The sequence below is a fragment of the Jeongeupia naejangsanensis genome (assembly GCF_016865585.1).
GTDB classification, from domain to species: domain Bacteria; phylum Pseudomonadota; class Gammaproteobacteria; order Burkholderiales; family Chitinibacteraceae; genus Jeongeupia; species Jeongeupia naejangsanensis.
The window spans coordinates 273835-329378 of the sequence record NZ_JAESND010000003.1; the positions used below are offsets into that span (position 1 = coordinate 273835).

A 55544-nucleotide genomic window follows, 5' to 3' on the forward strand; every position below is an offset into this window, starting at 1 on the left:
AAACTGATCATCCATTTGGCCAAGGCCGGCGGGGATACGCTGGCGCCGATCGACCGGCTGCAGATGCAGGCTGCGACGCAGGAGATCCTTGGCGTACCGACGCGCAAGCTGGTGATTCCGGTCGCCGCCGGTCGCAACCTCGCCGTGCTGGTGGAGGCCGCGGTGCGCAACTACATCCTGCAGCTGCGCGGCATCGATTCGACCCGCGAGTTCATCGAACGTCACCAGCGTTTCATGGAAATGGGCGAGTAGGCCCGAAGGAGCGTTGATCATGGTATGGCGTCGTCAGCAGGTCGTGCTGTTGTCCGGCCTGTCCGGAGCCGGCAAGAGCGTCGCGATCAAGGCGCTCGAGGATCTGGGCTACTTCTGCATCGACAACCTGCCGGCACCGCTACTGCCGCAGACGGTGGCGATGCTCGACGAGGATGGCTATCCGCGTGTCGCGATTGCCATCGACGCGCGCAGCGCGCTCAATCTCTCCAGTTTTCCGCAGCACTACGAGGCGCTGGTCGAGCTGGGGCTCGACGTGCACCTGCTGTACCTCGAAGCGAATGACGAAATGCTGGTCAAACGCTTTTCCGAGACCCGCCGCAGTCACCCGCTGGCCAATGGCGAACGGACGGTCAGCGAGGCGATCGAGCTGGAACGCGAGGTGCTGGCCTACTTTGCCGAGTTGTCGCACCGGATCGATACCAGCGGCCTGTCGGCGAACCAGTTGCGTGCGTGGGTACGCGAATTTGTCGCGCTCGACCGCAGCAAGCTGACCCTGGTCGTGCAGTCCTTCGGCTTCAAGCATGGCCTGCCGCTCGATGCCGACTTCGTTTTCGATGTCCGCTGCCTGGCCAATCCGCACTATGACCCGGTGCTGCGGCCGCTGACCGGCAAGGATCAGCCGGTGATCGACTTTCTCGAGCGTCAGCCCCAGGTCGGTCGTTATCTGACGCATGTGCTCGGCTTTCTCGAGCGCTGGCTGCCGGAGTTCGACCGTGACAACCGTAGTTATGTGACGGTAGCCATCGGCTGCACAGGCGGTCAGCATCGTTCGGTCTATCTGGCCGAGCAGTTGTACAAGCATTTTTCCAAGCAACGGCAGGTACTGGTACGGCACCGCGAGCAACACGGCTGATCCGTTTGCTGGGCATCGGTGACTGGCTGATGCTGGTACTCGGCTTGGCCCTGGTGGCGGCAAGTGCTTTGTGGGGCTGGCAGGGGGGCAATGCGACCCGTGTGCGAATCTGGCAGGGCGGCAAGGTCTACGCCGAAGTCGATCTGGCGGCGACCCGCACGCTGAAGGTGCCCGGTCCGCTGGGTGACACGGTGATCGAAATCGCTGCCGGCAAGGCCAGAATCGCCGCCGATCCGAGTCCCCGGCAGTACTGCGTTCGCGAAGGCTGGCTGACGCAGGCTGGTGAAGCAGCGATCTGCCTGCCGAACCGCACCAGTTTCGAATTGCTCGGCGCAGGGGGGCGCGGTTTTGACAGCCTCAGTTACTGAGCTGCAGCCGGGCCGGGACGATGTCTACATTGCCCGGCTCGCGGCGGCGGCGATTGCGCTGGCGGTGATCGAGGCGGGGATTCCATCGCCGATTCCCGGCATCAAGCCCGGCCTTGCCAACATCGTCACGCTGTATGCGCTGGTACGCCACGGTTGGCGTGTCGCCGCGTGGGTATCGCTGCTGCGCATTTTCGGCGGCGCGATACTGCTGGGCGGCTTTTTGTCTCCCGGGTTTGCGCTCAGTCTGGCCGGCGGCGTGGCCAGCCTTGCGGTGCTGGCGCCGGCACAATACCTGCCGAAACGTTATTTCGGCGTCGTCAGTCTGTCATTGCTGGCCGCCTTCGCCCATATCGCCGGTCAGCTTGCTCTGGCGCGCTGGTGGCTGATTCCGCACGATGGCCTGAAACATCTGGTACCGCTGTTTGCGGCAGCGGCGTGGGGCTTCGGCATCGTCAACGGTCTGATCACCGCCCAATTGCTCAAGGATCCACCATGAAAACGATCACGCTTGCCTTTACCGGGGCCTCGGGTTTGCCCTACGGCTTGCGGACGCTCGAATGCCTGCTGGCCGCGGGCTGCACCGTGCACGTGCTCTACACGCAGGCGGCGCAGATCGTCGCAAAGCAGGAGCTCGGCCAGACCTGGCCGGGGCGGGCCGATGATCTGGCCAGGCAGTTCCGCAGCCAGTACGCTGTCGGCGAAGACCGGCTCAAGGTCTGGGGCCAGCAGGAATGGTTTGCGCCGATGGCGTCCGGTTCGAACCCGGGCGACGGCATGGTCGTCGTGCCGTGCACGATGGGGGCGCTGGCGGCAATCGCCAATGGTGCGAGCGACAACCTGCTTGAACGCGCGGCCGACGTGATGATCAAGGAGCGCAAGACGCTGGTCGTCGTGCCACGCGAAGCGCCGTTTTCGGTCATCCATCTTGAGAACATGCTTCGGCTCGCCCGGCTCGGCGTAGTGATTCTGCCGCCGAATCCGGGCTTCTACCACCACCCGAAGGACATCGGTGATCTGGTCGATTTCGTCGTCGCGCGCATCCTCGACCAGCTCGGCGTGCCGCACCAGCTGATGCAGCGCTGGGGAGACTGACGCTCAGCGCATCAGTGCGGCCCGGCTTTTCCGCAGGTAAAGCCAGACCAGCAGAGACGCGGCACACACCAGTGCCAGCACCAGCGCCTGCCAGTAGCCGGCTGCGCCGCTGCCGGGCTGGCCATGCCAGCCGAAGGCGAGTACGTAACCGAGCGGAATGCCGACCAGCCAGAACGCGGTCAGGTGGACCAGCATCGGCTGTCGGGTGACCTTGTAGCCGCGCAGGATCCCGGCGGCGACGACCTGCGTGGCGTCGGCAAGCTGGAACAGCCCTGCATAGAGCAGCAGGATGCCGGCCAGCGCGAGCACCGCCGCATCGGTCGTGTACCAGCCGGCGATATGCTGCCGGCCGATGATGATCATCGTCGCCAGCGCGCAGGCGACGATCAGGCCGAGTACCAGCCCGGCGTTGCCGATCTCGCGGGCCCGGCGTGCATCGCCGCTACCGAGCGCGTGGCCGACACGTACCGTCAGTGCCGTGCCGAGCGCAGACGGAATCATGAAGGTCAGCGAGGCGACGTTCAGCGCGATCTGGTGTGCGGCGACCGAGGTCGTGCCCAACCGCGCCATCAGCAGCGCGATGCCACCGAAGGCGCTGACTTCGACAAAAAACATCACGCCCATCGGTGCGCCAAGGCGGAACAGTTCGCGCTGACGACCCCAGTCGATGCGCTGCCAGTGACGGAACGGATAGGTGGCGCGATAGACCGGCGCATAGCGGATCCAGCCGACCATCATGAGCAGCGTCACCCACATGCAGAACGCGGTGGCCCAGCCACAGCCGACGCCGCCCATTGCCGGAAAACCGAAATGGCCGTAGATCAGCATCCAGTTCGCCGGTACGTTCAGCGCCAGACCGATCAGCGAGATCACCATCATCGGTTTGGTCTGGCCAAGGCTGGCGCTGTAACCGTAGAGCACGCGGAACAGCGCGAAGGGCACCAGCCCCCAGCTGACCGCGATCAGGAAACCGTGCGCCTTTGTTGCAACGTCCGGCGGCAGGCCGAGGTGCGGAAAGATCGGCGAGGCGGCGAGGGCAATCAGCCAGGCGAGCAGCGCCCAGCACAGGCCCTGGTAAAGCGCCTGCTGCACCAGCGGAGGCACGTCGGCTTGGCGCTGTGCGCCGACCGCATGGGCGATGAGTGGGCTGGCGGCGAGATTCAGGCCGATCAGCGTGACGATCAGCATCACCCAGATCGATGCGCCGACCGAGACGGCGGCGAGGTCGCCGGCCGAAACGTGGCCGGCCATCACCGCGTCGACGAACGACGTACCGGTCGATGCCAGCTGGCCGATCATGATCGGCCAGGCCAGGGTCCAGGTTGCTCGGGCTTCTTGGCGCAGGTGCAGCATTGCAGGTCCTTGAAATGCCCGCCATGCCGTTCCTGATGGGAAACGTCTAGCGGGACGTACAGCGGTACCGGGTCGGTACCTCGTAGCACGCGATCAGCGTGGGAAACAGTGCCTGCAGCCGCAAGGCCAGGTGAACGTCGATGCCGCGGACGTGCAGCCTGAGACCGTCGCGTCGGCAGGGGTAGCCAAGGTCGTCGACGACGGCGCTGGCGCGAATCAGTTCGGCTTCGTCGAGCGGCCCGTGCGCCTTCAGGCACAGGCTGGGCTCGCTGCCGCCGCGAGGTCGGGCGGGGGAAGGACGGGTATGGTTCACGGTGCAGGGTTCGAGACAATCGTACATGCTGGCCTCCAATCGGAAAGATGACGGACGGCCGATACGCCTGTTCGGCCGACGCTTTAGCGGCATTTGTACGCGCCCCGCAAGTTGTCGCTTAACTCGGCGCGGCGGATGAGCAGGCATCCGCGACCATGAAAAAAACCCGCGTGCACGGTGCGGGTTCGCTCGCACGCTTTAGCCGGATTTGTTGGCAGCGCCCGCAAGCTGGGGGGTCAAATCGGCGCTGTATTCTCAGAACCCATTCTGGCGAGCGGAGGTGTCGCTCGTCAAGTGCCCGGCGGGGCTATTCGGGTTGTCTTGAATCAAGCATCAGCGTGACCGGACCGTCGTTGATCAGGGCGACCTGCATGTCGGCGCCGAACACGCCGGTCGGCACGGGCTTGCCGAGGACTTCGCCGAGCGTGGTGACGAAGGCGTCGAAAAGCGGCTGCGAGACGTCGCCGCGCGCGGCACGCCCCCACGAGGGCCGGTTGCCCTTGTTGTAGCTGCCGTAGAGCGTGAACTGCGAGACCGCGAGCGCTTCGCCGCCGGTGTCGAGCAACGAGCGGTTCATGACGCCGGCGTCGTCCTCGAACACGCGCAGCCTGGCGACCTTGCCTGCCATCCAGACGAGATCCGCCTTGGTGTCGGCGTCTTCGATGCCGACCAGCAGCAACAACCCCGGACCGATCCGGCCGCAGACCTGATCGTCGACCGAAACGTGCGCCTGACGGACGCGCTGCAACAGAACCCGCATGCCGACTCCACTTCGAACTGGAAGCCCGAAATGGTAACGCTGCTACGGTGTGCTGTCAGCCGGCTAGTCGAGTGTGTGAATCCGCGCACTGGCTTGTTGCGCGGCCCTGACAAAGCGCGTGCGCGCGCTCGCTTCGTGCGGATCATGGGTGGCGTGCAGCTGCATGCGCAACATCCGGGCCTGCTCCGGGTGCTGCAGCGCGAGTTTGTCGAGATCGGCGAGGATGGAGCGCAGGAGCGGTGACTGGGCGGATCCCGGCATGCGGATGGCCAGCGCCTGACCGTTCAGTTGCGCCATTTCGATCCGGAACAGCAGATCGTGGACGGCGGCACTGTTGACCTTGCGCGCGACGTATTGCGGGATCGTCGCGGCCATCGACACCGCTGTTTCGCGACGAGGCGACGCCCACTCCGAGAGCGGTGTTCCAAACAGGGTTTTCAGGCGTTTCAGCAAGATTGAAGCTCGGGTGTGACCGGTTTATCTAAATGTAATAATTTCTCTTTGAGTAAGCAAATGCTTGACACTACATCGCTGACCACCGGTGGGTGCTGGCAATCAATCCGGTTTTTCACTAAGATCGGAAGCTTGTTCTATCTCACTGTTTTCCTAAGGATTTGATGATGAAACGCGTAGGCCTCGTCGGTTGGCGCGGCATGGTGGGCTCGGTCCTCATGCAGCGTATGCAGGAAGAAAAGGATTTCGACCTGATCGAACCGGTGTTCTTCACTACCTCGCAAGCGGGCAGCGCTGCGCCGAACTTCGGCCGTGACGCCGGCACGCTCAAGGATGCAAAGAACATCGCCGAACTCAAGGCGATGGACATCATCATTTCCTGCCAGGGTGGCGACTACACCACCGAGATTTTCCCGCAACTGCGCGCTGCAGGCTGGGACGGTTACTGGATCGATGCGGCCAGCACGCTGCGCATGGAAGACGACGCGGTCATCATCCTTGATCCGGTCAACCGCGGCGTGATCGACGCGGCTTTGTCGCGCGGCGTGAAGAACTACATCGGCGGCAACTGCACCAACTCGATCCTGCTGATGGGCGTTGGCGGCCTGTTCCGCGAAGGTCTGGTCGACTGGGTCAGCTCGATGACTTACCAGGCGGCGTCGGGCGGCGGTGCCAACCACATGCGCGAATTGCTGAAGGGCATGGGCGTGGTCTACGGTACCGTTGCCGACGAACTGGCGACGCCGGCTTCGGCGATTCTCGACATCGACCGCAAGGTGGCGCAGGCGATCCGCTCGGACGTGCCGACCGAATTCTTCGGCGCACCGCTCGCCGGCGGCCTGATCCCGTGGATCGACAAACAGCTCGACAACGGTCAGTCCAAGGAAGAATGGAAGGGCCAGGCCGAGGTCAACAAGATCCTCGGTACCAGCGAAACCGTGCCGGTCGACGGCCTGTGCGTGCGGATCGGCGCGATGCGTTGCCACAGCCTGGCGCTGACGCTGAAGCTGAACAAGGACCTGCCGCTGGCCGAGATCGAGTCCATCATCAAGTCGGGCAACGACTGGGTGAAATGGGTGCCGAACGACCGCGAAGTCACCGTCAACGAGCTGACGCCGGCATCGATCACCGGCGGGCTGGAAATCGGCGTCGGTCGCGTCCGCAAGCTCAACATGGGCCCGGAGTACGTGTCGGCCTTCGTGATCGGTGACCAGCTGCTGTGGGGCGCGGCCGAGCCGCTGCGCCGGATGCTGCGGATCCTGCTCGGCGAATAAGCCGCTGCAATGATCGACAACGGGACGCATGGCGTCCCGTTTTTATTGGCGAGCTGCTCGCCGGAGGATTGGGCATGAAACAGTGGTTGAACAAACTGTTCCGGCGCGGGTTCGGTGCCGCTGCAGCGTCGTCGCGTTTCCCCGCGACCGAACTGATGCCGTCACAACGGCGCGCGTCCGAGGCGGGCAGTCATCCGCTCAAGCATTCGCTCACCTACCGGATCAAGCGCGATGCGCTGATGATCGTCGCCGAAATGAACCGTGGCGCGACGATGGAGAACTGCGAACTGCTGGCCCGCCAGCTGGCCTTCGTGCAGAAGGAGCTGATCCAGGCGGCATATCATGACGACACGTTGCCGAAAGAGCAGCGCGTTGCCCTGGCCAAATACCACGCGCTGAACATCCGTCAGGGGCTCGGCGAGCGCCGGACCCAGCCCTTGCGCGGCATCGTGGTGCCACAGGGCAGCCGCTGATGGACGGCCTCGTGCAGGCCTATCTCGCGCATCTGGGCGTCGAGCTGTGGCCGGATGAAGCACCGCGCGCCTTGCTGGCGCGGCTGCATCGTGCCCATGTCGAGACGCTGGTTTTCAACAACGTCGATCTCTTGCTGGGACATTCCCCCAGGCTTGATGTCGACGCACGTTTGGACAAGGTGCTGGCGCGGCGGCGCGGCGGCTACTGTTTCGAGCTCAACGCCTGCTTTGCCGACCTGCTGCGTGCGCTGGGATTCGAAGTCCGCTCGGGCATGGCGCGGGTGCTGCTCGGCGGCGGCACGCCGCAGACACGGCAGCGCAGCCATCACCTGCTGTTCGTGCGTCTTGGTGACGCGGAGTGGCTGGCCGATGTCGGTTTCGGCGGTGGCGGTCTGCTCGAGCCGATACCGCTACGCGAGGCCGAGTTCGACCAGCGGCAGGAACGCTTGCGGCTGTTGCCCGATGGTGAGGCCTGGCGTTTAAAGCACCGCGGGCGCGAAGACTGGTCCGACCTGTACTACTTCGATCTGCAGCCGGCGTATCCGATCGACTTCGACGCGGCGAATTTCTTTATCGCCCATTCGCCGCAATCGCTGTTCACCAATCTGTTGCTGGTGACGCGCTACACCGTGGCGGGCCAGCTGGCGCTGGCGGCGCTGCGCTTTACCCGGCGCGAACACGGGGTCGAGACGACCGAAGCGATCGCGGATCCGCAGCGCCTGCGCCAAGTGCTCGCGGACGAATTCGGCCTCGCCATCGACGCCGGCGAGGCAACGCGCCTGTACGACTTCGCTGCGGCTCACCCGGCGCCGTTCTAGCCGGCGACGGTTGCCGTATCGACGACATGGCCGATGCGCGGGAAGATGAACTTCACGGTCGCATCGTGGGCTTCCTGGCTGGCGGTTTTCATCGCGTCGACAACGAAGTACTGCGTATAGCCGAGTTCGAACGCCTGTCTGGCGGTCGATTCGACGCCGATATTGGTCGCGATGCCGGCGAGCACGATGGTGTCGATGCCGCGGCGGCGCAACTGCAGGTCGAGGTCGGTACCGAAGAAGGCCCCCCACTGGCGCTTGGTCACCAGATAGTCGCCAGCTGCGAAACCGAGTTGCGGTACCAGCGTGCCCCAGTCGGGCGGGCGCTGGCCGGGGGCGGTGGGGGCATCGCACGACGGCATCAGCACGTCGCGGCCGTCGTGGAAGTCGACGTTGACGAAGGCGATGAAGCCGTTGTGATCGCGGAAGCGCTTGATCAGCCGGTGGGCGCGTTCGACGACGGTGTTGCCGTCGAAGGCGCGGACGATGCCGCATTGCAGATCGATCAGCACCAGTGCGGTGCGCTTGAAATCGAGATCGAGCATGTCCGGGTCCTTGTTCGGTGTCGGGTAGCGAATGCGCCCGCGCCTTGCGGGCGGGCAGCCGCCATGTTTAGTCCGCGAGGTGACGGCGGAATACCCAGCGGTGCGCATCGCTGGCGTCGGCCGAGAAAGCATAGCCCTCGAGGTTGAAACCCTGCAGCGCTTCCGGTCTGGAAACATGGTTCTGCGCCGCGTAGCGCACCATCAATCCCCGGGCGCGCTTGGCGTAGAAGCTGATGACCTTGTAGCGCCCGCCCTTGAAATCCTCGAACACCGGCTGAATGAGCCTTGGCTCGAGCTTCTTCGGCTTGACCGACTTGAAGTACTCGTCGCTGGCGAGGTTGACCAGCGTGCGTGCACCGACGGCGTTGACCGCATCGGTAATCGCCTCGCCCCAGAAGTGGTACAGATTGCTGCCGCCGGGGTTATCGAGCCGGGTGCCCATTTCCAGCCGGTAGGGCTGGATCAGGTCGAACGGCTTCAGCAGCCCGTACAAACCGGAGAGGATGCGCAGGTGCTTGCCTAGGTAGTCGAACGCGCCGCGTTCCAGCCCGTAGGCGTCGAGCCCCTCGTAGACGTCGCCCTTGAAGGCGAATACCGCGGGCCGCGCGTTGTGCGGCGTGAATGGTGCCTGCCAGCTCTGGTAGCGGCCGGTGTTGAGTACCGCCAGCTCGTCCGAGATCGACATCAGCTGGGACAGTTCAGCCGGCGACTTCTGCCGAAGCACGTCGATCAGCGTCGCACTGCGGTCGAGGAAGTCGGGCTCGCTATGGCGCCGTGTCGGCAGGGCGGTGGCGTAGTCCAGCGTCTTGGCCGGCGAAATCAGCATCAGCAACGGCGTTTTCCTCAGACGGTGATGTTGGCGTCGCGCAGCAGCGCGGCGAGTTCCATCGCGGTCTTGACGTGCATTTTCTCGAGGATGCGGGCACGGTGGACTTCGACCGTCTTCATCGAGATCGACAGGTCGTCGGCGATCTGCTTGTTGAGCCGGCCGGTGAGGATCAGCTTCATCACTTCGCGCTCGCGCGGCGTCAGCGATTCGAGCCGGGCCTCGACGGCGTTCTTCGCCTGCCACTGCGTGCGCTTGAGCGCGTCGGCGGCAATCGAGCGCTCGACCAGATCGACGATGTCGTTGTCGTTGAACGGCTTCTCGATGAAGTCGGTCGCGCCGTCCTTGAGCGCACCGACGGCCATCGGCACGTCACCGTGGCCGGTCAGGAACACCACCGGCGGCAGGTAGGGGAACTCGCGCAGTTTCTGGAACAGCTCGAGGCCGCTCATGCCGGGCATGCGCACGTCGAGCAGCAGGCAGCTGAAGCGGTCCGGCGTGTAGTCGGCCAGCAGCGCCTCGGCGTTCGGGAAGGGCTGGACGTCGTGATTGCGGGTCGAGAACAGCCAGGCGAGGGCATCGCGCAGGGCGTCGTCGTCATCAACGATGGCAATGCGGCGGTTAGGGTTCGATGGCATTGGGTTCCTCGCTGAACGGTACGGTAAAGATGAAGCGGCTGCCGCCGCCTGGATTGGCTTCGACCCACATCCGGCCCTGGTGATGCTCGATGATCGAGCGGCAGATATTCAGCCCCATCCCCATACCGGTGTCCTTGGTCGTAAAGAACGGTTTGAAAAGCTGTTCGAGCTGCTCGGGCGACAGGCCCGGGCCGCGGTCGGCGATCGTCACGCGCAGGTATTCGCCGTCGCGTTCGAGCGAGATCGCCAGTGCCCGTCGCGCCGGCGGCGTCGCATCCATTGCTTCGAGTGCGTTCTTGATCAAATTAAAGATCACTTGTTCGAGCATCACCGGGTCGGCGTACAACGACGGCAGATCGGTTGACTGCTGCAGCGAGACGTCGGCGTCACGGCGGACGATTTCGTGGCCCAGGAGGCCGAGCACCGTGTCGAGCAGGGTGCCGATTTCGCAGCGTTTGCGCGATGGCGCGCGACGCTGCACGAACTCGCGGATGCCGCGGATGATCTGGCCGGCGCGCTTGGCCTGTTCGGCCATCTTGTCGAGCGCCTGCGCCAGCTGCTTGAGGTTCGGGTCGGGGCTGCCGAGGATGTTGCGGCAGCCCGAGGCGTAACTGGCGATCGCGCCGAGCGGCTGGTTCAGCTCGTGCGCGAGGCTGGATGCCATTTCGCCCATGCTGATCAGCCGCGCGGTCTGCTGCAACGTCTCGTTCTGGCGCCGCTCGCGTTCGGCGGCGGTTTTCAGCGCGGTGATGTCGGTGGCGATTTCGAGCCAGACCGCCGAGCCGTCGACCCAGACGCTCTGGCGGCTCTTGATCTGGTACCAGCGCTTGCTGAAGATGTCGTACCACTCCGCATCGACCGGCGGTTCGGTGCGGCGTTTGACGAAGGGCACGATGCAGCAGCGGCCGCGCCAGTCCGGCAGGCCGAAGGCGCGGTCGAACTGCAGGTTGGACATCAGCAGCTCGCCGGATTCGGTATCCGACACCGCGACGGCGGCGTCGAGGCCGTTGAGCACGGTGACGAAGCGCTCGTGCGATGCCTGCAGCGCCTTGCGTTCGCGTCGCAGCTCGGTGATGTCGTACATCGCGTTCATCCAGCCGATGTGCTTGCCGTCGCCGTCGATCAGTTTGGATGCATAGAGCCGGACGTCGAAACGCTCGCCGCTCTTTTTCATGAAGCGGACCGAGAAACCGTTCGGGTCGAGCCGGCCGGCCAGGATCGCGTCGCTGGCGGCCTGGCAACGCTCGATTTCCTCGGGCGGCCAGTACGGGAACGGCGGTACCAGTCCGCCGAGTTCTTCGGCGCTGTAGCCGGTCATGTCGCAGTAGCCGCGATTGACGTGCAGGATGCGGCCGTCGAGATCGGTGGCGCGCAGGCCGGTGACCAGCGAGTTTTCCATCGCCAGCCGCAGCGCGGTTTCGCTGCGCAGCTGCGCCTCGGTGACCTCGCGCTTGCGGATGTGTCGGCGCAGCGCCCACGTCGACGCGAGCATGGCGCCGGCGAGAATGAACAGCAGCCACGGCAGCAGGTCGGCAAGCAGTGCGCGCGGCGTGTTGTAGGCGCGGGCGACCAGCGTCAGGCCGAGCGGCGGCCGGTCGAGCCGGATCGTGTAGGCCTGGTCGGCAGGATCGAACTGCCGCTGGTTCTTGGCGGCGATGGTCTTGCCGTTGGGGCCGAGCAGCGAGATCTGGTAGCGCTGGCCCAGCCACCACGGCACCTGATGCTGCAGCATCACGTCGAGCGCGATCGTTGCGACGATGTAGTTGCCGTGGTCCGGCGTGACCGTCGTGTAGGTGACCAGCGGCTGGCCTTCGACGATCTTCAGCGAGCCCCAGCCCGTGTTGCCGTCGAAGGGCTGGGTATGGCGGGCCTGCGGCGCGGTCCAGCGGGCGCGGTCACCACCGTTGTGGATGGCCAGACCGACGATCTCGGGGTTGGTCTGGATCAGCGTCAGGACCCGGGCCTGGAACGGCGGTGCGGTGTAGTCCTGGCCGGGCAGCGTCGCGGCCAGCGCCAGCAGCGCCTCGCGGTTGGCCTCGGCCTGCTGCTCGATCGCCTGCTTCTGCCACAGCATGTCCTGCTCGAGCTGGGCCGTACGCAGCTGTTCGGTCTCGCCGCGGGTGACCAGCAGGAAACCGGCGAACAGCAGGGCGAACAGTGCGGCGATCAGCCCGGGCAGCGGTTGCAGCCAGCGGGCCGGGGTATGCGGAAAGCGCACGTCAGGCGTGGACCGCGTTGGCGAGCGGCAGGCCCTTCGCAAACGCGTCGAGGTTCTCGAACACGGTATCGGCGATATTGGTCAGCGCTTCGTGGGTCAGATAGCCCTGATGCGAGGTGATCACGACGTTCGGGAAGGTCATCAGCCGCGCCAGCGTGTCGTCCTGCAGTGCAGTACCCGACAGGTCTTCGAAGAACACGCCTTCCTCGTACTCGTAGACGTCGAGGCCGACGCCGCCGGTCTGGCCGCTCTTGAGCGAGTCGACCAGCGCTGCGCTGTCGATCAGGCCGCCACGGCTGGTGTTGATGATGACCGCGCCGCGTTTCATCGTCGACAGCGACTCGGCGTTGATCAGGTGGCGGGTTTCCGGGAACAGCGGCACGTGCAGCGAGATGACGTCCGCCTCGCGCAGCAGCTGGTCGAGCGGCACGAAGGTGCAGCCGAGTTCGCCGGCATGCTTGGTGTCGGGCGAGCGGTCGAACGCCAGCACGCGCATGCCGAAGCCGTTGGCGATGCGCATCGCGGCCTGACCGATCTTGCCGGCGCCGATGACGCCAAAAGTGCGGCCGTGCAGGTTGAAGCCTTCCAGCCCTTCGAGCGAGAAGTTGCCGTCGCGCACGCGGGTGTAGGCGCGGTGCGTCTTGCGCACCAGCGTCAGCAACAGCGCGAACAGGTGTTCGGCAACGGCCTCGGGCGAGTACGCGGGGACGCGGGTCACGGTGATGCCGAGCTGTTTGGCGGCGACAAGGTCGACGCCGTTGAAGCCGGCACAGCGCAAGGCGACGTGCTTGACGCCGAGCAGCGCCAGCGCGTTCAGCGTCGATGCATCGAGCGTGTCGTTGACGAAGGGGCAGACCGCGTCGAAGCCGGCGGCGAGCGGAACGGTATTGCGGTTGAGCCGGTCGCCGAAATAGACCAGTTCGTGGCCATAGCGGGCGTTGGCCGCGTTGAGCGACGCTTCGTCATACCGTTTGCTGTCGAATACCGCGATCCGCATCGTCTTGATCCAGCCTTGTGCTGTGGTGCCGGCATGGCCGGCGGGTTGGGGCCTTACTGGCCGAACGGGTTGAAGCTGGCGGTGAGTTCGCGGCCGTTCCAGAAATGGCCGCTCAGCTTTTGCACCAGCACTTCGGCGCCGGCGCTGCTGCAGTCGATCGACACCGAGGCCACGAGCTTTTCGCCCAGACCTTCGGCAATCGTGACATCGCCGACATCGGCGGTCATGCCCAGATCGGTGAACAGGGTACGAACGTCGTCTTCGCTGGTTTCTGGCGGCAAGTTGCCGATCAGGATCGCAGTCATTGCATGTCTCCTACAATCAGGGATTTTACGGGGGAGGGAGGGGAAGTCGGTGTCGCGCCGCGGTGCGGCGCAGCCGGCATCAGGGGCGCCAGATAGCGTGGTGCAACGGCTTCCAGCGCCTTGGGCGTCCAGCCTAGCACGGCCGGGAAACCGCCGGCAGCCACGTTGTCGATTTTCATCGAGTCGAGATTGTCGTGGGTCAAGGGCGGGTCGGGCAACAGGGCCATCAGCGTCGCTTCGAGCCGGGCGAGGGCGTCGGGGAGCGGCAGTACCGGCCGCGGGTGCTGCGACCACTGGCCGGCGAGCCGGACCAGCTCGGCCAGCGTGTAGACCGTCGGGCCGGCAAGGTCGAGCCGCCGGTGGATCAGGTCATTGCGCCCGAGCGCGGTGGCGAAGGCGCGGCTGACGTCCTCGACCCAGACCGGCTGGAATCGGGTGGCGGCGCCTGCCAGCGGCAGTACCGGCAGCCTTTGCTGCAACCGGGCAAACAGGTTGAGGAAGTGGTCGTCGCGGCCGAACACGACCGACGGGCGGAAAATCGTCCAGTCGAGCCGGCTGGCCACGACGCAGGACTCGGCACGACCCTTGCTGCGCTGGTACATCGACGGCGCGTCGACGTCGGCGCCGAGCGCGCTCATGTGCAGATAGCGCCTGACGCCGGCGGCCTCGCACGCGGCGACGATCTTCTCGGTCAGCGCGACGTGAATGCGTTCGAAGCGTGTGGCGTCGCCGTGCAGGATGCCGACAAGGTTGATGACCGCATCCTGATCCCGGACGAGTTCGGCGAGCCGGGCGGGATCGTGGACGTCGGCCTCGACCAGTTCGAGCAGCGGCAGGACCAGCAATGCCGCGTGCTGCTCGGGATGACGTGTTGCCAGTGTTTGCGTATGGCCGGCGGCGGCAAGCCGCGCGGCGATACTGCTGCCGATGAAGCCGGTGCCGCCGATGATCAGGACACGCATGATGCACCTCAGTTGCTGTCGCCCCCGTCGGCGCCGCCGAGGGAGTTGTCCTGAGGTGGCGTCACGAGCTTGCCGGGAATGGCGGCGAGGCGCTGGTGCAGCGTGGTGCTGGTTCCGAAGCCGGCGCCGTAGTGCTGGGCGTTGGCGAGGACCTTCTTCACGTAGTTCCGCGTCTCGTCGAAGGGAATCGTTTCAATATAGATCGCGGCGTCGAGCGCATCGTCGTTCTGCCAGTTGCGCGCCCGGCCCGGACCGGCGTTGTAGCCGGCGGTGACCAGTACCGGATGATCGTCGAGCCGGTCGAGCAGGTAGCGCAGGTAGAAGGTGCCCATGCTGACGTTGGTCGGGATGTCGGTCACCTCGGAGAGGTCGAAGCGCTTGCGGCCCATCTTGCCGGCGACCCATTTGGCCGTCGCGGGCATCAGCTGCATCAGCCCGGCGGCGCCGGCACTCGAGCGGATGTCCGGCACGAAACGGCTTTCCTGGCGGATCAGGCCGTAGACCCAGGCCGGATCGAGGCCCTGCTCCTGCGCGGCGCGGGTGACGACGTTGCGCCACGGATAGGGGTAGCGCAGCGTCGGATCGGACAGCGGCTTGAGGCGTTCGGCCGTGTCGATCGAGCGGTCGTACAGGCCGCGCTGATCGGCCAGCGTCGCGGCGGCGAGCATCTGGTTGTCGCTCATGCCCTTGAGCGCCCACGACCATTCGCGGGTGCCTTCGACGCGCCAGTTCTGCGCGTACAGCGCCAGTGCGCGCCGGATGCCCGGTACGTTTTCGATCGCCCGCACTTCGGCGGCTTCGGCGCGCCGGTGTTGCGGCTGCGCGCCGACGACCGGGCCGATTTCCTCGCGGGCAAGCAGGCTGTAGAAGTCGTCGCCGTCGCTCAGGTCCAGCAGCAGCGGCTGCGCTTCGGCGCCGCGGCCCTGCGCCTTCAGCGCTTCGGCTTTCCAGTAACGCCAGACCGACAGCTGCAGGTCGTCGGCCGGCATCGCGTCGATCCGGGCGAGCACGGCCTTGAAGTCGCGCACGCGCAGCGCGGCACGGACCGACCAGAAGCGGCCGGCCTCGTCCAGCTCCGCGGTGCCGCCACGGGCGAACCAGGTGCTGGCGCTGTCGTTGTGGTTCTTGGCGGCGATCAGTCCGAGCTGCTGCCAGCCGTAGCGCTGGTCGGCCTCAGGCCAGTTGATCGATGTCGACTGGAACAGTTGCGCCGCGCGATCGGCATCCTTGCGGGCCAGCCGCTGCATCGCGTAGAGCTGCATTTCACGTGCCGCACGGCCTTCCGCAGCCGCATCGAAGACCTTGTCCGGCGTATTGGCGGCGCGCGCCAGCGATTTGGCCGAAAGTTCGGCCGGGAAGCCGACCCGGGCGGCAAGCTGGCGGGCGAGGTCGCTGCGGTTGGCGTTCAGCACCATCCGGATGCGCGTCCACGCGTTGTCCTGCGTCAGTACATTGCGGGTGAACAGCGTGTCGAACACCGGATTGCACGCATCGGCAAGCGGCTTGGCGCTGAACCACAGCGGTTTGGCCTGCGCCAGTGCGGCGACGTCGTTGCGCAGCGCGGCCGACTGGGCGGCAAAGCACTTGAGCTCGACGCTCGGGCTGTCGAGCTTCGGATACTCGATGTCGTAGGAGACCCAGTCCTGCCGCTTGCCCAGCTCCTTGAGCCAGTCGGCGCGCAGCCGTTCGGCCAGCGGCGAACCTTCGTAGCGGTTCAGGAAGGCGGCGACGTCGTCTTCGGTCAGGGTGCCGAGCTGTGCCGACAGCAGGTAATAGCGCGGGTACATCTCAAGCACCTCGCCGTCGGCATTCTTGGCGAGCTGGTTCAGTGTCGCGAGGTCGCGCGAGCGGGCCGCGTCGCGCAGCTGGCTCAGGTCGATTTGGGCCTGGGCGCACAGGCTGGCGCCGAGGGTGATCAGGGCAAGGAGCGATTTCATCGTGACTCAACCGGCAGAGGAGCGGAAACGGGCGGGCAAGAGGCGCGCCGGGGTGATTCCGATTCTAATCCAAGCCCGAGACGGGCTGACGTGAATTGTCATGTTGCGATCCTGGCCGGCGATGACGGCTGCAGGCAACTTCGTCAGCTTGATCTGGGTTAAACGGAATAAAAATATCGATCAATAGGTATGAACGGTTATATGCGGCGGTGCTAGATTCGTTCCGATGCTGCGTGGCCGCGGTGGCCGCAGCGCTCGTTCTCCGGGAGTTTTTCTGCATGCGCTTCGATACCCTGGCCATTCATGCCGGTTATAGCCCTGATCCGACCACCAAGGCGGTGGCGGTGCCGATCTACCAGACGAGCAGCTACGCCTTCGACGATACCCAGCATGCGGCCGACCTGTTCGACCTCAAGGTGGCCGGCAACATCTACACCCGCATCATGAACCCGACCACCGACGTGCTCGAAAAGCGCGTCGCCGCGCTCGAAGGCGGCATCGGCGGGCTGGCGCTGGCGTCGGGGCAGGCGGCGATCACCTATTCGATCCTGACCATCGCCGAGGCCGGCGACAACATCATCTCGATCTCGACGCTGTACGGCGGCACCTACAACCTGTTCGCGCATACCTTGCCGCAGTACGGCATCGAAACGCGCTTCGTCGACTACCGCGATCCGGCCGCCGCCGGTGCACTGATCGACGCGAAAACCAAGGCGATCTACGTCGAGTCGATCGGCAATCCGCTCGGCAACGTCGTCGACTTCGCCGCTTTTGCCGAAGTCGCGCACGCGCACGGCATTCCGCTGATCGTCGACAACACCGTGCCGACGCCGTACATCACCCGGCCGTTCGAACATGGCGCCGACATCGTCGTGCATTCGCTGACCAAGTACATCGGCGGCCACGGCAACAGCATCGGCGGCATCATCGTCGACTCGGGCAAGTTCCCCTGGGCCGAGCACAAGCAGCGCTTCCGCCGGCTGAACGAGCCGGACGTCAGCTATCACGGTGTCGTCTACACCGAGGCGCTCGGCGACGCGGCCTACATCGGCCGCGCCCGCGTCGTTCCGCTGCGCAATACCGGCGCGGCGATCTCGCCGTTCAATGCTTTCCTGATCCTGCAGGGGCTGGAAACGCTGGCGCTGCGGATCGAGCGCCACAGCGACAATGCGCTCAAGGTCGCCGAATACCTGCAGAACCACCGCGCGGTCGAGTGGGTCAACTACGCCGGGCTGCCGACGCACGAATCGCATGCGCTGGTGCAGCGCTACTTCGACGGCCGGGCCTCGGGGCTGCTGACCTTCGGCGTCAAGGGTGGCCGCGACGCCGGTGCGCGCTTCCAGGATGCGCTGAAACTGGTGACCCGACTGGTCAATATCGGCGACGCCAAGTCGCTGGCGTGCCACCCGGCGTCGACGACGCACCGGCAGCTCTCGCCCGAGGAGCTGAAGAAGGCGGGGGTCTCGGAAGAAACGGTGCGGCTGTCGATCGGTATCGAGCACATCGACGACATCATCGAGGACCTCGAACAGGCGCTCGCCGCTGCAGCATGACCGGCGTACGTTCATAAGTAAAAAGCGGCCCGAGGGCCGCTTTTTCGTTGCCGGATGGACTTACAACTGGCCCATCACATGCTGGACCATCAGGCTGCTGCCGGCGACGCAGACCCACACCCCCAGACCGAGCAGGATGGGGCGGACGCCGGTGCCGCGCATCTGGCCGAGGTTGGACGACAGGCCGATGGCGGTCAGTGCGACGACGATCAGGAACTGCGCGATGTGGTGGGCCCACGGCACCAGCGCGGCGGGGATCAGGCCGAAGGTGCTCAGCAGCGACGCAACGACAAACCAGAGGATGAACCACGGAAAGATGCGCTTGAGGCTGAAATCGCCGGCGCCGTGCTTGTGCTCGCGATGCGCCATGTAGGCGGCCATCGCCAGGCAGACCGGGATGATCAGCGTTGCGCGGGTCAGCTTGACGATGGTCGCGTACTCGCCGGCGAGGTGGCTGAAGCTGTAGCCGGCGGCCACCACCGACGAGGTGTCGTTGATCGCGGTGCCGGCCCACAGGCCGAAACCCTTGTCGGACAGGCCGAGCACGTGGCCGAGCAGCGGGAACAGCAGCACCGCGACGAGGTTGAACAGGAAGATCGTCGAGATCGAGAACGCGGTTTCGTGGTCGTCCGGCTTGAGGATCGGCGTCACCGCAGCGATCGCCGAGCCGCCGCAGATGGCGGTACCGACACCGATCAGGATCTTGAGCTTGTCCGGCACGCCGAGCAGCTTGCCGAGCACGACCGCCGAAACGAAGGCGGTGGCGACGGTGACCAGCGTCACTTCGAGCGACTGCATCCCGGTTTCGGCAACCTGGGTGAAGTTGAGGCCGATGCCGAGGGCGATGATCGACCACTGCAGGATGTCCTTGGCGGCAAAGCCGATACCGGGGCGGAAGCGCTCGCCCGGGTGCCAGAGGTTGTTGACCGCGAGGCCGAGCACGATGCCGATGACCGGGCCGCCGACCAGCGGAAAGGCTTCGCCGAGCAGGGCGGCGACAGTGGCCAGCGCCAGTGCCAGCGCAAGACCGTGACGATGCGTACGTATGAAGTTCATTGCTGCCATCCTTGGCCGAAAGCTTTCTTGCTGACGGTTGTTATTGCAGATGGAGCTAACTATGTTCTTTGTGGTTATATGTGTAAAAACGGTTATATGGCGATATTTAATCGGTAAAACCGATTGATCGAGCTTGGGCGCCGCAAAGCCAGTCTTGGCGCGGCTTGCCGCGATGGTGGCAGCGGTGGCCGGTACTGCCGCAGTAGCGATTCCGGTGTTTTTACCGGAGGTCGAGTCGAAAATTGGGGGGCGAAATGATCCGGTTGACCTTGCGCGAGCTTGAAGTGTTCGTGACCACGGCACAGCTGGGCGGCATTACCGCCGCCGGTGCCGGGCTGGGTTTGTCGCAGTCGGCGGCCAGCGGTGCGCTGGCCGAACTCGAGCGCCGGCTCGGCGTCACGGTGTTCGACCGCATCGGCCGGCGGGTGCAGCTGAACGAGCACGGCCGCTGGCTGTTGCCGCAGGCCGAGGCCCTGCTGGCGCAGGCGCGCGAAATCGAGGCGCGTTTTCGCGGCGATGCACCGGCGCGGCTGCGGCTCGCGGCCAGCTCGACCATCGGCAACCGGGTGCTGCCCGAGTTGCTGGGGCTGCTGATGCTCGAAGACCCGGAAAGCCGCGCCGAGATCGCGATCGGCAACACGCAGGAGGCGATTGCCGCCGTCGCCGAGTACCGCGCCGATCTCGGCCTGATCGAAGGCATCGCCCACGATGCGCGAGTGAACGTCGAGCCGTGGCTGGCCGACGAACTGGTCGTGGTCGCGCCGCCGGCCCATCCGTGGACCGGGGCGACGGTGACGCCGCCGATGCTGGCGGATGCGCAATGGGTGCTGCGCGAGCAGGGCTCGGGCACGCGCGAGGTGCTCGAGTCGACGCTGGCGCCGCTGGTCGGCAGCCCGAAGGTCGCGCTCGAGCTGGGGACCAGCGAAGCGGTCAAGGGCGCGGTGCGCGCCGGACTCGGGCTGGCCTGCCTGTCGCGGCGTACCGTGGCGACCGAGCTGGTGCGCGGCGAGCTCGTTGCGCTGGCGACGCCGGATCTGGACCTGACGCGCTGCTTTTACCTGATCCGTGCACGCGACAAGGTGCTGACGCAGGGCGCCGGGCGCTTCCTGACACTGTGCCGTGCACAGCTGACGCGCGAACGGCAGGCGGCCGACTCGCCGGCCATGGGCAAAAGCAAGTAGAATCAGCAGGTTTCAGAACCGGAAACCGGACCATCCGGCCAAGACCGACATGCTGACCTTCCAGGACATCCTTCTCAAGCTGCAGACCTACTGGGCAAGCCAGGGCTGCGCGCTGCTGCAACCGTACGACCTCGAAGTCGGCGCGGGCACCTTCCACACCGCGACCTTCCTGCGCTCGCTCGGCCCCGAGCCGTGGAACGCCGCCTACGTGCAGCCGAGCCGCCGCCCGAAGGACGGCCGCTATGGCGAGAACCCGAACCGGCTGCAGCACTACTACCAGTTCCAGGTCGCGCTGAAGCCGAACCCGGACAACATCCTCGACCTCTACCTCGGCTCGCTGAAGGAACTCGGCATCGACCCGACGGTTCACGACATCCGCTTCGTCGAGGACGACTGGGAAAGCCCGACGCTGGGCGCCTGGGGCCTCGGCTGGGAGGTGTGGCTGAACGGCATGGAAGTCACCCAGTTCACCTATTTCCAGCAGGTCGGCGGCCTCGACTGCAAGCCGGTGCTCGGCGAGATCACCTACGGTGTCGAACGGCTGGCGATGTACCTGCAGGGCGTCGAGAACGTCTACGACCTCGTGTGGACCGTCTACCCGAACGGCCAGAAGGTCACCTACGGCGACATCTATCACCAGAACGAGGTCGAGCAGTCGACCTACAACTTCGAATACGCCAACGTCGAACTGCTGTTCAAGCTGTTCAACGATTTCGAAGGCGAAGCACAGCGGCTGATCGAAGCCGGCCTGCCGCTGCCGGGCTACGAAATGGTGATGAAGTGTTCGCACACCTTCAACCTGCTCGACGCCCGTGGCGCGATCTCGGTGACCGAACGTGCCGCCTACATCGGCCGCGTCCGCAACCTGTCGCGCATGGTCGCGCAGGCGTATTACGACAGCCGCGAAGCCCTCGGCTTCCCGATGTGCAACCCGGCGGCCTGATGCAATGAAGGCGCTTGCGCTGTGCCTGCCCTTGCTGCTCGCCGCCTGCGGCGACTTCGAGGACGGCACGCGCGGGCCGCAACCGGTGCCGGGCAGCAGTGCCGACTGGCGCAACTACGGCGAACCCGACGGCATGAAGGTCGATGTCGACGTCAATTCGATCTCGCACCGCGACCGCGCGGGCAGCACCCAGTACACCTATGTGTGGATGCGCCAGACCTTCGCCGAAGACCAGATCGACGGCGAATCGAAAGGGCGTTACCGGGTCAAGTACGCGCGCCAGGCGATCGACTGCCCGAGCGGGCGGATGGCCGGCATCGCCGTGTCGTTGCGAACGCCCGACGGTGAGGAAATCGCCCGTTACGACGTTCCCGGCTTCCAGTGGGAATTCGCTGCACCCGAGCCCGACAGCTACGGCGCCGATTTCGTGCGTCAGGTCTGCAAGATGATGGCCGACAAGGCCCAGAACAAAGAGTGATCGTCATGTCCGATACCCAGTCCAGCAAGACCCTGTTGATCGAACTGTTTACCGAAGAGCTGCCGCCGAAGGCGCTCAAGAAACTGGGCGACGCGTTCGCCCGGTCGATTTTCGACGAGCTTGCCAAGCTTGGCTTCGTTGCCAAGGACGGTGATTGCCACCCGTTCGCCAGCCCGCGCCGGCTGGCGGTGACAATTCCGGACGTGCTCGCGCTCCAGCCCGAGCAGCAGATCGAACGTCGCGGCCCGGCCGTCGCCTCCGGCTACAAGGATGGCCAGCCGACGCCGGCGCTGGCCGGTTTCGCCCGTTCGTGCGGCGTCGAGATTTCCGCGCTCGAGCAGGGCTCGGACGGCAAGCAGGACGTGTTCATTTTCCGCAGCGTGAAGGCCGGTGAAACGCTGGCCAACGTGCTGTCCGGGCTGATCGAAGCCGCGCTGAAGAAGCTGCCCGCGCCGAAGATGATGCGCTGGGGCGATCGCGACGGCCAGTTCATCCGTCCGGTGCACGGTCTGGTCGTGCTGCACGGCAGCGACGTCGTGCCGGCCAAGGTGCTGCACCTCGCGTCGGGCCGTGTCAGCCAGGGCCACCGCTTCCTGTCGAAGGGCGCAGTCGAGTTCGCCAGTGCCGACGAATACGCGAAGAAAATCTACGAAGAGGGCAAGGTCGTCGCCAGCTTCGCCGCGCGCCACGAGCTGGTCGTCGACCGCCTCAAGTCCGCTGCCGCCAAGCTGAACGCAACGATCGCCGCCGATGATGCGCTGTTCGACGAGGTGACCGCGCTGGTCGAGTGGCCGGTGGTGCTCGAGGCCGGCTTCGAGGCCGAATTCCTCAAGGTGCCGCAGGAATGCCTGATCCTGACGATGCAGCAGAACCAGAAGTACTTCCCGCTGCTCGACCAGGCCGGCAAGCTGATGAACCGCTTCCTGCTGGTGTCCAATCTCGAAGCGGCCGACCCGAGCCACATCATCACCGGCAACGAGCGCGTACTGCGCGCGCGGCTGTCGGACGCGCAGTTCTTCTATGCGCAGGATCAGAAGAAGAAGCTCGAATCGCGCGTCGAAGGGCTGCGCAGCGTCGTCTACCACAACAAGATCGGCACCCAGTACGAGCGCGTCGAACGCCTCGTGAAGCTGGCCGGCGAAATCGGCCCGGCGCTCGGTGCGCAGCGCGCCGATTGCGAACGCGCGGCGAAGCTGGCCAAGGCCGACCTCGTGTCGGACATGGTCGGCGAGTTCCCGGAACTGCAGGGCACCATGGGCCGCTATTACGCGCAGATCGACGGCGAGAACGCCGCGGTCGCCGATGCGATCGAACAGCACTACCGCCCGCGCTTCGCCGGTGACGCGCTGCCGGAAGGCCCGGTGGCGCAGGCCGTCGCGCTGGCCGACAAGCTCGAAGCCATCGTCGGCATCTACGGCATCGGCCTGATCCCGACCGGCGACAAGGACCCGTTCGCATTGCGCCGCGCCGCACTCGGCGTGCTGCGCCAGCTGCTGGTGCTGCCGCTGGACCTGAAGTCGCTGCTGACCGCGACTGCCGCGACCTTCCCGAGCGGCGTGATCAAGGACGGCACGATTGCAGGTGTCCAGGGCTTCATGCTCGACCGGCTGAAGAACTTCCTCGCCGCCGATTATCCGGTGGCCGACATCGACGCCGTGCTGGCGCTGAACCCGGAACGCTTCGACGACGTCGTCCAGCGCCTCGACGCGGTCGCCGCGTTCAAGGCACTGCCGGAATCGGCAGCACTGGCTGCCGCCAACAAGCGCATCCGCAACATCCTCAAGAAGGTCGACACCGCGCTGCCGGTGCTGAATGCGGCATTGTTCGACAGCGAGGCCGAAAAGGCGCTGTTCGCGGCGTTCGAGGCCGTGACGCCGCAAGCCGAGGCTGCGCTGGCCAAGCAGGACTTCACCGGCGCCCTGAAGGCACTGGCTGCGCTGAAGACGCCGGTCGACGCGTTCTTCGACGGCGTGATGGTGATGGCCGACGATCTTGCCGTGCGCGGCAACCGTCTGGCGCTGCTGTCGGCGCTGGCCGGGCTGATGAACCGCGTTGCGGAGCTGTCGCTGCTTGCCGATTAAGCGCCGATTGAACACGGGCGGCGACCATGCCGCCCTGCCGTGGATGCCCGCAACGGAGGGGCCGATGAAGCTGCTGATTCTGGACCGCGATGGCGTGATCAATCACGACAGCCCGGACTACATCAAGTCGCCGGACGAGTGGATCCCGATTGCGGGCAGTCTCGATGCGATCGGTGCGCTGACGCGCGCCGGCTGGACGCTGGTCGTTGCGACCAACCAGAGCGGCATCGGCCGCGGCTATTACGACGTGGCGACGCTGAACCGCATCCACGCCAAGATGCACCGGCTGGTCCACGACGCCGGTGGCGAGATCGACGCCATCTTCTTCTGCCCGCACATGTCGGAAGCGCAATGCCGCTGCCGCAAGCCGGCGCCGGGGATGGTGCTCGACATCGCCAAGCGCTTCCACGTGTCGCCGACCGAGTTGTGGATGGTCGGCGACAGCCAGCGCGACCTTGAAGCGATTGCCGCTGCTGGCGGCAAGCCGCTGCTGGTGCGTACCGGCAACGGCAAGAAGACCGAAGGCAAGAACAGCCTGCCGCCGGGAACCCGGGTGTTCGATGATCTGGCGGCAGTAGCAGACTGGCTCCAGCGCCTCGGCTAGGCGCCCATTCCGTCTGGCGACTGCGCCTTCGCATCCCGGGCCCGTCCGATGCTCGAAATCCTCATGGCCCAAACGGCCATTCCGGTTTCTGCGCTTCGGGCGAACCCGGCCTGCTTTGGCTCGCTCGCCAGCCGAAACGGGCTTCGGCGGCGCGCGGTATTTTTTTGAAACCATCATGACTTTCGACACGGACCGGCAATGATCTGGATTCGCTCCATCCTCTACTGGCTCGGCATGGCGATCATCACGCCGCCGTATGCCGTTTTCTGCATTCTGATCCTGCCGCTGCCGCCGGTGCTGCGTACGCGCATCATCACCGGCTGGAGCCGGGTGCTGCTGTGGTGGCTCGGGGTGACCTGTGGCCTCAAGGGCCGGATCGTCGGCAAGGAGAACATCCCGGCCGGGCCGGCGATGATCGTCTGCAAGCACCAGTCGGCATGGGAAACGATGGCGCTGCAGATGGTGTTCCCGCCGATGGTCTTCGTGATCAAGCGCGAACTGCTCAAGCTGCCGTTCTTCGGCTGGGGGCTGAAGGCCACGTCGCCGATCGCGATCGACCGCTCGAACCGCTCGGAAGCACAGCGCATGCTGATGGAGCAGGGGCAGGACCGGATCAGGCACGGCTACTGGATCACCATCTTTCCCGAGGGAACCCGCATTGCGCCGGGCGAACGCGGCAAGTACAAGCCCGGCGGTGCCCGGCTGGCGATTTCGCTGGGCATTCCGCTGGTGCCGGTGATGGTCAATGCCGGCGAATACTGGCCGCGCAATTCCTTCCTCAAGCATCCGGGCACGATCACGATGAAGATCGGCAAGCCGATCGACACCACCGGCCGCGACCCGCTCGAGCTGACCCGCGAAGTCGAGGACTGGATCGAAACCGAACTGGCCGCGATGCCCGATCGCGGCCCCTGCTTTCCGAAGTAAATGAGCGAGCGGCGCGTACGCCACCCGGGCGGCGAAATCGCCTACACGGTGAAGCGCAGCGCCCGACGCCGCTCGATCGGCCTGCGCATCGACGCTGGCGGCCTCAGCGTCGCGCTGCCGGCGCATGCCAGCCTCGCCGATGCCGACCGCGCCGTCCTGGGGCGCCTGGACTGGATACTCAAGCACCTTGCCAGGCGGCCAGCCCCCGTGGCAGCGCTGGCCGACGGCGCCAGCATCGGCTGGTTCGGCAAGCCGATGCGCATCGTTGCCGGGGCCAAGCGCACCGCCCTTGTCGACGGTGCGCTGCATGTCGCCGGCCACGACGCCACGCTGGCGCCGGCGCTGACCCGCTTCCTGCAGCGTACGGCGCGGGCCTACTTCGCCGAACGCGTACCGCTCTGGTCCGAACGGATGGGGCTGCAGCCGAGCCAGCTCAGGCTGACCTCGGCCGGGACGCGCTGGGGCAGCTGTACCGCCGCCGGCGCGGTCCGGCTGAACTGGCGTCTGGTGCAGGCGCCGTTCGACGTGATCGACTACGTGATCATCCACGAGCTGGCCCATCTGGCCGAGCTCAACCATTCGCCGCGTTTCTGGGCCATCGTCGCGCAGCACTGCCCGGCGTGGAAGGCGCAGCGCGACTGGCTCAAGCAGCACGGCCACGGCTTGCTCGGCTGGTAGTTCGTCCGGATGGTTGCGGAATTAATTACTTCTAATTTGCCCGGCTTTCCCCGCGTCTTGATCTTGAACAACGACGTGTAAGCTTTGTGGGTGCAACCTTGTTTGCGGGAGGCGGGGCTGATTCAGTCCTGCTGCAGTCGATCAGTCCGGGCCACAAGCCCGGATGCAAGCAAGGAAAAGCAGATGAAAAGCAAACTGACTCTGATGATGGCCAGCATGGCGTTTGCCGGCTTTGCGTACGCGGGTTCCGGCGCGCAGCAACAGGTGGATACCATCGCCAGTCAGCTGGGCATCAAGGTCACCATGCTGGGCAACAGCCAGCCGGCCAAGGAGTGCTCGGCCCTCGGTGCCGACTGGGCATCGTGCTACAAGCTGAATGTCACCTTCGATGCCGCCAGCGACATCAAGGGTTCGGACTGGGCCATCTATTTTTCCAGCATCCGCCGCATCCTCCGCGTCGACAACGACCAGTTCAAAATCACCCACCTGACCGGTGACCTGTACCGCCTCGAGCCGACCGACAAGTTCCAGGGGTTCGCCAAGGGCAAGCCGGTGCAGCTGGGCCTGATCGGCGAGTACTGGCAGGTGTCGATGTACGACACCATGCCGCGCTGGTACGTGACCTCGGGCGACGCCAAGCCGAAGGTGATCGCCAGCACCGATACCGAAGAACTCAGCAAGTTCATGACCCCGCTGACCGTTGCCGATGCCAAGCGCTCGGCCGGTGACAACAACGTCGTCATGACCGCCGCCACCCGCTACGACGCCTACAAGGCCACGCCGCTGCTGCCGGCACAGGACGTCGCCGCACGCATCATCCCGGCTCCGGCCGCACAGAAACTCACCGGCAAGACGGCCGATCTGTCCAAGGGCATCAAGCTCGATACGCGCGGCCTCGACAAGGCCAGCGTCGATGCACTGCAGGCGCGTGCCAAGGAAATCGGCGTCACCGCCGGCAGCTATCCGGTCACCGTGCGCATTGCGCCGAAGGCCCTGAAGGGCGCCGCTGCCAAGGCCGAGGGCTATTCGCTGGTGATCACGCCGAAGGGCGCGCAGGTCGTCGGCCATGATGCTGCCGGCGCGTTCTACGGCGTGCAGTCGCTGCTGTCGCTGGTCCCGGTGCAGGGCGCCAAGGTCGTCCCGACCATGGAAGTCGCCGACGCGCCGCGCTTCGGCTATCGCGGCTTCATGATCGATACCGCGCGCAACTTCCGCAGCAAGGCGACCGTACTGGCGGCGATCGACCAGATGGCCGCGTACAAGCTCAACAAGCTGCACTATCACCTGTCCGACGACGAAGGCTGGCGCCTACAGATTCCGGGCCTGCCGGAGCTGACCGAGGTCGGCGGCAAGCGCGTGCACGACCTGACCGAAACCAAGGGCCTGCTGCCGCAGCTGGGCCAGGGTCCGGACAGCAACAACGCCGGTTCGGGTTTCCTGACCCGTGACGACTTCATCGAGATCCTCAAGTACGCCCACGCCCGCAGCATCGAAGTGATCCCGGAAATCGACATGCCGGGCCATGCCCGTGCCGCCGTGGTCTCGATGGAAGCGCGCTACAAGCGCCTGATGGCCGAGGGCAAGCCGGAAGCCGCCAGCGAGTACCGCCTCGTCGATCCGAAGGAAACCTCGAACATCACCGGCGTGCAGTTCTATGACCGCCTGTCGACGCTGAACCCGTGCCAGCCGTCGGCGCTCAAGTTCACCGACAAGGTGATCGGCGAAATCTCCCGGATGTACCAGGACGCCGGCATCAAGCTCGAGTCGTGGCACTTCGGCGGTGACGAAGCGAAGAACATCTTCTTCGGCGCCGGCTACGCCGACAAGAACGCCCCCGCCAAGGACAAGGACGGCAAGGGCTGGATCGACATGTCGAAGCAGGACCACCCGTGGGCCAAGTCGCCGGCCTGCCAGGCGCTGGTCAAGTCGGGCAAGGTGGCCGATGTCGAACACCTGCCGGGCTACTTCGCCCACGAAGTCAGCACCCTGCTGCCGAAGTACGGCATCAGCAATTTCCAGGCGTGGCAGGACGGCCTGAAGCATGCGCCGAACGCCAAGGACTTCGCTGCCAAGAACGTGCGCGTCAACTTCTGGGACACGCTGTACTGGGGCGGTGCGGACTCGGTGGTCGAATGGACCAACAAGGGTTACGGCGTGGTGATCTCCAATCCGGACTACGTCTACCTCGATTTCCCGAGCGAGGTCGATCCGATGGAAGGCGGTTACTACTGGGGCGCGCGCGCCAATTCGATCAAGAAGATCTTCAGCTTCGCGCCGGCCAACCTGCCGCAGAACGCCGAAACCTCGCTTGATCGTGACGGCAACGCCTTCGAGGCCAAGGCCAGCAAGCCGATGCCGCCGGTCGTGGGCCTGTCGGCGCAGGAATGGGCCGAAGTCGTCCGCACCGATACCCAGTTCGAGTACATGGTGTTCCCGCGGCTGATCGCGGTGGCCGAGCGCGCCTGGCACCAAGCGGGCTGGGAGCGTCCGTACACCGTCGGCGAACGCTACAAGTCCGGCGAAACCAAGCTGGTGAACACCAAGGCGCTGAACGCCGACTGGGATACCTTCGCCAACGCCGTCGGCCAGCGCGAATTGGCCAAGCTGGACAAGGCCGGCGTCGGTTACCGCCTGTCCATGGTCGGCGCCAAGGTTGTCGACGGCAAGCTGGCCGCCGTGACCGAACTGCCGGGCGTGAAGATCCAGTACTCGCTCGACGCCGGCAAGACCTGGCAGGCGTACGACGCGACCAAGGCGCCGGCCGTGGCCGACGTCAATGCCGTGCAGGTGCGCAGCGTCAGCTTCGATGGCAAGCGCTTCGGCCGCGCCACCGGGCTGATCGCCAAGTAAGCGGCAACCCACCATGAAAAACGCCCCGGCATGCCGGGGCGTTTTTTCGTCCGGCGCGGGTGCGCCGGAGTCGTGTCGTGCTTAGAACTTGCCGACCGGGTAGAGCGGGTGCTCCTGCTTGAGCGAGAACGCCTTGCCGTTCACGATCAGCTGGTAGTTGCTCGGTCCGGCGATCGGCAGACGGTAGGTGATCTTGATGTCCTTCACCGCACCGACCGCCAGTTTCGGCAGCGTGTAGTCGACGGTGTGGAAATCACCCTTGAGGCCGCCGATGTTGTTGCCGGTGTGGCCCGACGTCACCGTCATGCCGCTGGCTTCCAGGTTGTCCGGAGCCGAGGTCGGATACTGGAAGCGCAGGATCGCCCCGGCCGGGATGATGGCGCCGGTGTTGTTGACGATGTGCAGCTTCGGAGCGATCGGGAAGTTGTCGTCACCCATCGCGAACGCCGTCAGCGAGGCCGAGACGTCGACGACTTCGGCCGGCATGGCGGTGTTCGACAGCGTGTTGCCGTACGGCGTGGCGCTGCGGAAGTTGCTGGCCAGCAGACGGGTCAGCGTCGCGCCCGGCACGTACTGGCCCTTGCTGCCGGTCAGTGTCGTGCGGTTGGCATCCCAGTCGTAGTCGCCGGCCAGTTCCCAGTTCATCGCACCGCCGACGCCGTTCTTGATGATCCAGTCGGCCTTGGCCTGGATCGACTGCTCGTCCTCGGTCGACAGGAACACCTTCTTCTGCGCATTCCACAGCCACGGCGCCACGAGGGTGCTGTCGTAGTAGCGCGTGTAGACGCCGGTCAGGTCGCTGGCCGCAAACTTGTATTGCGACAGGTAGTCGGCGGCAATGCCCTTCTCGAGGTTCTTGGCGTGCCACATCGGGTTGGAGCCGGCATCCTCGACGCTGCCCTTCTCGTCGACGTCGAACCAGATGTTGTCGACACCGGCCGCGCCGACGCCGCATGGCGCTTCGACGCCAACCGGGCACGTATTGGTCTGCGAGGTGCCCCACAGGCCGTTGTTGCCGCCGGTCACGTCACGCCAGCCACGGGTGTAGAACGGAACGCCGACGTTGACCCGGCCTGCCGGCATGCCGCCACGGTAGTAGTGGAATGCCCAGTCGGTGTTCAGGTAGCCGATGTTCTTGTACTGCGCATCGCCGTAGACGTTCCAGAACGCCAGCTCGCCGTCCTTGCCGTCGTCGAACAGCGCCGCGTTCGGGCCGACGAACTGGTTCCACGTGCCGTGCAGGTCGTAGCTCATCACGTTGACGAAGTCGAGGTAGGCCAGCGACTGGAAGGCTTCCATGCCGCGCAGCAGGTAACCCGACGCCGGTACGGCTGCCGACAGTTCGTAGTACTTGCCGTCAGCGACCGACGCCGCGTTGAGCTTCTCGCGCAGGACGCGCATCAGCTCGCGGTAGCTGGCCTGCAGACCCTTGAGGCGCGGGCTGGCGACGGTGAAGTCGAGCGGGTTGCCGGCGTTGGTCAGCGAGGTCGGGTACTCGTAGTCGATGTCGACACCGTCAAAGCCGTACTGGCGGATGAAGGCCACCGCCGAATCGGCAAAGGTGTTGATGCCGGCAGTGTTGACCGAGGCGTCGGCATTGGTCGACATCGCGTAGAAACCACCCGATGCGACACGCTTGCCGTCCGGACCGAAGTAGCCGCCGGTCTCGGCCCAGCCGCCGATCGACACCAGCGTGCGCACGTTCGGGTGCTGCTTCTTGAACTTGTTCAGCAGGTTGAAGTGACCGGTGTACGGCAGCGACGGATCCATCTCGGCGCCGGCGACACCCGGCCAGCTCATGTCGGTCGACTCGTTGCCGGCGACGTCCTGATTGACCGAGACCTTGTTGTTGCCGTCGATGTGCGCGAAGGCGTAGTTGATGTGGGTGAGTGCATCCCACGGAATGTCGCTGGCCAGATAGCGCTGCAGGCCATCCTTGCCGGTACGCCAGTTGGTGAAGTAACCGATGTTGCGGCGCTGCAGACCGTTGGCCAGCTTTTCGCGGCCGGTGCTGTCGTAGACGAGGCAGTACGGCACGTTTGCAACCTGCGACACGGCCAGCCCTTCCGGACGGCAGGCATCGTTGCTGCCCGACGGTGTCGGTGCGGGCGTCGGAGTCGGAGTCGGAGTCGGGGTCGGAGTCGGCGTCGGCGTCGGTGTCGGAGTCGGAGTCGGAGTCGGCGTCGGCGTCGGCGTGGCCGAGCAGCTGCCACCGGCCTTCCACAGCGTCGTGCTCGATGCCGGGTTCCAGTTGGTGCCGACGTAGGCGTAGTGCGTCGTCAGTGCGGTGTAGGTGTTGCCGTTGTAGCTGACCACGTCGCCGGCGTTGTACGGCTTGGTGTTGCTCTCGGTCCAGACCGCGCAGCTACCGGGCGTCGGTGTCGGAGCAGGGGTCGGCACCGGAGTGGGAACCGGGGTCGGCGTTGGCGCGGGTGTCGGCACCGGCGTCGGGGTGGGCGTCGGCGTGACCGCGCCGTCGCACACACCCTTGTCGGCCCAGACGCCGTTGGCGCCGGATTTGCTCGGGTCTTCGTTCTGTGTCCACCACTTGTTCTGGTACAGATGGTTGGCCTGGGTGACCGAGGTACCTCCGGCGGCGTACACCTTGGTCGCGTCCCAGGCGGCAACGCCGGAGCACGACACGGCAAGTGCCGTGGCAGGGATCACCGAGCCGGCAAACGCGGCAACGATGGACAGGGCCAGTACACGGCCATTGGACGGCAAGCGTCCGGATTTCGATTTCATGCAGCTCATCTCCTACCTGCTTGAATTTGAATGAAGGTCTACACAAGATCCCCGGTGTTAGTAAGTATTTTCCCGTAGTGATCTTGCGCGAGGCAGCATCGGTATCGAAAGTTGCGGTGTCAATCGTGGTGGGTCTGGGCGTAGCGAATGGCGGGCTGGCCGGTGGGCCGCCGCGTTGCCGAGGTGTCCGGCAGGGGAGTGGCGGCAGTCCGCCGGGCCGGTGCTTTGTTGTGCAAGCGGCGCAAAGCCCGATGCCCCGGCATGCCGGGGTGTCGGGTGTCGTCGCCTGAATGGCGCGGTTGACCAAAGGTCAGACCAGGCGTCGATACTCAGCCGTTTGCTTGCGGCGCCAGTGTCGCGCCCGCTGCCTGTCTCGCGTGGGCATGATGCAGGGTCAGGAAGGCGATCAGGCCCGAGATCAGGGTCAGCGCGGCGAGTACAAACGCCATCTGCTGGAAGGCCTTGCCGTAGATCGCCAGCCAGACCGACGGGTCATGGCCGGGCAGGGCGGCCTGTGCCTGTGCGATGTCGCCCGCGGCCAGCGTATTGGCGATCGATACGACGGCAATGTGGGTGCCGAACTGCTGTGCCAGCCCGCCCTGCAGCAGCCCGATCAGGACGACGCCCGAGATCGCCAGCCCCAGCGATTCGCCGGCGACCCGTACCGTGGTGAAGAAGCCGGTTGCCATGCCGGCACGCTCCCTGGCAACCACGCTGATGGCCAGATCGTCCATCAGTCCCCAGGGCAGCCCGGCGCCGACGCCGATCAGCAGCATCGGCCAGACGAAATCCGCAGCCGGAGCACCGGGCGCCACCGTCGCCAGCCACAGCAAGGCGGCGGTCGAGATGGCAAAGCCGATCGCGCACAGGCTGCTGGCCGCAAACCAGCGTGTGAGCAGTGCGCCGAGGAAGGGCACGAACAGCATCGGAGCCGAGAGCGGGATCATCATCAGTCCGGCGCGTACCGGGTCGTAGCCTTCGACGCCGATGAAGCGGACCGGCAGGATGATCAACGGCACGACGAAGCTGAACGCCGTGCCCAGCGGCAAGGCCTGTGCCCCGAGGAAGCGCAGGTTGCGGAACAGGCGCAGATCGAGCATCGAACGCGGATGCAGGCGTTCGACCTGGATGAAGACCGCGAGGAACACGGCCGCACCCAGCAGCAGGGCGACGACCAGCGGGCTGCTCCAGCCGCGTTGGGGACCCTGCATGATGCCCAGCGTCAGCAGCAGCAGCAGGCCGGTGAAGGTGACCGTACCCCAGAGATCGACGCCCTTGGCGTCGGGATCGCGTGATTCGTGCATGCGCGGCACGCCGAAGAGCAGCACCAGCAGGCTGATCACCACATTGGTCAGGAAAATGCTGCGCCAGCCGAACTGCTCGATCAGGAAGCCGGCCCAGACCGGACCGAACGCGAGGCCGATGCCGAAACTGGTGCCGAGCAGGCTGTAGGCTTGCGTGCGCTGTTTGCCGTCGAACTCGTGCGCCAGCGATGCCGAGCCTCCGGCCATCGCGGTCGCTGCGGCGATGCCCTGCAATGCGCGCAGCGTGATCAGCGAGGGCAGGTCCGGCGCCAGCCCCTGCAGCAGCGACAAGGCACCGAAGGCGGCGATGCCGTTGCGGAACACGCGCTTGCGGCCGAACCGGTCGGCCAGCGCGCCGGCCGCCATCACCACGCTGCCGAAACTCAGGATGAAGCCGTTGACGACCCAGGCCAGTGCGGGCGTGCTGCCGCCGAGGTCCCGGCTGATGGCCGGAATCGCGATACCCGGCGCGGTAAAGCTCAGCGGCAGCATCATGCCGGCAAGGCAGACGGCAGCCAGCACGAGCCACTTGCCGTAGGGATGGGGGTGAGCAGACATCGTTGGAACTCCGGTGGTTTTGGTCTGGGCAGACCGGCTTGGCGCGGAACGAAACGGGACGACGATCCGGTTCGCATTATTTGTATCGATCGATACAAATATGATTGGGGCATCCCGATCGGCCTGTCAATTTATTTCTGTTATGATCGTTACAGAAGTGTGACCGGTCGCTGTCCTGCCTTTCAGGCATCCTCCCCGTCGCACTGGTGAATGAAACCGGGAGACCGTACATGGCCGAGCGAGGACGCCCGCGCTGTTTTGACCGAGAGCAGGCCTTGCGCCGGGCCATGACCATTTTCTGGAAGCACGGTTACGAAGGCTCGTCGCTGGCGTGTCTGACCGATGCGATGCAGATCAACTCGCCCAGCCTGTATTCGACGTTCGGCTCGAAGGAAGCACTGTTCAAGGAAGCACTCGACCTGTACGACCGCGAAGCGGGCTCGCCGGTCGCCGAGATACTGCAGAACACCCCGTCGGCGCGCGAAGCGATTGCCAGCCTGTTGCGGGCCAGCGCCAGGTGTTTCTGCGAACCGGACCGGCCGGCGGGCTGCATGGTGCTGCTGTCCGCGCTCAACTGCACGCCGGCCAATGCCGGCGTCTGGCAGCACCTGCACGAGCGGCGGCTCCGTTCGGATGCACTGCTGAGGGCGCGGCTGGTGCGCGGCGTGGCGGACGGCGACATTCCGGCAACGGTCGATGTGCAGATGCTGGCGACGTTCTACATCGGCGTCCGTCAGGGCATGTCGATGCAGGCGCTGGATGGGGCCGGCCACGATGTGCTGCTCGGCATGGCTGGTGCTGCGATGGCGGCGTGGGATGTCCTGGTGAGCGGGGCGCCGCCGCAGCCCGTCGCGACGCCGGCATCCGGGACCGGCTGAAGCGGTGCAGGCGGTCGCTCTGCCGCGTGTTTCACACGAGATGAACAACGCCCCGACTTGCCGGGGCGTTGTTCATTCGGGCCTATGCGGGATCATGCAGGCCGAACGATCAGCATCGTCAGCCGGCGCACGACCGGAAGTACCAGCAGCAGTACCGGAAACGCGACCAGCCACGACAGCCCCCAGGCAGCGAGCCAGACCTGCGGAAAACCGCCGGGGCCGATGCCGCGCAGCGTGCTGATGACCGAGACGATGCATGTCATCAGCAGCGACAGCAGCAGCGGCATGACGACGGAGGCATAGCGGGCGGGGAGTTTGCGGAACGAGGATTGCGGGAAAGACATGGAAGCTCCATAAGCCGGCAGATCAAGGCGCCCCTTCCGGCAGGCGGAAGGACACTACCCCGGCAAATGCCGGCAGAAGTTGGCGCGTTGCTTGACGTAAACGCTTACGGCGGCTTCCCGTGGGGAAGCGCAATGCCGATGCTAAAGGCAAAGCTGCCGGGGTGGCAAGCCGGGGGACCAGCCCGGCAGGGCGACGGCGGCCGGATCGATGCCGAGGTATTCGGCAATCACCGCGACCATCACGCCGTGATCATCGCGCTGCGGCAGCCCGGAAATCGCGATGGTGCCGACGATGCCGGTGCCGCGGATCGCCAGCGGAAAGGCGCCGCCGTGCGCGGCGTAGTCACGCTCGGGCAGCGCATGCTTGCCGGCAAGGCTGTCGCCGCTGCTGGCAAGCTTGAGGCCGATGGCATAGCTGCTGCGGCCGAAATGCCAGACGGTGTTGCGCTTGCGGCGCAGCCAGTCGGCGTTGCTGGGTGCCGTGCCGGGCATGGCGAAGAAGAACAGCGGGCTGCCGTTCAGCCAGATTTCGATCGCCACCGGTGTGCCGTACGCGGTGGCGGCGTCGCGCAGCCGGCTGCCCAGCTCGAACGCGGTGTCGGCATCGAAGCGTTCGAACTGGAGCAGCTGTTCCTGTTCGACAATCAGCGCCAGATCGGCGTTGATGTCGTGTTTTGCGCTCATGGCAGTGTCAGTTCGCGACGTTCTTCGGCCGAGCGGATGGCCAGCTCGATGATGTCCATGACAAGGATGGCCTCGCCGGCCGGCACAGGATTGGCGGCACCGGACAGCACGGAATCGCGGACGCCTGCGTAGTAATGGCGATAGTCGCCGGCCTGCGTGGCGATCGGTTCGACGATCGGTGCGTCGGCGTTGCCGACATAGCAGATGCCGTGCATCTCGTCCTTGCCCCAGCCGTCGCAGCCTGGCTGTGCACCGGCCTTGAGCTGGTCTTCCTGCACGTCGAGGCCGTGCTTGATGTAGCTGGCCGCTGTGCCGTGGACGGCAAAACGCGGACTGCCGCCGGGAACGAGCACACTGCCATGCAGGATCACGCGGGTCTGGGCGTAGCGCAGCAGGACATGGAAGTAGTCGGTTGCCTGTGCGCCGTCGCGGCGTTGCGCGAGGTCGGCGTAGACGGCATCGGGCTTGCCGAAGAGCTGCAATGCCTGATCGACGATGTGCGGCCCCAGGTCGTACCACAGCCCGGCACCGGGGACGGCCGCTTCGCGCCAGCGCTGCCGTACTTGCGGACGGAAACGGTCGAAGTGGGATTCGAACTGCACGACATCGCCGAGCTTGCCGGAGGTGACCAGCGCCTTCAGCGTGAGGAAATCGGCGTCCCAGCGGCGGTTGTGGAAGACCGACAGCACCCGCTCTGCGCGGGCGGCAACGGCTTCGAGCCGGTGCGCTTCGGCGACGGTCACGGTAAACGGTTTGTCGACGACGACATGCTTGCCGGCTTCGAGTGCGCGGCGGGCCAGGTCGAAGTGGGTGTCGTTCGGTGTGGCGATCACGACCAGGCCGATCGCCGGATCGGCGAGCACGCTGGCGACGTCGGCGTGGACCGGAACATCCGGCCAGTCGGCGGCGACCTTGTCCTTGCTGCTGGAGACGATGGCGGCGAGCGCCATGCCGGGTACGGCGGCGATCAGCGGGGCGTGGAATGTCTTGCCGGCATAGCCGTAGCCGACGAGGGCGACGTTGAGGGTTTCAGCCATATTGGGTCTCCGTGAGCAGGGTCAGGGTCGTGGTCGGGGCGAGCGGCAGCTGCGGGTCGCGGTCGGTGAAAACGCGCTCGAATGCGGCGAGCGGGGCGACCGCGTACGGCGCGTGTTCGTCGAACTTGCTGTGATCGGACACCAGCCAGCTGCGGATGCTGCCGGTGATGAAGGCACGTTTGATCGCACCGTCGGATTCGTCGCTGGCGGTGACGCCGAGCGTCGCGTGGATCGCGCAGGCGCCCATGATCGCCAGATCGGCACGGTATTGCTGCGCCATGGCCAGCATCGTCGATCCGCGGAACAGGCGCTGCGAGGCATCCCATTCACCGCCGAGCAGGATCAGTTTCACCTGCTCGCGTTCGGACAGCAGCTGGGCAATGTCGAGCGAATGGGTGATCACCGTCAGCTTTACATCGGGCAGCGCCTGAGCAACGGCGAGCAGCGAATTGCCGGCGTCGAGCATCAGCGTCTGGCCCGGTTCGATCAGCGCAGCGACGCGGCGGCCGAGTGCCTGCTTGACTTCGGGCAGCACGGCGGCACGGGCGCTGCGGCGCATGTTCGGCACGTCGAGCGACAGCGCACCGCCGTGGGTCTTCTGCACCAGACCGAGTGCGGCCAGCGCGTTCAGGTCACGGCGGATCGTGTCGTCCGAAACCGCGAGGGTACTGGCAAGGTCGGCGACGCTGACGCGCCCCCGATCGGTCAGCAGGGCAACGATGTGTTGCTGGCGTTCATGGGTAAACATGCAAGCACTATGCGCCTGCGTGCGGTTTTATGCAAATAGTGTGCGGTAGTTTGCGGTTTTGTGCCGGATCAACGCCAGCGCGGTGTGCGGGAAACTGACTCGCCGGGGGCGACGAAGGCCGGTGCTGCGACGCGAATCGGCGCGGTAACGGCCCGGGGTGTCGGCGCAGATACCGTCCGGGGCACGGGGGCGCCGGCGTCGTTGGCGAGCCGCAGCGTTTGCCAGCCTGCCTGGTACGAAGCCACGGCGGCGGCATCGGGCTTGGTGGTCTTGCCGCGAACGTAGCTGGCCCCGTCGCAACGGCTGCCATCCTCCTTCCACGACAGGCGTCCGGTATGGGACACGATGCGCTTGCCCTGCCGGCTTGCGCTGAAGCCTCGCAGATAGCGCAGCTTGCCGTCCTTGCTGTAGTAGCGGATCGAGGTAAGGCCGTCCTGGCTGGATTCGACGATCAGTCCGCCGGCGTCACTCTGGTAGTGGTTGGCCTTGCTGCCGTCGGGGCCGATGACCGTCTCGGGTTTGAGGCCGGCGGTGGCCTTGTCGATGCGGCTGCTCAGTGTAAGGGCATCGCGCTCGCAGCGGGGGGCTGCGGCAAGGGCGGGGAGGGTGGTGGCGCAGCAGAGCGCCGCCAGCAGGAAGCGGATCATCCGGTGGATCTCGTAAACGGACGCGAACCAAGGATGGTCTCATTGGCGACGGATCGGTTCCCGTCACTAAGCCGCTTGCCGTGTGGCCGTCACTCATGCCTTGCATGACGGCGTCCTGCGTCGAGCGGGACGCCCTAAGCGGTCAGCGTCCCATGCCGCCGACCTGCTGCGCCAGATAGGTTGCGTAGTTGTCGGTCATGCCGCCGATGAAATCGAGCACGCGCTGGTAGGCGTCGTACAGTGGCCATTCCTTTTTCGGCGCGTTGTAATCCATCAGATCGAGTACCCGGCGCATCCGGAACGGCAGCTCGGGGTTGACCTTGAGCTGGTAGGCCGCGTTGCAGAAGGCATCGAGCAGGATGTCGAGGCAGGTGAACGAGCCGACCTCGATCTCGATCTTGCGGCGCTCGTTGAAGATGCGGTCGCGTGCCAGCTGCTTGGCCTCGTTGATGCCGTGACGCATCGCAGCCGGGCAGTCGTTGAGCAGGTCGCCCTGATAGCTGCCGTCCATCAGCCGCCCGTATTGCGCGAGGAAGGTCGCGGCGACGTCGCGCACGCAGCGGTCGATCGCCTTGCCGCGCAGCAGCGATATCTTCCGCCGCACGCTCGGCGCCGCCGAGACTTCCAGCGCCAGCAGGTCGCGCTCGCCGCCGGCGATCTTCATCAGGATCGGCTCGACCGTTTCGTACGCCAGCGTGCCGATCTCGATGCCGTCCTCGAGGTCGAGGATGGCGTAACAGATGTCGTCGGCCGCTTCCATCAGGTAGGAGAGCGGATGCCGCGCCCAGCGCCCCGGTGCGAGTTCGGGCAGGCCGAGTGCGGCGGCGACCTGCCGCAGCTGCGGCAATTCGCTGGTGTAGCAGCTGTACTTGCCCTTGGGGCCGGCGTGTTCGCTGGTCCACGGGTACTTGAGCGTGGTGCCGAGCGTCGCGAAAGTCAGCCGCAGGCCGCCTTCGAAACGGTGGTTTTCCAGCTGGGTGATGATGCGGAAGCCCTGCGCGTTACCTTCGTAGGTGGTCAGGTCGCGGCGCTCGTCCGGGGCGAGGTTCTGCAGCAGGTAGGCGTGCTCGTCGCGGCGGAACCAGTCGCGGATCGCGTATTCGCCGGCGTGGCCGAACGGCGGGTTGCCGATGTCGTGCGCGAGGCAGGCGGCCTGGACGATGGCACCGAGGTCGTACGGGTTGACGTGGGCCGGCAGCCGGTCGCGGATCGCCTCGCCGACCAGTACGCCGAGCGATCGGCCGACGCAGGCAACCTCGATGCTGTGCGTCAGCCGGGTGTGGACGTGGTCGTTCTCGGTCATCGGGTGGACCTGGGTCTTGCGGCCCATCCGGCGGAACGGCGAGCAGAACACGATGCGGTCGTGATCCTTGTGGTAATTGCTGCGGCCGGCCTCGATCGGCGTGGCCTGATCGGTGCCGAGCCGGTCGGCGGAAAGCAGTCGCTCCCAGTTCATTGTCATGTCGTTCGTCCGCATCAAGGTGCCGCAAATTATACGGTCACGGCCCTTGTGCGGACCTGCAGCCGCCCCGATAAACGGCGCATTGTGGCCGCAGGACACAAACCCCGCGCAATCCCTTGTCTTTGTTGGTAAAAACGCCTGTCCCCGGGGGGGGAAAGCCGCTAAACTACGGGCCGTTTTTTCTCGGGGAACAACATGGCGCTCTTGGAGATCCGCGACGTGGTCAAGACCTTCGGTGATTTCACCGCGGTGAACCATGTCAGCCTGTCGGTCGAGGCCGGCGAATTCTTCACGCTGCTCGGTCCGTCCGGCTGCGGCAAGACCACCTTGCTGCGCATGCTCGCGGGGTTCGAGCAGCCGGATTCGGGCCAGATCCTGCTCGACGGCCAGAACGTCGCCGGCGTGCCGCCGGAAAAGCGCCCGGTGCACACGGTGTTCCAGAGCTACGCCCTGTTCCCCCACATGACCGTTGCGCAAAACATCGCCTTCCCGCTGAAAATGGCCAAGGTATCGCAGGCCGACATCAAGGCGCGCGTCGACGAAGTGCTCGACGACGTGCGGCTGACCCAGTTCGCCACGCGCTTCCCGCACGAACTCTCCGGCGGCCAGCGCCAGCGCGTCGCGATCGCCCGCGCGCTCGTCAACCGGCCGCGCCTGCTGCTGCTCGACGAGCCCTTGAGCGCACTCGATGCCAAGCTGCGCGAGGACATGCAGATCGAGCTGATCAACCTGCAGAAGGAAGTCGGCATCACCTTCGTCTACGTGACCCACGATCAGGGCGAGGCGCTGGCGCTGTCGCACCGGATCGCCGTGATGAACAAGGGCGAAGTCGCCCAGCTCGACGTGCCTGAGACGATCTACAGTTACCCGAACAGCCGCTTCGTCGCCGATTTCATCGGCCAGTGCAATCTGCTCGACGCCACCGTCGTCGGCATCGACGACGGCAAGATGAAGCTCGAAATCGAAGGCGTCGGCATTGCCGAAGCGCTGCCGGTGCCGGGCGCCAAGGTCGGCGACAAGGGCACGCTGACGCTGCGGCCGGAAAAGATCCGCCTCGGCGCGACGCTGCCGGCCGGCGACGGCCACGAGGTCCACTTCAAGGGCAAGGTCCACGACTGCCTGTTCCTCGGCGACGTGACGATCTACATCGTCGAGCTCGACAACGGCACGCTGGTCGAAACGATGCTGCCGAACGCGGCATCGGGCCGCGCGCGTTTCTTTGACGACAATGACCAGGTCGAACTGGCATGGCGTTTCGACGCCGGCCACTTCGTCCTCGCCTGACGGGATTTGGCAATGCGCAACAACCGACTGGCCAAGTGGCTGATTTCCGGCCCGCCGCTGCTCTACCTGCTGCTGTTCTTCGCGATTCCGTCGGCGATCATGGCGTTCGCGGCGTTCCGCTTCCCGGGCGACTACGGCGGCCTGCTGCCGCTGATGAACGTCAACCCGGACACCGGCAAGACCGAGCTGCTGATCAACGCCGGCAACTACGCCGATTTCCTGACGCTGGAGAACTTCACCCGCTTCTTCCAGGAGCCGGTGTTCTTCGAGCTGTTCCTCAAGTCGTTCTGGTACGCCGGGCTGACGACGGTGATCTGCCTTGCGCTGGCCTACCCGCTGGCATGGCTGATCGCGCGCAGCCCGAAGAAGCACCGCGACCTGCTGGTGCTGATGGTGATCCTGCCGTTCTGGAGCAACTTCCTGATCCGCGTCTACTCGTGGATGATCATCCTCGGGCCGCAGGGCTACTTCGCCAAGTCGATCAACGCCGTGCTCGGCGTCATCGGCATCGGCCCGGTGCAGCTGCTGTTCAGCCATTTTGCGGTGATTCTGGTGCTGGTCTACGTGCACCTGCCGTTCATGGTGCTGCCGCTGTACGCGAATCTCGAAAAGCACGACATGAACCTGCTCGACGCCGCGCAGGACCTCGGCGCCAACGCCTGGCAGCGCTTCTGGCGCATCACCTGGCCGCTGTCGCTGCCGGGGGTGTGGGCCGGCGCAGCACTGGTGTTCATTCCGGCACTCGGCATGTTCGCGGTGCCCGACCTCGTCGGCGGCACCGATGGCATCATGATCGGCAACCTGATCAAGCAGCAGTTCCTCGACAGCCGCGACTGGCCGTTCGGTTCGGTACTGTCGATCATGCTGACGCTGGCGGTGCTGATGCTCGCCGGTCTGGCGACGCTGATCGGCCGGGGAGGCAAGCGCAATGCACTCTAAGCAATCGAAATGGCTGTGGGGCGCCGCGTCGCTCGTCTACCTGTTCCTCTACCTGCCGCTGATCATCGTCGTCGTCTACTCGTTCAACGACTCCAAGCTCAACGCCGAGTGGGTCGGGTTCACGTTCAAGTGGTACGAGATCCTGTTCAACGATGCGCAGATGCTCACCGCCGCACGCAACACGCTGATCATCGGTCTGGTGACGTCGGTGTGCGCGACCGTGCTCGGTACGCTGGCCGGGCTGGCGATGTACAAGTACAAGCTGCGGCTGCTGCCGGTGCTGGTGCTGACGCCGATCGCGATCCCGGAAATCCTCATGGGCGTGTCGCTGCTGATCTTCTTCGTCATGCTCAACATGACCTTGGGGCTGGTGTCGATCGCGCTGTCGCACATCGCCTTCTGCATCGGTTTTGTCGCCATCGTCGTGCGGTCGCGGCTGCAGGGCATGGACGAATCGCTGGTCGAGGCCGCGCGCGATCTCGGTGCGACGCCGGTCCAGGCGTTCCGGCTGGTGACGCTGCCGCTGATCATGCCTGGCATCATTGCCGGTGCGCTGATGGCGTTCACCTTGTCGATCGATGACTTTGTCATTACCTTCTTCACCGCCGGTGCCGGTGCGTCGACGCTGCCGCTGCAAATCTACTCGATGATCCGCATCGCGGTGACGCCGGAAGTGAACGCGATCTCGACGCTGCTGATGCTGCTGACGCTGGCGCTGATCGTGATCGCCAGCAAGGTCGCACCGGGTGCGATCAAGGCGCAGTCCTGAGGTACCGATGATCATGCGCAACCCGCTCGAACTTCACTGGGTGGATTTCTGCCCGGATTGAACCGTGTCCCCGCTTCCGGGCGGGGTTTCCCTCATGTGCGGACGAACCGCACCGGCTTCGTGCCACTTTTTTAAAGGCGATGTGCTGATGAAAAAGCTGCTTCTTTCCCTTCTCCTTGCTTCCAGTGTTGCTGCTCATGCCGAGGGGGTCATGCACCTCTTCAACTGGAACAACGCCGTCTCGAGCGACACGATCAAGCGCTTCGAGGCCGAGTGCAAATGCAAGGTGCAGGAGACCTACTACGGGTCGATGGAAGAGGCGCTCGCCAAGCTGACCGCCGGTGCCAAGGGCTTCGACGTGATCGGCCCGTCGAACTACGGCATTCCGCCGCTGGTGAAGCTGGGCCTGCTGCAGCCGCTCGACAAGACCAGGCTGCCGAACCTGAAGAACCTGAACCCGGCGTTCGCCAACACGCCGCTCGATCCGAACAACCAGTACTCGGCGCCGTACGACTTCACCGTGACCCTGGTCGGCTACAACGCCGACAAGCTCAAGTCGCTCGGCATCGATCCGACCAGCTGGGCGGTGGTGTTCGATCCGAAGATCCTCGCCAGGATCAAGGGCAAGGTCACCGTGCTCGACGACCCGCGCGAAGTGATCGCGGCCGCGCTGCGCTATAACGGTTTCTCGGCCAACTCGCAAAAGCCCGAAGAGCTGAAAAAGGCCGTCGCGACGATCAAGGCTGCCAAGCCGTACTGGGCCGCGTTCAACAGCCAGAGCTACATCAAGGAGCTGACGCTGGGCAACATCTGGGTCGCGCTCGGCTACTCGAACGACCTGTTCCAGTCCAGGCAGGATGCGGTCAAGGCCAAGCGGGCGTTCAAGATCGACTACACGCTGCAGAAGGAAGGCAACGGCATGACCGCCGACTCCTTCGTGATCCACAAGAACGCGCCGCGCCCGGATCTGGCGGTGCAGTTCATCAACTTCATGCTCGACGGCAAGAACGCCGCCGGGATTACCAACAACGTCGGCGCCGGCAACCCGAACGCCGCAGCCAAGCCCTTCATCGACAAGGCGCTGCTGGCCGTGCCGGCGATCAATCCCGACGCGAACCAGGTCAAGCAGCTCGAACAGCTGACCGATCTGAGCGCGACGACCCGCCGTGCATGGAACCGCGCCTGGACCGACATCAAGGTCGGCAACTGAATCGCAGTAAACCGGGTGTCGCAAGCCCGGTCGTGACGTTTGCAAACACGGCGGCTTGCGGCATCATCTGCCTCGTCGACGCGGTACGGAAGTGCCGCGTTTTTTTCGGATCACACGGAAAAAACATGAAAAAACTGCTGCTGGGTTTGCTGCTGACCGCCGGTGTCGCACAGGCTGACGATGTCCTTCACCTGTACAACTGGAACAACTACATCGCGCCGGAAACGGTGAAACGCTTCGAGGCCGACTGCAAGTGCCGCGTGGTGCAGGATTACTACGGTGCGATGGAAGAGATGCTGGCCAAGCTCGCCGCCGGCGCCAAGGGCTACGACGTGATCGTGCCGACCGGTTTCGCGATCCCGCCGCTGGTGAAGCAGAACCTGCTGCAACCGCTCGACAAGGCCAAGCTGCCGAATGCCAAGAACGTCAATCCGGCCTTCCTGAACGGCTCGTACGACAAGGGCAACCAGTATTCGCTGCCGTATTCGTTCACGACCACGCTGGTCGGCTACAACGATGCGCGGCTGAAGGAAGCCGGCGTCGATCCGACGTCGTGGTCGGTGATTTTCGATCCGAAGGTACTCGCCAAGATCAAGGGCAAGGTCACCGTGCTGGATGACAGCCGCGAAGTCTTCGCTGCCGCGCTGATGTACAACGGTTTCTCGGCCAACTCGGTCAAGCCGGAAGAACTGAAGAAGGCCGCCGCGACGATCAAGGCCGCCAAGCCGTTCTGGGCCGCGTTCAACAGCCAGAGCTACATCAAGGAACTGACGCTGGGCAACATCTGGGTGGCCCACGGTTACTCGAGCGACATGTTCCAGGCCGCACAGGATGCCAAGGCCGCCAAGCGTCCGTTCAACGTCAACTACGTGCTGCAGAAGGAAGGCAACACGCTGTCGGTCGACAATATGGTGATCCTGAAGAACGCACCGCGCCCGGATCTGGCGCTGAAGTTCGTCAACTTCATGCTTGACGGCAAGAACGCGGCCGAGTTGACCAATATGGTCGGCACCGGCAACCCGAACGCCGCCGCCGGCGCTTTCGTGAAGCCGGAAATCAAGAAGATCAGCGCGGTCTTCCCGGACGCGAACGCGATCAAGAAGCTGCAACAGCTCAACGCGCTCGAAGGCAAGCAGCTGCGTGACCTGAACCGGCTGTGGACCGAAGTGAAGACGTCCAAATAAGGAGCAACCGGGGCGAGGCGACTCGCCCCGATTTCATCCATGCGCTTTCCGCCGATCAGTTTTCTCGCGAACCAGGTTTCGCAATCGCGCGTCTCGCAGTATTTCTTCTACTGCTACCTGCTCGTCATTCTGACGATCAGCTTCTATCCGTTTACCGGCTGGCGCTACACCGGTGAACCGGTTTTCGCGTTCTACACCTACCCGCTGCCGTACTACTTCACGCTGTTCGACAACCTCGTCAACGTGCTGGCCTATGTGCCGCTCGGCGTCGCCGCCGGCCTGATGGCGCGACGGCGCTGGTATGCCTGGCCGCTGGCGACGTTGCTGGGCGTGCTGCTGTCCGGCTCGATCGAATTCGTCCAGCAGTTCCTGCCCGACCGGGTCGCCTCGAATCTCGACATGCTCAGCAACGGTTTTGGTGCCTGCATCGGCGGTCTGCTGTCGCTGGTCATTGCCAATCGCCGCTGGCAACGCGCGTGGCAGGTGTTCCGCCACAGCCATCTGGCCGACAGCACGCTGGCCGAATGGGGGCTGGTCTGGCTGGGACTGTGGTTCGTGACCCAGTTCGACCCGTCGGTGCCGTTCCTGGGCGTCGTCGTCGCGCCGCGCGGCATCCCGCAGCCGTTCGACTCGCCGCTCGCCGATCCGGCGCTGTTCCTGTCGCTGCTCGAAGCCGGCGGCATGATGCTGCATCTGGTCGGCGTTGCATTGTTCGTCTCGGTGCTGGTCAAGCACGTACGCGAAGTCCCGGCCGCGATCCGGCTGACGCTGCTGGCCGGCCTCGTCGTCAAGCTGACCTTTGCCGGCATGCTGCTGCAACCGGCGCAGTTCTTTGCCTGGATCAACCGCAACATCGTCATTGGCGGTGCCGTCGGTGTCCTGCTGTTGTGGGGGCTGTGGCAGCTGCGGCGCAGGCTGCGGGCGCTGGTCGGCGCGCTGGCGCTGGCTGCGGCGGTCGCGGTCGGCTGGCTCTGGCCCCTGAGTCCGCAATTGTCGGCGACGCTGCCGCTGTTCCGCTGGAGTTACGGCCACCTGATGCATTTCAACGGCCTGGCCTCGGTCATCGGCGATGTCTGGCCCTATGGCGCCATCCTGATGCTGTTGTGGGCGGCCCTGACGCAACCCGATTCGGGGGAGCGCTGGTCATGAAAAAAGCCGCGGCGTGCAGCGGCTTTTTTATCGTGGTCCGGCTCAGGGCCTGACCTGAAGCTCGACCGGCGGATTGGCAAACAGCTCGCCGGCCTGCAGCTTGGCGTACATCGCCGGATCCTGCCATTCCATCTGCACCTGTTCGGAAAAGACGATGTCCGCGAGCGCGATCGTGCCCATGCGCGGGTTGTACGCGTCGTCGCGGAACGCCTGCGCGTAGCCGGTATCGGTTTCGTGGGCGATCACCGAGTGCAGCAGTACGTCGCCTTCACCGTTGGCCATGGTCGTCTGTTTGAGCAGCGCATCGATGACGACGAAGAACAGCCGGGCGAACTGTTCGGCCGACGGCGACACAGGCATGGAGATCCACCGCGCCGAGAAGGTCTTGCACAGCGCGATGTAGTCGGGGTCGTCCTTGTCCCAGAAGCAGATCGCGTGGTCGAACGCATCGATCACGTCCTTGATCGTGCCTTTCATCAGGCCGAAGTCATACACCATCTGGCCCTGATCGAGCGCATGCGCTTCCAGCAGCACCTCGACCTTGTAGCTGTGACCGTGGATCGACCGTCGGCAACGGTCGGACGAACAGTTGCGCACGATGTGCGCGTTTTCGAACTTGAACAGCTTGCGAATCAGCATCTTGATTAACCGAGTAACTCACTCGGGTTTTATCAGATGTGCCCCGATGCGGCAAGGTGAATGCCGGCATTCCGGCTGCTGGAGACGTCCGGAGACGCCAGCTTAATACCACTTGCCGGTGTCATCCGGACAAGGCATTCGCGGCGGTCGGAGGGAGATCGATCATTTCTAACGGCAAAAAATAGTGAAAGAATTGTGAAAGTTATGTGACTGAAGTGGCTGTTGCGTTTGCCCGAAACGCGCTGCTACTGATCGGAGATGAACGGTAGTGCTGGTCTGCGAATGCATCTGACTACCAAGTAAGCAGGTGAAAAACTACAACCAGCTGTTGTTTTCGCCGGAATCGTCTGTAGCGCGAGTAGGGAATTACCTTAGGTATATCAGTCTGTTGCGAAAAGTTGGCGAATCGATTCCGCCAAGGCGCAGGTTTCAGTTTGTAGTGAAAACTGCTGCGCTGGCTCGTACATTACATGCCGTTCAACCCCCCGCCGGGCGGTGCCTTGACAGCTTGGGTGCGTTCACGAGTAATCAAGCTTCGCCATGCATGGGCTCGGAATTACTACGGGTCTGGCAATGCCTTCCTTGAGTTTTCTTACTCAAATATAACGGCAGTGGCGTTCACGGCTAATACCACTTGTTGGCCTGAACAAAACCAATAACGAGGAGACGCTTCCATGTCCCGTTTTAACCGTTTCACCCTGGCTGCCATCCCGGCCGCGCTGTTCGCAGTGCATGCCTACGCGGCCTACCCGGCCTGGCAGGAAGGCCAGACTTACACCGCTGGCACGTATGTGTCGTACAGCGGCAATGACTATCAGGCGCTGGTGACCCACACCGCCTATGTCGGTGCCAACTGGAATCCGGCCGCAAGCCCGACGCTGTGGAAGCTGATCGGTGCCAGCACCGGTACGCCGAGCCCGACGCCGACCGCTACGCCGACTCCGGCTCCGACGCCTGCGCCGACTCCGGTTCCGACACCTACCCCGACGCCGGCTCCGACGCCCACCCCGACTGCTACGCCGACCCCGGCGCCGACCCCGAGCGGTTGTGCCGCCTGGTCGAACACTGCGGTGTACACCGCCGGTCAGTGCGTGAGCTACAACGGCGCGACCTACAAGGCCAAGTGGTGGACACAGAACAATATTCCGGGTGCTGACCAGTACGGTCCGTGGGAACTGCAAGGCAACGTGACGCCGACCCCGGCTCCGACCCCGGCTCCGACCCCGGCTCCGACCCCGGCTCCGACGCCTGCACCGACCCCGGCCCCGACTCCGACGCCTGCACCGACCCCGGCTCCGACTCCGACTCCGACTCCGGTTCCGACCCCGACGCCCGCGCCGACCCCGGTTCCGACTCCGACACCTGTTCCGACGCCTGCGCCGACCCCGGTTCCGACCCCGACGCCGAGCGGCCAGGAAGCCTGCCGCCCGGATGGGCTGGTGACCACGGTCGCCAACGTGCCGTATTGCACCGTCTACGACACCAATGGCCGCGAAATCCTGCCGAATGGCCTGAAGCGCCGCATCATCGGTTACTTCACCAACTGGCGTACCGGCAAGAACGGCCTGCCGTCCTACCTCGCGTCCGACATTCCTTGGAACGACATCACCCATATCAACTACGCGTTTGCGCACGTTGACGGCAGCAACAAGGTGTCGGTCAATGCCACCGCAGCCGGCAACGAATCGACCGGCATGGTGTGGGACGGCTCCGACGGCAAACCGGCCGTTGCGGGTGCCGAAATGGATCCGAGCCTGCCGTACAAGGGTCACTTCAACCAGCTGAACAAGTTCAAGAAGCAGCACCCTGGCGTGAAGACCCTCGTGTCGATCGGCGGTTGGGCTGAAACCGGCGGCTACTTCGCTGCTGACGGCAGCCGTGTCGCTTCGGGTGGCTTCTACACCATGACCACCAATGCAGACGGTTCGGTCAACCAGGCCGGCATCAACACCTTCGCCGACTCGGTCGTCGCTTTCCTGCGTCAGTACAGCTTCGACGGCGCGGATATCGACTACGAATATCCGACCACGATGGACAAGGCCGGCAACCCGCTCGACTGGAGCGTGTCGAGCCCGCGTCTGAAGGGTCTGCAAGCGTCGTACCGCGCACTGCTGGAAACCCTGCGCACCAAGCTCGACCAGGCTGCTGTGGCGGACGGCAAGTACTACATGCTGACCATCGCATCGCCGTCGTCGGCTTACCTGCTGCGTGGCATGGAGTCGTTCCAGGCCGTCAAGAGCCTCGACTACGTCAACATGATGACGTATGACCTGCACGGCGCATGGAACGAGTTCGTCGGTCCGAACGCTGCACTGTTCGACGACGGCAAGGATGCCGAACTCGCCAAGTGGTCGGTCTACAGCTCGGCTCAGTACGGTGGCATCGGCTACCTGAACACCGACTGGGCTTACCACTACTTCCGCGGCGCGCTGCCGGGTGGCCGTATCAACGCCGGTGTGCCGTACTACACCCGCGGCCACAAGGACGTGACCGGTGGTACCAACGGTCTGTGGGGCACCTCGCCGAAGTCGAGCAACTGCGGTCCGGGCCTGACCGAATGCGGTCTGGGTGCACTGGGTATCGACAACATCTGGCACGACAAGGATCAGAACGGCAACGAGATGGGCGCCGGTTCGAACCCGATGTGGCACGCCAAGAACCTCGAGAACGGTATTGCCGGCGATTACCTGCCGCAGTTCGGCCTGAAGGCAACCGACCTGGTTGGCAGCTACGCCCGCAACTACGACGCGACCCTGGTGGCGCCGTGGCTGTGGAACGCCAGCAAGAAGGTCTTCATCTCGACCGAGGACGAGCAATCGATCCAGAAGAAGGCCGAGTGGGTGATCAACAACGGCGTTGGTGGTCTGATGATCTGGGAATTTGCTGGCGACTACGCGTATGACGCCAACAAGACCAATCTGAACGGCACCAAGGGTCAGTACGTACCGGGTTCGACCCTGACGAAGCTGATGGCGACCAACTTCCGCAATGCTTCGCCGTACGGCAACAAGCGTGCGAAGACCGCCATGCCGGCTCAGCAGATCGACCTGAAGTTCGACCTGACCAACTTCAAGCTGGGTGACCAGAACTACCCGATCAACCCGTACCTCAGCATCACCAACAACACCGGTGCAACGCTGCCGGGCGGTACCGTGATCGAGTTCGACTACCCGGTGGCTGCACCGAACAACATGAGCGATCAGTCCGGTACCGGCCTGAAGGTCGTGTCGTCGGAGCACACTGGCAGCAACGTCGGCGGCTTCAAGGGTGACTTCCACCACGTCAAGTTCTCGACCCCGAGCTGGCAGACCGTTGCCCCGGGTGCGAAGATCGACATCACCCTGAACTACTACCTGCCGATCTCCGGCCCGTCGAACTATGTCGTGACCGTCGGCGGCAAGACCTACGCGGTCAAGCAGGAGTATCCGACGCTGCCGGCAGGCACGATCCAGTAACAAGAATCCTGTTGTAGACCTTGAACGGGCAGGCCTTTGGGCTTGCCCGTTTTTTTATGTCCGGGACGTGCCGAGAATAAATGACTGTTTAGTTTCAAACGGCATAATTAACACTTATATAAAAAATGCTGCATGGCAGCATAAAATGCAGGTGTATGTCATGTCACAAGGAAACCATCATGGAAACGAAGCCGAATGCATTGTTTGATATCGCTACCCTGCGCGGCGCGCTCGAGGCGCGCGGCCCGGCGCTGATTCAGCAATACGATGGCCATGAACGCCTGTGCGCCAGCCTGCAGGCCAGCGGAGAAACGCCGGAAGGCAACGTCGCCTGAACGGACGTCACAACGCATCAGGCCCGGGCTCAGCACGGCTGGACTGATGCAAAAGCGGGACCGGCAGGCAGGATCCGACAGCCGGCAGGCCCGCCAGGATGACAGTCGATGAACGGTGGGGCGCCGGCTGGCGCTCAGTCGAGGCGGGTGTCGCCGCTGAGGGTCGCCTTGCCACTGCGTAGCATGGGCGGCGGGGTGATTCCCATCGAAACGTAGACGCTGGTCAGTTTGTCGACACCGATATTGGCCGGCCTGACCCAGTCGGCGGGCACATACAGCAGGCCGCCACCGATCGGCACCGGCGCCGTCGGCACCAGCACCGCATGATACAGCCGGCCGTCGAGGTTGACCGGTTCGGGATTCGGCATCAGCGCCAGCACCGCAACGCCATCACCGCCGAAGAAGCACCAGACCGGGCTCATTGCGCCGATGTCGGCTTCCTGTTTCTGGTCCAGCAGGCCGACGAAACGGTCGGCCATGTTGTAGAGGCTGCCGAACAGCGGAATCCGTCGCAGCGTCAAATCGACCAGCTTGGCCAGCGGCTTTTTCAGCCCCGACTGCACCGCGATGCCCAGCGGGTAGATCGCGATGATCAGCAGCAGCGTACCGGCCAGATAGGCAAGGTAGGGATTGTCGACCAGTTGCAGGCCGACGGCCGAGAACATGCGTCCGATCAGGCTGCCGGGGCCGACATAGCTGTTGAGCAGACTGACGACCCAGCCGAGCAGGGCCAGCGTCAATGCCAGCGGCAGCAGGGCCAGCAGACCGGCCAGCCAGGTGGTGAGAATCGATTGGGCGCTACGTTTGATCATGGGATTCGACGGAAGGTAAACGTTGGCTCAGCGCAGCCACAGCGTCAGCAACAGGCCGCCGAGCAAAGCGGCAATGGTACCCAGCAGCCAGTTGCGCTTTTTTTGCTCCCACATCAGCCCCTGATAGCCGGTCACCATCAGTTCGACGTGGTTGGTGCTGGCAAGCTCGTTGAGCTTGCGCGGCAGCGTCGGCAGCATTGCCGCCCACTGCGGCGCTTCGTGCTTCAGGTTGCGCACCAGCGCGCGCCAGCCGATCTGTTCGTTCATCCAGCGCTCGAGGAAGGGCTTGGCGGTGTCCCACAGGTCAAGGTCGGGGTCGAGCTGGCGGCCGAGGCCTTCGATGTTCAGCAGCGTCTTCTGCAGCAGCACCAGCTGCGGCTGGATCTCGACGTTGAAGCGCCGGCTGGTTTCGAACAGGCGCAGCAGGATCTGGCCGAAGGAGATCTGCGAAATCGGCTTGTCGAAGATCGGCTCGCACACGGTCCGTACCGCGGCTTCGAGTTCCTCGACCCGCGTCTCTTTCGGCACCCAGCCCGACTCGATGTGGGCGCTGGCGACACGGCGGTAGTCGCGGTTGAAGAAGGCGAGGAAGTTGATCGCCAGATACTGCTTGTCGACGTCGGACAGGTTGCCGACGATGCCGAAATCGAGCGCGATATAGCGGTTGTCGGCGGCGACGAAGATATTGCCCGGGTGCATGTCGGCGTGGAAGAAGCCGTCACGGAACACCTGGGTGAAAAAGATCTCGACGCCGTAACGGCCGAGTTTCTTCAGGTCGATGCCGTTCTCGCGCAGCGTGTCGATCTGGCTGATCGGCGTGCCGTCCATCCACTCGAGCGTCAACACGTCGCGGCAGGTCCAGTCGTAGAACACTTCGGGCACGATCAGCTGGGTCGAGCCGGCGAAGTTGCGCCGTAGCTGGCTGGCGTTGCCGGCCTCGATCATCAGGTCGAGTTCGTCGTGCAGGTACTTGTCGAATTCGGCGACGACCTCGCGCGGGCGCAGCCGCTTGCCGTCGGCGAACAGCCGCTCGACCAGTCCGGCCATCACCCGCATCAGCGCCAGATCGGACTCGATCACCGGCAGGATGTCGGGCCGCAGCACCTTGACCGCGACGGCACGGCCGTCCGGTAGCGTGGCGCGGTGGACCTGGGCGATCGACGCACTGGCAACCGGCGTGCGGTCGAATTCGGCGTAGAGGGTCGCCAGCGGCTGGCCGAGGCCGGCCTCGATGGCCGCAACTGCGGTGTTGCCGGAGAACGGCGGGACGCGGTCCTGCAGCAGTGCGAGTTCGTCGGCGAGGTCGGTCGGCAGCAGGTCACGGCGGGTCGAAAGGACCTGACCGAACTTGACGAAGATCGGGCCGAGGTCTTCGAGCGCCAGTCGCAGCCGTTCGCCGCGCGGCTTGTCGAGCTTGCGCCAGAAGCACACGCCGTTGATCAGCTTGCGCAGACCGTGGACGCGCTCGTGGCCGAGCAGGAATTCGTCGAGTCCGTACTGGAGGACGACCCGGGCGATCTTGAACAGACGAAGCAGGCGCATTATTTCCCGGCGGTTTTCTGGTCGAGCAGGGCGAGGCGCTTTTCCAGCCGCGCGAGATCGTCGCGCAGCGTGTCGACCGCGATGAAGTGGCGCTGGGCCTCGAGCCGGTGCGCCAGCAGCGGTGCCTCGTCGCGCCAGTATTCGATCAGATGCGCCGCCATGCGTGCGCCGATGGCACCGGGCACGCCGCCGACTTTGCCGGCCAGCCAGACAATGCGCTGGGCAGCGACGTCGCCGACGAAGGACGACAGCGAGTCGGCCAGCTCCCAGCGCACCTGCCCGAGCGCGCGGCCGACGCCGGCGGCGAGCTGGGCATCACCGTCGAGCTGCAGCTGGCGCTGTGCACCGGTGCGGTCGAACGGCAGCGTGGCGAAAAAGCGCAGCCCCAGCGTCAGTGTCGCTTCGGGCACCGCGTCGCTGGCGACGAATCGGCCGGCTTCGATCTGCAGCGTGGCCGAGATGGCCGGAAACACCAGCCTGACGATCCGGCCGTCGAAACGCGCGAGCTCAAAGCGCGCCGCAGCGTCGCGATCGAACAGGCGGTTGAGCAGGCCGGCGAGCATCAGAACTTGTAGCCCTTGTGCAGCGCAACGATGCCGGCGCTCATGTTGTGGTACTCGACCCGGCCGAAGCCGACATCCTGCATCAGCGTTTTCAGGGTTTCCTGGTCCGGGTGCATGCGGATCGACTCGGCCAGATACTGGTAGGACTCGGCGTCGTTGGTGATCAGCTTGCCCATCAGCGGCAGCAGCTTGAACGAGTACAGGTCGTACACCGGCTTGACCGGCGCCCAGACCTTGGAGAATTCGAGCACCAGCAGCCGGCCACCCGGCTTGAGCACGCGGTGCATCTCGGCCAGCGCCTTGTCCTTGTGCGTCATGTTCCGCAGGCCGAAGGCGACCGAGACGATGTCGAAGTAATTGTCCGGAAACGGCAGCTTTTCGGCGTCACACTGGGCGGCCGGCACGGCGAAGCCGGCGTCGAGCAAGCGGTCGCGGCCGACACCGAGCATCGAGCTGTTGATGTCGGTGAGCCAGACCTGACCGGTCTTGCCGACCTTCTTCGCAAAGGCCTTGCTGAGGTCGCCGGTGCCGCCGGCGATGTCGAGCACCTTGTTGCCGGGACGTGCGCCGCTGGTCTCGATGGTGAAGAACTTCCAGGCGCGATGCAGGCCGGCGCTCATCAGGTCGTTCATCACGTCGTACTTTTGCGCGACCGAGTGGAACACCTCGGCAACCTTCTGGGCCTTGTCCGATTCGTTGACGGTCTTGTAGCCGAAATGCGTTTGCTGCTCAGTCATTCAATCACCCGGTATTCAGTATTCAATCTTGCGGATCACGGCTGCTGCTGTCCGATGGGTCACGGCTGCCACCGTGGGCCGCGAGCTGGTCCAGATAGGCCTGCCACAATTGCGGCTGGTCGCGACCGAGTTCGAACAGCCAGTCCCACGAGTACAGGCCGCTGTCGTGGCCGTCGTCGAACACGAGCTTGACCGCGTAGTTGCCGACCGGCTCGATCGCGACGATGTTGACGTTGCGTTTGCCCACCTGCAGCACCGGGTTGCCGTGCCCGCGAACCTCGGCGCTCGGCGAGTAAACGCGCAGGTACTCGCACGGCAGCGAAAATGCCGAGCCGTCGTCGAAGGCGATGTCGAGCAGGCGACGGCCCTGATGCAAAGTCAGTGCGGTCGGTTGCGGCGTGTGGGCTTGAAGTCCGGCCATGGGAAGGAGGCGTCTGGGAACAGATTGCAATGATAACGCGAGCGGGTGCGGGGCGTCGCGTCCGACGCGGCTTGCAAAATGCGTCAGGGCGCCAAGACTTGTAATATTAAATTCACATGAAGGCATTACGCTCGCCACAAATCACGCAATGCCAATTGGGAACAAACCATGCCTGCGAATATCCTGCTCGTCGAAGACGAACCTGCCATCCAGGAGCTGATTGCCTTCAATCTGACTCAGGCTGGCCACCACGTGATGCGCGCCGACTCGGTAGAAGGGGCGATGGGCATCGTTCGCAACGCGCTGCCCGACCTGATCCTGCTCGACTGGATGCTGCCGGGCATGTCCGGCATCGACTTCGCCAAGAAGCTGCGCGCCGAGGAGCGGACCAAGACGATTCCGCTGATCATGCTGACCGCGCGCTCGGACGAACAGGACAAGATCGTCGGGCTGGAAACCGGCGCCGACGACTACATCACCAAGCCGTTCAGCCCGCGTGAGCTTCAGGCACGGATCAAGGCCGTGTTGCGCCGCCGCTCGCCGCAGGTGACCGACGATGTCGTCGATGTCCAGGGCCTGCGCCTCGACCCGACCACGCATCGCGTCACCGGCCACGGCAAGCCGCTGGATCTGGGGCCGACCGAGTTCCGCCTGCTGCACTTCTTCATGACCCACGCCGAACGCGTGCATTCGCGCGCCCAGCTGCTCGATCAGGTCTGGGGCGATCACGTCTTCGTCGAGGAACGGACCGTCGACGTGCACATACGCCGGTTGCGTTCTGCGCTCGAATCGTCCGGTTTCGACGCGCTGATCCAGACGGTGCGGGGCACCGGTTATCGCTTCTCCGCGCAGCAGTAAGCGCGCTCCTATCACCCCGTCGTAACGATTTGGCATCGCCGCTGTCTGGCCGGGGTGCCACAATCGCTCCACGATTCCCTGAGAGACGCGCTTGGCGCTGAACATGATGCTCTGGCTGCGTTCCCTGATTTACTACCTCTCGGTGGCGCTGATCGCGCTGTTCATCGGTGCCGTTGCCGGCACCGAGTGGGGGCTGATCTTCGCCCTCGTCGTGGTGGCGTGCTCGGCGCTGTTCCATCTCTACAATCTCGGCCGCCTGCACCGCTGGATGCAGGACCCGCAAGTCGATCGCGTGCCGACGAGCTTCCTGCTGTGGCAGGACCTGTTCGACAAGCTCTACGACCAGGTGCGGCTGCAGAAGAAGCAGCAGGAGCGGCTGGCCGCGACGCTGGAGCGCTTCACCAGCGCCGGCGAAGCCTTGCCCGACGGCGTGC

At 64.8% G+C, this 55544-nt stretch carries 55 protein-coding genes (2 of these 55 only partly in view); 28 read left to right on the plus strand and 27 right to left on the minus strand.

The window, feature by feature from the left end; all coding sequences use genetic code 11:
• The 5 genes in view from hprK to JMJ54_RS09105 are tightly spaced (at most 19 nt apart) and all read left to right on the plus strand, a layout consistent with a single transcriptional unit that may run on beyond the window.
• Window positions 1-252 carry the end of an HPr(Ser) kinase/phosphatase gene (hprK, locus tag JMJ54_RS09085; RefSeq protein WP_203537975.1) on the plus strand. The gene continues 693 nt to the left of window position 1, outside the view, so only the last 252 of its 945 coding nucleotides appear in the window; the start codon falls outside the window, past its left edge; its stop codon occupies window positions 250-252.
• 19 nt (window positions 253-271) lie between these two features.
• On the plus strand, window positions 272-1126 hold the full coding sequence (gene rapZ / locus JMJ54_RS09090) for an RNase adapter RapZ (RefSeq protein ID WP_203537976.1): 855 nt from the start codon (window positions 272-274) through the stop codon (window positions 1124-1126).
• Between the two features lie 5 nt (window positions 1127-1131).
• A complete protein-coding gene (locus JMJ54_RS09095; protein WP_238999992.1) occupies window positions 1132-1494 on the plus strand; it encodes a NusG domain II-containing protein in 363 nt (120 codons plus the stop codon).
• Entirely contained in the window at window positions 1475-1990 is a 516-nt protein-coding gene (locus tag JMJ54_RS09100; RefSeq protein WP_203537978.1) for a Gx transporter family protein, read from the plus strand. Before JMJ54_RS09095 ends, JMJ54_RS09100 begins: the two co-directional genes overlap by 20 nt.
• Window positions 1987-2586 (plus strand): flavin prenyltransferase UbiX, encoded by a 600-nt coding sequence (locus JMJ54_RS09105; RefSeq protein WP_203537980.1) that lies wholly within the window; start codon window positions 1987-1989, stop codon window positions 2584-2586. The genes JMJ54_RS09100 and JMJ54_RS09105 overlap by 4 nt, the downstream gene beginning before the upstream one ends.
• A 3-nt stretch (window positions 2587-2589) precedes the next feature.
• Here JMJ54_RS09105 and JMJ54_RS09110 read toward each other — a convergent pair whose 3' ends face one another.
• The 4 genes from JMJ54_RS09110 to JMJ54_RS09125 form a co-directional block, all read right to left on the minus strand.
• Entirely contained in the window at window positions 2590-3939 is a 1350-nt protein-coding gene (locus JMJ54_RS09110) for an MATE family efflux transporter (RefSeq protein WP_203537982.1), read from the minus strand.
• A gap of 46 nt (window positions 3940-3985) precedes the next feature.
• Window positions 3986-4279 carry a hypothetical protein gene (locus JMJ54_RS09115; protein WP_203537983.1) on the minus strand — a complete coding sequence of 98 codons (294 nt, stop codon included), beginning with the start codon at window positions 4277-4279 and terminating at the stop codon, window positions 3986-3988.
• Between the two features lie 280 nt (window positions 4280-4559).
• Window positions 4560-5012 carry a D-aminoacyl-tRNA deacylase gene (gene dtd / locus JMJ54_RS09120; protein ID WP_203537985.1) on the minus strand — a complete coding sequence of 151 codons (453 nt, stop codon included), beginning with the start codon at window positions 5010-5012 and terminating at the stop codon, window positions 4560-4562.
• Between the two features lie 63 nt (window positions 5013-5075).
• Window positions 5076-5465, minus strand: a complete 390-nt coding sequence (locus JMJ54_RS09125) for a hypothetical protein (protein ID WP_203537987.1) — start codon at window positions 5463-5465, stop codon at window positions 5076-5078.
• Between the two features lie 167 nt (window positions 5466-5632).
• On the opposite strand from JMJ54_RS09125, the gene asd reads away from it, so the two are divergent.
• The 3 genes from asd (at window position 5633) to JMJ54_RS09140 (ending at window position 8030) form a co-directional block, all read left to right on the plus strand.
• Window positions 5633-6739 (plus strand): aspartate-semialdehyde dehydrogenase, encoded by a 1107-nt coding sequence (gene asd, locus JMJ54_RS09130; RefSeq protein WP_203537989.1) that lies wholly within the window; start codon window positions 5633-5635, stop codon window positions 6737-6739.
• Window positions 6740-6813: 74 nt separating this feature from the next.
• The gene (locus tag JMJ54_RS09135; protein WP_203537991.1) at window positions 6814-7212 is read left to right on the plus strand and encodes a hypothetical protein; all 399 of its coding nucleotides are present in this window, start codon (window positions 6814-6816) and stop codon (window positions 7210-7212) included.
• The gene (locus JMJ54_RS09140; RefSeq protein WP_203537993.1) at window positions 7212-8030 is read left to right on the plus strand and encodes an arylamine N-acetyltransferase family protein; all 819 of its coding nucleotides are present in this window, start codon (window positions 7212-7214) and stop codon (window positions 8028-8030) included. The genes JMJ54_RS09135 and JMJ54_RS09140 overlap by 1 nt, the downstream gene beginning before the upstream one ends.
• Here the strand turns inward: JMJ54_RS09140 and JMJ54_RS09145 are convergent.
• From JMJ54_RS09145 to JMJ54_RS09180, 8 genes are all read right to left on the minus strand, one after another.
• Window positions 8027-8572 (minus strand): isochorismatase family protein, encoded by a 546-nt coding sequence (locus JMJ54_RS09145; RefSeq protein ID WP_203537995.1) that lies wholly within the window; start codon window positions 8570-8572, stop codon window positions 8027-8029. The two genes, JMJ54_RS09140 and JMJ54_RS09145, sit on opposite strands and share 4 nt — an antisense overlap.
• 67 nt (window positions 8573-8639) lie before the next feature.
• Window positions 8640-9404 (minus strand): peroxide stress protein YaaA, encoded by a 765-nt coding sequence (gene yaaA, locus JMJ54_RS09150; protein ID WP_203537997.1) that lies wholly within the window; start codon window positions 9402-9404, stop codon window positions 8640-8642.
• 11 nt (window positions 9405-9415) lie between these two features.
• Window positions 9416-10036 carry a response regulator transcription factor gene (locus tag JMJ54_RS09155; RefSeq protein ID WP_203537999.1) on the minus strand — a complete coding sequence of 207 codons (621 nt, stop codon included), beginning with the start codon at window positions 10034-10036 and terminating at the stop codon, window positions 9416-9418.
• On the minus strand, window positions 10020-12254 hold the full coding sequence (locus JMJ54_RS19210; RefSeq protein WP_203538001.1) for a PAS domain-containing sensor histidine kinase: 2235 nt from the start codon (window positions 12252-12254) through the stop codon (window positions 10020-10022). Before JMJ54_RS19210 ends, JMJ54_RS09155 begins: the two co-directional genes overlap by 17 nt.
• 1 nt (window position 12255) lies before the next feature.
• On the minus strand, window positions 12256-13251 hold the full coding sequence (locus JMJ54_RS09165; protein ID WP_203538003.1) for a 2-hydroxyacid dehydrogenase: 996 nt from the start codon (window positions 13249-13251) through the stop codon (window positions 12256-12258).
• A gap of 53 nt (window positions 13252-13304) precedes the next feature.
• Window positions 13305-13556: an RNA recognition motif domain-containing protein gene (locus tag JMJ54_RS09170; RefSeq protein WP_203538005.1), complete on the minus strand. Its 252-nt coding sequence runs from the start codon at window positions 13554-13556 to the stop codon at window positions 13305-13307.
• The gene (locus JMJ54_RS09175) at window positions 13553-14518 is read right to left on the minus strand and encodes a complex I NDUFA9 subunit family protein (protein ID WP_203538008.1); all 966 of its coding nucleotides are present in this window, start codon (window positions 14516-14518) and stop codon (window positions 13553-13555) included. Before JMJ54_RS09175 ends, JMJ54_RS09170 begins: the two co-directional genes overlap by 4 nt.
• Window positions 14519-14526: 8 nt before the next feature.
• Entirely contained in the window at window positions 14527-16455 is a 1929-nt protein-coding gene (locus JMJ54_RS09180) for a lytic transglycosylase domain-containing protein (protein WP_203538010.1), read from the minus strand.
• A gap of 278 nt (window positions 16456-16733) precedes the next feature.
• Here JMJ54_RS09180 and JMJ54_RS09185 point away from each other — a divergent pair, with 278 nt between their 5' ends.
• Window positions 16734-18008 (plus strand): O-acetylhomoserine aminocarboxypropyltransferase/cysteine synthase family protein, encoded by a 1275-nt coding sequence (locus JMJ54_RS09185; RefSeq protein ID WP_203538012.1) that lies wholly within the window; start codon window positions 16734-16736, stop codon window positions 18006-18008.
• A gap of 60 nt (window positions 18009-18068) precedes the next feature.
• Here JMJ54_RS09185 and JMJ54_RS09190 read toward each other — a convergent pair whose 3' ends face one another.
• On the minus strand, window positions 18069-19064 hold the full coding sequence (locus JMJ54_RS09190; protein WP_203538014.1) for a YeiH family protein: 996 nt from the start codon (window positions 19062-19064) through the stop codon (window positions 18069-18071).
• A gap of 254 nt (window positions 19065-19318) precedes the next feature.
• Between JMJ54_RS09190 and JMJ54_RS09195 the strand changes: the two genes are divergently transcribed.
• The 8 genes from JMJ54_RS09195 (at window position 19319) to JMJ54_RS09230 (ending at window position 28806) form a co-directional block, all read left to right on the plus strand.
• Window positions 19319-20245 carry a LysR family transcriptional regulator gene (locus tag JMJ54_RS09195; RefSeq protein ID WP_203538016.1) on the plus strand — a complete coding sequence of 309 codons (927 nt, stop codon included), beginning with the start codon at window positions 19319-19321 and terminating at the stop codon, window positions 20243-20245.
• 49 nt (window positions 20246-20294) lie between these two features.
• Complete coding sequence (gene glyQ, locus JMJ54_RS09200) at window positions 20295-21188, plus strand: glycine--tRNA ligase subunit alpha (RefSeq protein WP_189459780.1); 894 nt, start codon at window positions 20295-20297, stop codon at window positions 21186-21188.
• Between the two features lie 4 nt (window positions 21189-21192).
• Complete coding sequence (locus JMJ54_RS09205) at window positions 21193-21666, plus strand: surface-adhesin E family protein (protein ID WP_189459779.1); 474 nt, start codon at window positions 21193-21195, stop codon at window positions 21664-21666.
• Between the two features lie 5 nt (window positions 21667-21671).
• Window positions 21672-23747 carry a glycine--tRNA ligase subunit beta gene (glyS, locus tag JMJ54_RS09210; RefSeq protein ID WP_203538018.1) on the plus strand — a complete coding sequence of 692 codons (2076 nt, stop codon included), beginning with the start codon at window positions 21672-21674 and terminating at the stop codon, window positions 23745-23747.
• A 64-nt stretch (window positions 23748-23811) separates the two neighbouring features.
• The gene (gene gmhB, locus JMJ54_RS09215) at window positions 23812-24351 is read left to right on the plus strand and encodes a D-glycero-beta-D-manno-heptose 1,7-bisphosphate 7-phosphatase (RefSeq protein WP_203538020.1); all 540 of its coding nucleotides are present in this window, start codon (window positions 23812-23814) and stop codon (window positions 24349-24351) included.
• 198 nt (window positions 24352-24549) lie between these two features.
• A complete protein-coding gene (locus tag JMJ54_RS09220; RefSeq protein ID WP_203538022.1) occupies window positions 24550-25278 on the plus strand; it encodes a lysophospholipid acyltransferase family protein in 729 nt (242 codons plus the stop codon).
• Window positions 25279-25956 carry a M48 family metallopeptidase gene (locus JMJ54_RS09225; protein WP_203538024.1) on the plus strand — a complete coding sequence of 226 codons (678 nt, stop codon included), beginning with the start codon at window positions 25279-25281 and terminating at the stop codon, window positions 25954-25956. It abuts the gene before it with no gap.
• 183 nt (window positions 25957-26139) lie between these two features.
• The gene (locus JMJ54_RS09230) at window positions 26140-28806 is read left to right on the plus strand and encodes a family 20 glycosylhydrolase (protein ID WP_203538026.1); all 2667 of its coding nucleotides are present in this window, start codon (window positions 26140-26142) and stop codon (window positions 28804-28806) included.
• Window positions 28807-28887: 81 nt separating this feature from the next.
• On the opposite strand, the gene JMJ54_RS09235 is transcribed toward JMJ54_RS09230, so the two are convergent.
• Window positions 28888-31551: a glycosyl hydrolase family 18 protein gene (locus JMJ54_RS09235; RefSeq protein WP_203538028.1), complete on the minus strand. Its 2664-nt coding sequence runs from the start codon at window positions 31549-31551 to the stop codon at window positions 28888-28890.
• A 329-nt stretch (window positions 31552-31880) separates the two neighbouring features.
• Complete coding sequence (locus JMJ54_RS09240) at window positions 31881-33413, minus strand: MFS transporter (protein ID WP_203538030.1); 1533 nt, start codon at window positions 33411-33413, stop codon at window positions 31881-31883.
• A gap of 287 nt (window positions 33414-33700) precedes the next feature.
• On the opposite strand from JMJ54_RS09240, the gene JMJ54_RS09245 reads away from it, so the two are divergent.
• Window positions 33701-34291 (plus strand): TetR/AcrR family transcriptional regulator, encoded by a 591-nt coding sequence (locus JMJ54_RS09245; RefSeq protein WP_238999993.1) that lies wholly within the window; start codon window positions 33701-33703, stop codon window positions 34289-34291.
• Between the two features lie 92 nt (window positions 34292-34383).
• Here the strand turns inward: JMJ54_RS09245 and JMJ54_RS09250 are convergent, their stop codons facing one another.
• The 6 genes from JMJ54_RS09250 to JMJ54_RS09275 form a co-directional block, all read right to left on the minus strand.
• Window positions 34384-34635 carry a DUF2798 domain-containing protein gene (locus JMJ54_RS09250; protein ID WP_203538034.1) on the minus strand — a complete coding sequence of 84 codons (252 nt, stop codon included), beginning with the start codon at window positions 34633-34635 and terminating at the stop codon, window positions 34384-34386.
• A 141-nt stretch (window positions 34636-34776) separates the two neighbouring features.
• Entirely contained in the window at window positions 34777-35319 is a 543-nt protein-coding gene (locus JMJ54_RS09255) for a heme-degrading domain-containing protein (protein ID WP_203538036.1), read from the minus strand.
• Complete coding sequence (locus tag JMJ54_RS09260) at window positions 35316-36356, minus strand: oxidoreductase (RefSeq protein WP_203538038.1); 1041 nt, start codon at window positions 36354-36356, stop codon at window positions 35316-35318. The genes JMJ54_RS09255 and JMJ54_RS09260 overlap by 4 nt, the downstream gene beginning before the upstream one ends.
• Entirely contained in the window at window positions 36349-37104 is a 756-nt protein-coding gene (locus JMJ54_RS09265; RefSeq protein ID WP_203538040.1) for a DeoR/GlpR family DNA-binding transcription regulator, read from the minus strand. Before JMJ54_RS09265 ends, JMJ54_RS09260 begins: the two co-directional genes overlap by 8 nt.
• 68 nt (window positions 37105-37172) lie before the next feature.
• On the minus strand, window positions 37173-37751 hold the full coding sequence (locus JMJ54_RS09270) for a hypothetical protein (RefSeq protein ID WP_203538041.1): 579 nt from the start codon (window positions 37749-37751) through the stop codon (window positions 37173-37175).
• 142 nt (window positions 37752-37893) lie between these two features.
• Complete coding sequence (locus JMJ54_RS09275; protein WP_203538043.1) at window positions 37894-39213, minus strand: deoxyguanosinetriphosphate triphosphohydrolase; 1320 nt, start codon at window positions 39211-39213, stop codon at window positions 37894-37896.
• Window positions 39214-39408: 195 nt separating this feature from the next.
• Here JMJ54_RS09275 and JMJ54_RS09280 point away from each other — a divergent pair, with 195 nt between their 5' ends.
• From JMJ54_RS09280 to JMJ54_RS09305, 6 genes are all read left to right on the plus strand, one after another.
• On the plus strand, window positions 39409-40497 hold the full coding sequence (locus JMJ54_RS09280) for an ABC transporter ATP-binding protein (RefSeq protein ID WP_203538045.1): 1089 nt from the start codon (window positions 39409-39411) through the stop codon (window positions 40495-40497).
• A 12-nt stretch (window positions 40498-40509) separates the two neighbouring features.
• The gene (locus JMJ54_RS09285; protein WP_203538047.1) at window positions 40510-41436 is read left to right on the plus strand and encodes an ABC transporter permease; all 927 of its coding nucleotides are present in this window, start codon (window positions 40510-40512) and stop codon (window positions 41434-41436) included.
• On the plus strand, window positions 41426-42205 hold the full coding sequence (locus JMJ54_RS09290) for an ABC transporter permease (protein WP_203538049.1): 780 nt from the start codon (window positions 41426-41428) through the stop codon (window positions 42203-42205). The genes JMJ54_RS09285 and JMJ54_RS09290 overlap by 11 nt, the downstream gene beginning before the upstream one ends.
• 148 nt (window positions 42206-42353) lie before the next feature.
• Window positions 42354-43415, plus strand: a complete 1062-nt coding sequence (locus JMJ54_RS09295; RefSeq protein ID WP_203538051.1) for an ABC transporter substrate-binding protein — start codon at window positions 42354-42356, stop codon at window positions 43413-43415.
• A gap of 125 nt (window positions 43416-43540) precedes the next feature.
• Window positions 43541-44599, plus strand: a complete 1059-nt coding sequence (locus JMJ54_RS09300) for a polyamine ABC transporter substrate-binding protein (RefSeq protein ID WP_203538053.1) — start codon at window positions 43541-43543, stop codon at window positions 44597-44599.
• A gap of 39 nt (window positions 44600-44638) precedes the next feature.
• Window positions 44639-45748: a VanZ family protein gene (locus tag JMJ54_RS09305; protein ID WP_203538055.1), complete on the plus strand. Its 1110-nt coding sequence runs from the start codon at window positions 44639-44641 to the stop codon at window positions 45746-45748.
• A 42-nt stretch (window positions 45749-45790) separates the two neighbouring features.
• Here JMJ54_RS09305 and JMJ54_RS09310 read toward each other — a convergent pair whose 3' ends face one another.
• Window positions 45791-46387 carry a 6-pyruvoyl trahydropterin synthase family protein gene (locus JMJ54_RS09310; protein WP_203538057.1) on the minus strand — a complete coding sequence of 199 codons (597 nt, stop codon included), beginning with the start codon at window positions 46385-46387 and terminating at the stop codon, window positions 45791-45793.
• Window positions 46388-47061: 674 nt separating this feature from the next.
• Here JMJ54_RS09310 and JMJ54_RS09315 point away from each other — a divergent pair.
• Together JMJ54_RS09315 and JMJ54_RS09320 are read left to right on the plus strand one after the other, a co-directional pair.
• A complete protein-coding gene (locus JMJ54_RS09315; protein WP_203538059.1) occupies window positions 47062-49842 on the plus strand; it encodes a chitinase C-terminal domain-containing protein in 2781 nt (926 codons plus the stop codon).
• A 179-nt stretch (window positions 49843-50021) separates the two neighbouring features.
• Window positions 50022-50177 (plus strand): hypothetical protein, encoded by a 156-nt coding sequence (locus JMJ54_RS09320; RefSeq protein ID WP_203538061.1) that lies wholly within the window; start codon window positions 50022-50024, stop codon window positions 50175-50177.
• A 134-nt stretch (window positions 50178-50311) separates the two neighbouring features.
• Here JMJ54_RS09320 and JMJ54_RS09325 read toward each other — a convergent pair whose 3' ends face one another.
• From JMJ54_RS09325 to JMJ54_RS09345, 5 genes are read right to left on the minus strand one after another with little or no spacing between them, the layout of a single operon-like run.
• Window positions 50312-50989 (minus strand): DUF502 domain-containing protein, encoded by a 678-nt coding sequence (locus tag JMJ54_RS09325; protein ID WP_203538063.1) that lies wholly within the window; start codon window positions 50987-50989, stop codon window positions 50312-50314.
• Window positions 50990-51016: 27 nt separating this feature from the next.
• On the minus strand, window positions 51017-52531 hold the full coding sequence (gene ubiB, locus JMJ54_RS09330) for a ubiquinone biosynthesis regulatory protein kinase UbiB (RefSeq protein ID WP_203538065.1): 1515 nt from the start codon (window positions 52529-52531) through the stop codon (window positions 51017-51019).
• Window positions 52531-53094, minus strand: coding sequence for a ubiquinone biosynthesis accessory factor UbiJ (locus JMJ54_RS09335; protein ID WP_203538067.1), 564 nt, complete (start codon window positions 53092-53094; stop codon window positions 52531-52533). The genes ubiB and JMJ54_RS09335 overlap by 1 nt, the downstream gene beginning before the upstream one ends.
• The gene (gene ubiE / locus JMJ54_RS09340) at window positions 53094-53831 is read right to left on the minus strand and encodes a bifunctional demethylmenaquinone methyltransferase/2-methoxy-6-polyprenyl-1,4-benzoquinol methylase UbiE (protein WP_203538069.1); all 738 of its coding nucleotides are present in this window, start codon (window positions 53829-53831) and stop codon (window positions 53094-53096) included. Before ubiE ends, JMJ54_RS09335 begins: the two co-directional genes overlap by 1 nt.
• A gap of 22 nt (window positions 53832-53853) precedes the next feature.
• Window positions 53854-54252: a gamma-butyrobetaine hydroxylase family protein gene (locus JMJ54_RS09345; protein ID WP_203538071.1), complete on the minus strand. Its 399-nt coding sequence runs from the start codon at window positions 54250-54252 to the stop codon at window positions 53854-53856.
• A 168-nt stretch (window positions 54253-54420) separates the two neighbouring features.
• On the opposite strand from JMJ54_RS09345, the gene phoB reads away from it, so the two are divergent.
• Window positions 54421-55110 carry a phosphate regulon transcriptional regulator PhoB gene (gene phoB, locus JMJ54_RS09350; protein ID WP_203538073.1) on the plus strand — a complete coding sequence of 230 codons (690 nt, stop codon included), beginning with the start codon at window positions 54421-54423 and terminating at the stop codon, window positions 55108-55110.
• A gap of 103 nt (window positions 55111-55213) precedes the next feature.
• Window positions 55214-55544, plus strand: partial view of a phosphate regulon sensor histidine kinase PhoR gene (phoR, locus tag JMJ54_RS09355; protein WP_238999994.1) — the 5' end (the start) only. Its footprint extends 965 nt past the window's final position; the window shows 331 of its 1296 coding nt (coding positions 1-331); the start codon lies at window positions 55214-55216; the stop codon falls past the right edge of the window.

What these genes read in the sequence shown, in the direction of transcription:
- rapZ (WP_203537976.1), top strand. Translation starts at nt 272, where the DNA reads ATGGTATGGCGTCGTCAGCAGGTCGTGCTGTTGTCCGGCCTGTCCGGA.
- JMJ54_RS09105 (WP_203537980.1), top strand. Translation starts at nt 1,987, where the DNA reads ATGAAAACGATCACGCTTGCCTTTACCGGGGCCTCGGGTTTGCCCTAC.
- JMJ54_RS09110 (WP_203537982.1), bottom strand. Translation starts at nt 3,939, where the DNA reads ATGCTGCACCTGCGCCAAGAAGCCCGAGCAACCTGGACCCTGGCCTGG.
- JMJ54_RS09115 (WP_203537983.1), bottom strand. Translation starts at nt 4,279, where the DNA reads ATGTACGATTGTCTCGAACCCTGCACCGTGAACCATACCCGTCCTTCC.
- dtd (WP_203537985.1), bottom strand. Translation starts at nt 5,012, where the DNA reads ATGCGGGTTCTGTTGCAGCGCGTCCGTCAGGCGCACGTTTCGGTCGAC.
- asd (WP_203537989.1), top strand. Translation starts at nt 5,633, where the DNA reads ATGAAACGCGTAGGCCTCGTCGGTTGGCGCGGCATGGTGGGCTCGGTC.
- JMJ54_RS09135 (WP_203537991.1), top strand. Translation starts at nt 6,814, where the DNA reads ATGAAACAGTGGTTGAACAAACTGTTCCGGCGCGGGTTCGGTGCCGCT.
- JMJ54_RS09140 (WP_203537993.1), top strand. Translation starts at nt 7,212, where the DNA reads ATGGACGGCCTCGTGCAGGCCTATCTCGCGCATCTGGGCGTCGAGCTG.
- JMJ54_RS09145 (WP_203537995.1), bottom strand. Translation starts at nt 8,572, where the DNA reads ATGCTCGATCTCGATTTCAAGCGCACCGCACTGGTGCTGATCGATCTG.
- JMJ54_RS09155 (WP_203537999.1), bottom strand. Translation starts at nt 10,036, where the DNA reads ATGCCATCGAACCCTAACCGCCGCATTGCCATCGTTGATGACGACGAC.
- JMJ54_RS09165 (WP_203538003.1), bottom strand. Translation starts at nt 13,251, where the DNA reads ATGCGGATCGCGGTATTCGACAGCAAACGGTATGACGAAGCGTCGCTC.
- JMJ54_RS09170 (WP_203538005.1), bottom strand. Translation starts at nt 13,556, where the DNA reads ATGACTGCGATCCTGATCGGCAACTTGCCGCCAGAAACCAGCGAAGAC.
- JMJ54_RS09175 (WP_203538008.1), bottom strand. Translation starts at nt 14,518, where the DNA reads ATGCGTGTCCTGATCATCGGCGGCACCGGCTTCATCGGCAGCAGTATC.
- JMJ54_RS09180 (WP_203538010.1), bottom strand. Translation starts at nt 16,455, where the DNA reads ATGAAATCGCTCCTTGCCCTGATCACCCTCGGCGCCAGCCTGTGCGCC.
- JMJ54_RS09185 (WP_203538012.1), top strand. Translation starts at nt 16,734, where the DNA reads ATGCGCTTCGATACCCTGGCCATTCATGCCGGTTATAGCCCTGATCCG.
- JMJ54_RS09190 (WP_203538014.1), bottom strand. Translation starts at nt 19,064, where the DNA reads ATGAACTTCATACGTACGCATCGTCACGGTCTTGCGCTGGCACTGGCG.
- JMJ54_RS09195 (WP_203538016.1), top strand. Translation starts at nt 19,319, where the DNA reads ATGATCCGGTTGACCTTGCGCGAGCTTGAAGTGTTCGTGACCACGGCA.
- glyQ (WP_189459780.1), top strand. Translation starts at nt 20,295, where the DNA reads ATGCTGACCTTCCAGGACATCCTTCTCAAGCTGCAGACCTACTGGGCA.
- JMJ54_RS09205 (WP_189459779.1), top strand. Translation starts at nt 21,193, where the DNA reads ATGAAGGCGCTTGCGCTGTGCCTGCCCTTGCTGCTCGCCGCCTGCGGC.
- glyS (WP_203538018.1), top strand. Translation starts at nt 21,672, where the DNA reads ATGTCCGATACCCAGTCCAGCAAGACCCTGTTGATCGAACTGTTTACC.
- gmhB (WP_203538020.1), top strand. Translation starts at nt 23,812, where the DNA reads ATGAAGCTGCTGATTCTGGACCGCGATGGCGTGATCAATCACGACAGC.
- JMJ54_RS09220 (WP_203538022.1), top strand. Translation starts at nt 24,550, where the DNA reads ATGATCTGGATTCGCTCCATCCTCTACTGGCTCGGCATGGCGATCATC.
- JMJ54_RS09225 (WP_203538024.1), top strand. Translation starts at nt 25,279, where the DNA reads ATGAGCGAGCGGCGCGTACGCCACCCGGGCGGCGAAATCGCCTACACG.
- JMJ54_RS09230 (WP_203538026.1), top strand. Translation starts at nt 26,140, where the DNA reads ATGAAAAGCAAACTGACTCTGATGATGGCCAGCATGGCGTTTGCCGGC.
- JMJ54_RS09235 (WP_203538028.1), bottom strand. Translation starts at nt 31,551, where the DNA reads ATGAAATCGAAATCCGGACGCTTGCCGTCCAATGGCCGTGTACTGGCC.
- JMJ54_RS09240 (WP_203538030.1), bottom strand. Translation starts at nt 33,413, where the DNA reads ATGTCTGCTCACCCCCATCCCTACGGCAAGTGGCTCGTGCTGGCTGCC.
- JMJ54_RS09245 (WP_238999993.1), top strand. Translation starts at nt 33,701, where the DNA reads ATGACCATTTTCTGGAAGCACGGTTACGAAGGCTCGTCGCTGGCGTGT.
- JMJ54_RS09250 (WP_203538034.1), bottom strand. Translation starts at nt 34,635, where the DNA reads ATGTCTTTCCCGCAATCCTCGTTCCGCAAACTCCCCGCCCGCTATGCC.
- JMJ54_RS09255 (WP_203538036.1), bottom strand. Translation starts at nt 35,319, where the DNA reads ATGAGCGCAAAACACGACATCAACGCCGATCTGGCGCTGATTGTCGAA.
- JMJ54_RS09260 (WP_203538038.1), bottom strand. Translation starts at nt 36,356, where the DNA reads ATGGCTGAAACCCTCAACGTCGCCCTCGTCGGCTACGGCTATGCCGGC.
- JMJ54_RS09265 (WP_203538040.1), bottom strand. Translation starts at nt 37,104, where the DNA reads ATGTTTACCCATGAACGCCAGCAACACATCGTTGCCCTGCTGACCGAT.
- JMJ54_RS09270 (WP_203538041.1), bottom strand. Translation starts at nt 37,751, where the DNA reads ATGATCCGCTTCCTGCTGGCGGCGCTCTGCTGCGCCACCACCCTCCCC.
- JMJ54_RS09275 (WP_203538043.1), bottom strand. Translation starts at nt 39,213, where the DNA reads ATGACAATGAACTGGGAGCGACTGCTTTCCGCCGACCGGCTCGGCACC.
- JMJ54_RS09280 (WP_203538045.1), top strand. Translation starts at nt 39,409, where the DNA reads ATGGCGCTCTTGGAGATCCGCGACGTGGTCAAGACCTTCGGTGATTTC.
- JMJ54_RS09285 (WP_203538047.1), top strand. Translation starts at nt 40,510, where the DNA reads ATGCGCAACAACCGACTGGCCAAGTGGCTGATTTCCGGCCCGCCGCTG.
- JMJ54_RS09290 (WP_203538049.1), top strand. Translation starts at nt 41,426, where the DNA reads ATGCACTCTAAGCAATCGAAATGGCTGTGGGGCGCCGCGTCGCTCGTC.
- JMJ54_RS09295 (WP_203538051.1), top strand. Translation starts at nt 42,354, where the DNA reads ATGAAAAAGCTGCTTCTTTCCCTTCTCCTTGCTTCCAGTGTTGCTGCT.
- JMJ54_RS09300 (WP_203538053.1), top strand. Translation starts at nt 43,541, where the DNA reads ATGAAAAAACTGCTGCTGGGTTTGCTGCTGACCGCCGGTGTCGCACAG.
- JMJ54_RS09305 (WP_203538055.1), top strand. Translation starts at nt 44,639, where the DNA reads ATGCGCTTTCCGCCGATCAGTTTTCTCGCGAACCAGGTTTCGCAATCG.
- JMJ54_RS09310 (WP_203538057.1), bottom strand. Translation starts at nt 46,387, where the DNA reads ATGCTGATTCGCAAGCTGTTCAAGTTCGAAAACGCGCACATCGTGCGC.
- JMJ54_RS09315 (WP_203538059.1), top strand. Translation starts at nt 47,062, where the DNA reads ATGTCCCGTTTTAACCGTTTCACCCTGGCTGCCATCCCGGCCGCGCTG.
- JMJ54_RS09320 (WP_203538061.1), top strand. Translation starts at nt 50,022, where the DNA reads ATGGAAACGAAGCCGAATGCATTGTTTGATATCGCTACCCTGCGCGGC.
- JMJ54_RS09325 (WP_203538063.1), bottom strand. Translation starts at nt 50,989, where the DNA reads ATGATCAAACGTAGCGCCCAATCGATTCTCACCACCTGGCTGGCCGGT.
- ubiB (WP_203538065.1), bottom strand. Translation starts at nt 52,531, where the DNA reads ATGCGCCTGCTTCGTCTGTTCAAGATCGCCCGGGTCGTCCTCCAGTAC.
- JMJ54_RS09335 (WP_203538067.1), bottom strand. Translation starts at nt 53,094, where the DNA reads ATGCTCGCCGGCCTGCTCAACCGCCTGTTCGATCGCGACGCTGCGGCG.
- ubiE (WP_203538069.1), bottom strand. Translation starts at nt 53,831, where the DNA reads ATGACTGAGCAGCAAACGCATTTCGGCTACAAGACCGTCAACGAATCG.
- JMJ54_RS09345 (WP_203538071.1), bottom strand. Translation starts at nt 54,252, where the DNA reads ATGGCCGGACTTCAAGCCCACACGCCGCAACCGACCGCACTGACTTTG.
- phoB (WP_203538073.1), top strand. Translation starts at nt 54,421, where the DNA reads ATGCCTGCGAATATCCTGCTCGTCGAAGACGAACCTGCCATCCAGGAG.